The organism is Calorimonas adulescens (assembly GCF_008274215.1).
Classification (GTDB): Bacteria; Bacillota; Thermoanaerobacteria; order Thermoanaerobacterales; family UBA4877; genus Calorimonas; species Calorimonas adulescens.
Window position 1 is genome coordinate 1 of the sequence record NZ_VTPS01000011.1, and the last position, 57,671, is coordinate 57,671.

The 57,671-nt window shown below is 40.5% G+C and carries 51 protein-coding genes, 9 tRNA genes and 3 riboswitches; of the genes, 48 read left to right on the plus strand and 12 right to left on the minus strand.

Features of this window, described 5'->3' with window-relative positions; genetic code table 11:
• A partial coding sequence (locus FWJ32_RS07985; RefSeq protein ID WP_149545439.1) for a transposase occupies nucleotides 1–183 on the plus strand: 183 nt, incomplete at its 5' end.
• Between the two features lie 229 nt (nucleotides 184–412).
• Here FWJ32_RS07985 and FWJ32_RS07990 read toward each other — a convergent pair.
• Nucleotides 413–979, minus strand: coding sequence for a hypothetical protein (locus FWJ32_RS07990; protein ID WP_149545440.1), 567 nt, complete (start codon nucleotides 977–979; stop codon nucleotides 413–415).
• Between the two features lie 687 nt (nucleotides 980–1,666).
• Nucleotides 1,667–1,732, plus strand: a riboswitch (Fluoride riboswitch).
• A gap of 102 nt (nucleotides 1,733–1,834) precedes the next feature.
• Between FWJ32_RS07990 and FWJ32_RS07995 the strand changes: the two genes are divergently transcribed.
• The 6 genes from FWJ32_RS07995 (at nucleotide 1,835) to FWJ32_RS08020 (ending at nucleotide 10,552) form a co-directional block, all read left to right on the plus strand.
• On the plus strand, nucleotides 1,835–2,779 hold the full coding sequence (locus tag FWJ32_RS07995; protein ID WP_149545441.1) for an AAA family ATPase: 945 nt from the start codon (nucleotides 1,835–1,837) through the stop codon (nucleotides 2,777–2,779).
• 10 nt (nucleotides 2,780–2,789) lie between these two features.
• The gene (locus FWJ32_RS08000) at nucleotides 2,790–3,902 is read left to right on the plus strand and encodes a DUF58 domain-containing protein (RefSeq protein ID WP_149545442.1); all 1,113 of its coding nucleotides are present in this window, start codon (nucleotides 2,790–2,792) and stop codon (nucleotides 3,900–3,902) included.
• A 5-nt stretch (nucleotides 3,903–3,907) separates the two neighbouring features.
• Nucleotides 3,908–5,155, plus strand: coding sequence for a hypothetical protein (locus tag FWJ32_RS08005; protein WP_162523565.1), 1,248 nt, complete (start codon nucleotides 3,908–3,910; stop codon nucleotides 5,153–5,155).
• A 38-nt stretch (nucleotides 5,156–5,193) separates the two neighbouring features.
• On the plus strand, nucleotides 5,194–6,726 hold the full coding sequence (locus FWJ32_RS08010; RefSeq protein WP_149545444.1) for a MutS-related protein: 1,533 nt from the start codon (nucleotides 5,194–5,196) through the stop codon (nucleotides 6,724–6,726).
• Complete coding sequence (locus FWJ32_RS08015; RefSeq protein WP_149545445.1) at nucleotides 6,723–8,231, plus strand: MutS-related protein; 1,509 nt, start codon at nucleotides 6,723–6,725, stop codon at nucleotides 8,229–8,231. The genes FWJ32_RS08010 and FWJ32_RS08015 overlap by 4 nt, the downstream gene beginning before the upstream one ends.
• A gap of 605 nt (nucleotides 8,232–8,836) precedes the next feature.
• A complete protein-coding gene (locus FWJ32_RS08020) occupies nucleotides 8,837–10,552 on the plus strand; it encodes a S8 family serine peptidase (protein WP_203227635.1) in 1,716 nt (571 codons plus the stop codon).
• A gap of 54 nt (nucleotides 10,553–10,606) precedes the next feature.
• Here the strand turns inward: FWJ32_RS08020 and FWJ32_RS08025 are convergent, their stop codons facing one another.
• Together FWJ32_RS08025 and FWJ32_RS08030 are read right to left on the minus strand one after the other, a co-directional pair.
• Nucleotides 10,607–11,212, minus strand: coding sequence for a hypothetical protein (locus FWJ32_RS08025; protein WP_476727227.1), 606 nt, complete (start codon nucleotides 11,210–11,212; stop codon nucleotides 10,607–10,609).
• Between the two features lie 121 nt (nucleotides 11,213–11,333).
• Nucleotides 11,334–12,542 carry an MFS transporter gene (locus tag FWJ32_RS08030; protein WP_149545448.1) on the minus strand — a complete coding sequence of 403 codons (1,209 nt, stop codon included), beginning with the start codon at nucleotides 12,540–12,542 and terminating at the stop codon, nucleotides 11,334–11,336.
• Between the two features lie 44 nt (nucleotides 12,543–12,586).
• A riboswitch (Fluoride riboswitch) is annotated at nucleotides 12,587–12,652 on the minus strand.
• A gap of 522 nt (nucleotides 12,653–13,174) precedes the next feature.
• Between FWJ32_RS08030 and FWJ32_RS08035 the strand changes: the two genes are divergently transcribed.
• Entirely contained in the window at nucleotides 13,175–14,536 is a 1,362-nt protein-coding gene (locus FWJ32_RS08035) for a cobyrinic acid a,c-diamide synthase CobB (RefSeq protein WP_149545449.1), read from the plus strand.
• A gap of 206 nt (nucleotides 14,537–14,742) precedes the next feature.
• On the opposite strand, the gene hcp is transcribed toward FWJ32_RS08035, so the two are convergent.
• Nucleotides 14,743–16,386 (minus strand): hydroxylamine reductase, encoded by a 1,644-nt coding sequence (hcp, locus tag FWJ32_RS08040; RefSeq protein ID WP_149545450.1) that lies wholly within the window; start codon nucleotides 16,384–16,386, stop codon nucleotides 14,743–14,745.
• A 529-nt stretch (nucleotides 16,387–16,915) separates the two neighbouring features.
• On the opposite strand from hcp, the gene FWJ32_RS08045 reads away from it, so the two are divergent.
• Nucleotides 16,916–17,278: a zinc ribbon domain-containing protein gene (locus FWJ32_RS08045; protein WP_149545451.1), complete on the plus strand. Its 363-nt coding sequence runs from the start codon at nucleotides 16,916–16,918 to the stop codon at nucleotides 17,276–17,278.
• Nucleotides 17,279–17,314: 36 nt separating this feature from the next.
• Complete coding sequence (locus tag FWJ32_RS08050) at nucleotides 17,315–17,950, plus strand: HAD-IA family hydrolase (protein WP_162523566.1); 636 nt, start codon at nucleotides 17,315–17,317, stop codon at nucleotides 17,948–17,950.
• Nucleotides 17,951–17,969: 19 nt separating this feature from the next.
• Here FWJ32_RS08050 and FWJ32_RS08055 read toward each other — a convergent pair whose 3' ends face one another.
• On the minus strand, nucleotides 17,970–18,410 hold the full coding sequence (locus tag FWJ32_RS08055; protein WP_149545453.1) for an Hsp20/alpha crystallin family protein: 441 nt from the start codon (nucleotides 18,408–18,410) through the stop codon (nucleotides 17,970–17,972).
• Nucleotides 18,411–18,541: 131 nt separating this feature from the next.
• Here FWJ32_RS08055 and FWJ32_RS13705 point away from each other — a divergent pair, with 131 nt between their 5' ends.
• Nucleotides 18,542–18,787: a class I SAM-dependent methyltransferase gene (locus FWJ32_RS13705; RefSeq protein WP_162523567.1), complete on the plus strand. Its 246-nt coding sequence runs from the start codon at nucleotides 18,542–18,544 to the stop codon at nucleotides 18,785–18,787.
• On the plus strand, nucleotides 18,781–19,068 hold the full coding sequence (locus tag FWJ32_RS13710; protein WP_275266282.1) for a class I SAM-dependent methyltransferase: 288 nt from the start codon (nucleotides 18,781–18,783) through the stop codon (nucleotides 19,066–19,068). Before FWJ32_RS13705 ends, FWJ32_RS13710 begins: the two co-directional genes overlap by 7 nt.
• A 196-nt stretch (nucleotides 19,069–19,264) precedes the next feature.
• Here the strand turns inward: FWJ32_RS13710 and FWJ32_RS08070 are convergent, their stop codons facing one another.
• From FWJ32_RS08070 to FWJ32_RS08080, 3 genes are read right to left on the minus strand one after another with little or no spacing between them, the layout of a single operon-like run.
• The gene (locus FWJ32_RS08070; protein WP_149545456.1) at nucleotides 19,265–20,107 is read right to left on the minus strand and encodes a MetQ/NlpA family ABC transporter substrate-binding protein; all 843 of its coding nucleotides are present in this window, start codon (nucleotides 20,105–20,107) and stop codon (nucleotides 19,265–19,267) included.
• 5 nt (nucleotides 20,108–20,112) lie between these two features.
• Nucleotides 20,113–20,775, minus strand: coding sequence for a methionine ABC transporter permease (locus FWJ32_RS08075; RefSeq protein WP_149545457.1), 663 nt, complete (start codon nucleotides 20,773–20,775; stop codon nucleotides 20,113–20,115).
• Complete coding sequence (locus FWJ32_RS08080) at nucleotides 20,772–21,770, minus strand: methionine ABC transporter ATP-binding protein (RefSeq protein WP_149545458.1); 999 nt, start codon at nucleotides 21,768–21,770, stop codon at nucleotides 20,772–20,774. The genes FWJ32_RS08075 and FWJ32_RS08080 overlap by 4 nt, the downstream gene beginning before the upstream one ends.
• A 60-nt stretch (nucleotides 21,771–21,830) precedes the next feature.
• Nucleotides 21,831–21,932, minus strand: a riboswitch (SAM riboswitch).
• A gap of 286 nt (nucleotides 21,933–22,218) precedes the next feature.
• Here FWJ32_RS08080 and hutH point away from each other — a divergent pair.
• From hutH to FWJ32_RS08260, 36 genes are all read left to right on the plus strand, one after another.
• Nucleotides 22,219–23,748: a histidine ammonia-lyase gene (gene hutH, locus FWJ32_RS08085; protein ID WP_149545459.1), complete on the plus strand. Its 1,530-nt coding sequence runs from the start codon at nucleotides 22,219–22,221 to the stop codon at nucleotides 23,746–23,748.
• A 141-nt stretch (nucleotides 23,749–23,889) separates the two neighbouring features.
• A complete protein-coding gene (locus FWJ32_RS08090; protein WP_149545460.1) occupies nucleotides 23,890–24,192 on the plus strand; it encodes a YerC/YecD family TrpR-related protein in 303 nt (100 codons plus the stop codon).
• Nucleotides 24,193–24,231: 39 nt separating this feature from the next.
• The gene (pcrA, locus tag FWJ32_RS08095) at nucleotides 24,232–26,370 is read left to right on the plus strand and encodes a DNA helicase PcrA (RefSeq protein WP_149545461.1); all 2,139 of its coding nucleotides are present in this window, start codon (nucleotides 24,232–24,234) and stop codon (nucleotides 26,368–26,370) included.
• A gap of 1 nt (nucleotide 26,371) precedes the next feature.
• Nucleotides 26,372–28,357 carry an NAD-dependent DNA ligase LigA gene (gene ligA / locus FWJ32_RS08100; protein WP_149545462.1) on the plus strand — a complete coding sequence of 662 codons (1,986 nt, stop codon included), beginning with the start codon at nucleotides 26,372–26,374 and terminating at the stop codon, nucleotides 28,355–28,357.
• A 62-nt stretch (nucleotides 28,358–28,419) separates the two neighbouring features.
• Nucleotides 28,420–28,707 (plus strand): Asp-tRNA(Asn)/Glu-tRNA(Gln) amidotransferase subunit GatC, encoded by a 288-nt coding sequence (gene gatC, locus FWJ32_RS08105; RefSeq protein WP_149545463.1) that lies wholly within the window; start codon nucleotides 28,420–28,422, stop codon nucleotides 28,705–28,707.
• An 11-nt stretch (nucleotides 28,708–28,718) separates the two neighbouring features.
• Complete coding sequence (gatA, locus tag FWJ32_RS08110; protein WP_149545464.1) at nucleotides 28,719–30,167, plus strand: Asp-tRNA(Asn)/Glu-tRNA(Gln) amidotransferase subunit GatA; 1,449 nt, start codon at nucleotides 28,719–28,721, stop codon at nucleotides 30,165–30,167.
• Entirely contained in the window at nucleotides 30,168–31,610 is a 1,443-nt protein-coding gene (gatB, locus tag FWJ32_RS08115) for an Asp-tRNA(Asn)/Glu-tRNA(Gln) amidotransferase subunit GatB (protein ID WP_149545465.1), read from the plus strand.
• A gap of 274 nt (nucleotides 31,611–31,884) precedes the next feature.
• A complete protein-coding gene (locus tag FWJ32_RS08120; protein WP_149545466.1) occupies nucleotides 31,885–32,805 on the plus strand; it encodes an ABC transporter permease in 921 nt (306 codons plus the stop codon).
• Between the two features lie 12 nt (nucleotides 32,806–32,817).
• Nucleotides 32,818–33,732 (plus strand): ABC transporter permease, encoded by a 915-nt coding sequence (locus tag FWJ32_RS08125; protein ID WP_149545467.1) that lies wholly within the window; start codon nucleotides 32,818–32,820, stop codon nucleotides 33,730–33,732.
• Nucleotides 33,733–33,745: 13 nt separating this feature from the next.
• Nucleotides 33,746–34,768, plus strand: coding sequence for an ABC transporter ATP-binding protein (locus FWJ32_RS08130; protein ID WP_149545468.1), 1,023 nt, complete (start codon nucleotides 33,746–33,748; stop codon nucleotides 34,766–34,768).
• Nucleotides 34,761–35,738, plus strand: a complete 978-nt coding sequence (locus FWJ32_RS08135; RefSeq protein ID WP_149545469.1) for an ABC transporter ATP-binding protein — start codon at nucleotides 34,761–34,763, stop codon at nucleotides 35,736–35,738. Before FWJ32_RS08130 ends, FWJ32_RS08135 begins: the two co-directional genes overlap by 8 nt.
• Before the next feature lie 149 nt (nucleotides 35,739–35,887).
• Complete coding sequence (locus FWJ32_RS08140) at nucleotides 35,888–37,537, plus strand: peptide ABC transporter substrate-binding protein (RefSeq protein WP_203227636.1); 1,650 nt, start codon at nucleotides 35,888–35,890, stop codon at nucleotides 37,535–37,537.
• Nucleotides 37,538–37,918: 381 nt separating this feature from the next.
• A complete protein-coding gene (locus FWJ32_RS08145; protein ID WP_149545470.1) occupies nucleotides 37,919–38,266 on the plus strand; it encodes a PqqD family protein in 348 nt (115 codons plus the stop codon).
• A gap of 43 nt (nucleotides 38,267–38,309) precedes the next feature.
• Complete coding sequence (locus FWJ32_RS08150; protein WP_149545471.1) at nucleotides 38,310–38,888, plus strand: hypothetical protein; 579 nt, start codon at nucleotides 38,310–38,312, stop codon at nucleotides 38,886–38,888.
• Nucleotides 38,889–38,904: 16 nt separating this feature from the next.
• A complete protein-coding gene (locus FWJ32_RS08155) occupies nucleotides 38,905–39,888 on the plus strand; it encodes an AIR synthase family protein (protein ID WP_149545526.1) in 984 nt (327 codons plus the stop codon).
• An 81-nt stretch (nucleotides 39,889–39,969) separates the two neighbouring features.
• Nucleotides 39,970–41,664, plus strand: coding sequence for an N-acetylmuramoyl-L-alanine amidase family protein (locus tag FWJ32_RS08160; RefSeq protein WP_149545472.1), 1,695 nt, complete (start codon nucleotides 39,970–39,972; stop codon nucleotides 41,662–41,664).
• Nucleotides 41,665–41,746: 82 nt separating this feature from the next.
• Nucleotides 41,747–42,271 (plus strand): DUF2179 domain-containing protein, encoded by a 525-nt coding sequence (locus tag FWJ32_RS08165; RefSeq protein ID WP_149545473.1) that lies wholly within the window; start codon nucleotides 41,747–41,749, stop codon nucleotides 42,269–42,271.
• 25 nt (nucleotides 42,272–42,296) lie between these two features.
• Nucleotides 42,297–43,067 carry a ribonuclease PH gene (rph, locus tag FWJ32_RS08170; protein WP_149545474.1) on the plus strand — a complete coding sequence of 257 codons (771 nt, stop codon included), beginning with the start codon at nucleotides 42,297–42,299 and terminating at the stop codon, nucleotides 43,065–43,067.
• Nucleotides 43,042–43,635, plus strand: coding sequence for an XTP/dITP diphosphatase (locus FWJ32_RS08175; protein ID WP_149545475.1), 594 nt, complete (start codon nucleotides 43,042–43,044; stop codon nucleotides 43,633–43,635). The genes rph and FWJ32_RS08175 overlap by 26 nt, the downstream gene beginning before the upstream one ends.
• Nucleotides 43,635–44,135 carry a metallophosphoesterase family protein gene (locus FWJ32_RS08180; RefSeq protein WP_149545476.1) on the plus strand — a complete coding sequence of 167 codons (501 nt, stop codon included), beginning with the start codon at nucleotides 43,635–43,637 and terminating at the stop codon, nucleotides 44,133–44,135. Before FWJ32_RS08175 ends, FWJ32_RS08180 begins: the two co-directional genes overlap by 1 nt.
• Before the next feature lie 81 nt (nucleotides 44,136–44,216).
• Nucleotides 44,217–44,293, plus strand: a tRNA-Arg gene (locus FWJ32_RS08185).
• Nucleotides 44,294–44,299: 6 nt separating this feature from the next.
• A tRNA-His gene (locus tag FWJ32_RS08190) sits at nucleotides 44,300–44,376 on the plus strand.
• A gap of 9 nt (nucleotides 44,377–44,385) precedes the next feature.
• Nucleotides 44,386–44,461, plus strand: a tRNA-Lys gene (locus FWJ32_RS08195).
• A gap of 4 nt (nucleotides 44,462–44,465) precedes the next feature.
• Nucleotides 44,466–44,550, plus strand: a tRNA-Leu gene (locus FWJ32_RS08200).
• Between the two features lie 6 nt (nucleotides 44,551–44,556).
• Nucleotides 44,557–44,632: transfer RNA gene (locus FWJ32_RS08205), tRNA-Gly, on the plus strand.
• A 19-nt stretch (nucleotides 44,633–44,651) separates the two neighbouring features.
• Nucleotides 44,652–44,725 (plus strand) — tRNA-Gly (locus FWJ32_RS08210).
• Between the two features lie 13 nt (nucleotides 44,726–44,738).
• Nucleotides 44,739–44,813: transfer RNA gene (locus tag FWJ32_RS08215), tRNA-Gln, on the plus strand.
• Between the two features lie 7 nt (nucleotides 44,814–44,820).
• A tRNA-Lys gene (locus tag FWJ32_RS08220) sits at nucleotides 44,821–44,896 on the plus strand.
• Between the two features lie 5 nt (nucleotides 44,897–44,901).
• A tRNA-Leu gene (locus FWJ32_RS08225) sits at nucleotides 44,902–44,989 on the plus strand.
• A gap of 194 nt (nucleotides 44,990–45,183) precedes the next feature.
• Nucleotides 45,184–46,497: a trigger factor gene (tig, locus tag FWJ32_RS08230; RefSeq protein WP_149545477.1), complete on the plus strand. Its 1,314-nt coding sequence runs from the start codon at nucleotides 45,184–45,186 to the stop codon at nucleotides 46,495–46,497.
• A complete protein-coding gene (gene clpP / locus FWJ32_RS08235) occupies nucleotides 46,494–47,078 on the plus strand; it encodes an ATP-dependent Clp endopeptidase proteolytic subunit ClpP (RefSeq protein ID WP_149545478.1) in 585 nt (194 codons plus the stop codon). The genes tig and clpP overlap by 4 nt, the downstream gene beginning before the upstream one ends.
• A gap of 9 nt (nucleotides 47,079–47,087) precedes the next feature.
• Entirely contained in the window at nucleotides 47,088–48,362 is a 1,275-nt protein-coding gene (gene clpX, locus FWJ32_RS08240; RefSeq protein ID WP_149545479.1) for an ATP-dependent Clp protease ATP-binding subunit ClpX, read from the plus strand.
• A 114-nt stretch (nucleotides 48,363–48,476) separates the two neighbouring features.
• Nucleotides 48,477–50,048, plus strand: a complete 1,572-nt coding sequence (gene murJ, locus FWJ32_RS08245; protein ID WP_149545480.1) for a murein biosynthesis integral membrane protein MurJ — start codon at nucleotides 48,477–48,479, stop codon at nucleotides 50,046–50,048.
• 12 nt (nucleotides 50,049–50,060) lie between these two features.
• Nucleotides 50,061–52,373, plus strand: a complete 2,313-nt coding sequence (gene lon, locus FWJ32_RS08250; protein ID WP_149545481.1) for an endopeptidase La — start codon at nucleotides 50,061–50,063, stop codon at nucleotides 52,371–52,373.
• A complete protein-coding gene (yihA, locus tag FWJ32_RS08255; protein ID WP_149545482.1) occupies nucleotides 52,370–52,945 on the plus strand; it encodes a ribosome biogenesis GTP-binding protein YihA/YsxC in 576 nt (191 codons plus the stop codon). The genes lon and yihA overlap by 4 nt, the downstream gene beginning before the upstream one ends.
• A 71-nt stretch (nucleotides 52,946–53,016) precedes the next feature.
• Nucleotides 53,017–54,072 (plus strand): YcdB/YcdC domain-containing protein, encoded by a 1,056-nt coding sequence (locus tag FWJ32_RS08260; protein WP_149545483.1) that lies wholly within the window; start codon nucleotides 53,017–53,019, stop codon nucleotides 54,070–54,072.
• Here FWJ32_RS08260 and FWJ32_RS08265 read toward each other — a convergent pair.
• From FWJ32_RS08265 to FWJ32_RS08280, 4 genes are read right to left on the minus strand one after another with little or no spacing between them, the layout of a single operon-like run.
• A complete protein-coding gene (locus FWJ32_RS08265; RefSeq protein WP_149545484.1) occupies nucleotides 54,032–54,928 on the minus strand; it encodes a DMT family transporter in 897 nt (298 codons plus the stop codon). The genes FWJ32_RS08260 and FWJ32_RS08265 overlap by 41 nt on opposite strands.
• 56 nt (nucleotides 54,929–54,984) lie before the next feature.
• Nucleotides 54,985–55,812: an ABC transporter permease gene (locus tag FWJ32_RS08270; RefSeq protein WP_420837945.1), complete on the minus strand. Its 828-nt coding sequence runs from the start codon at nucleotides 55,810–55,812 to the stop codon at nucleotides 54,985–54,987.
• Complete coding sequence (locus tag FWJ32_RS08275) at nucleotides 55,799–56,542, minus strand: ABC transporter ATP-binding protein (protein WP_149545485.1); 744 nt, start codon at nucleotides 56,540–56,542, stop codon at nucleotides 55,799–55,801. Before FWJ32_RS08275 ends, FWJ32_RS08270 begins: the two co-directional genes overlap by 14 nt.
• 51 nt (nucleotides 56,543–56,593) lie before the next feature.
• Nucleotides 56,594–57,559, minus strand: a complete 966-nt coding sequence (locus FWJ32_RS08280; RefSeq protein ID WP_149545528.1) for an ABC transporter substrate-binding protein — start codon at nucleotides 57,557–57,559, stop codon at nucleotides 56,594–56,596.
• Nucleotides 57,560–57,671 lie beyond the last annotated feature (112 nt).

The window sequence follows — 57,671 nt, forward strand, 5'->3', positions numbered from 1 at the left end:
GTGGAAGGGGCTTTTGGCGTTTTGAAGAATGACTACAATTTCAATCGGTTTTTGACTCGCGGAAAAAACAACGTAAAAACCGAGTTCATTCTACTGTGTCTAGCCTACAACGTAAACAAGTTGCATGCAAAGATACAAAATGAACGCATCGGAAAACCGCTTCACGAGCTAAAAACAGCCTAATATATTCAAAAAAAGCCCTACCATAGGGGGGCTTATTTAAGTATACCCAAAAACAGCTAACCGGGGGGAAAGCCCATATTCCCTTTAAAATTTTGAAGCTGTTTTTTATTTTTTATCCAAAAAAAGGGAGTGCCGCTAACACTTAAAAAGTGTTTTGCGACACTCCCAGAACTCAAACTATTGTATGTATTTTTGAAAACAATATAATTCATTAACTTATTGAAGGTTATTACCTTGCAGCTGCAACCTTTGCAGCGGCAACTATAGCAGATATATAACCTTTTGTATCTACTAATGTAGCACCACTTACCGCATCAACCATTTGTTCAGGGCTGTTCTTTGCAAGGATGTCTTCTAATTCTGAAATTGTTTTTCCTGTTACATATGCTTCAATAGCATCAAAAGACTTGTTTATAGGTGTTGTTGCGCCAGCCTCTTCTTTCATATGTTCACTGTAGTATTCTGCATTTGCTCTCTTGGATGCTAAAACCATATTTGGGTCGGCATAATTTTTCCCAAAATCACTGTCAGAATTTGGGACACCCTTTGCTACGTCCTTGCTCATAAATTGATAATCATCTATGGATGCGCCTACAATTTTGTCACCCTGCAAAGCTACTACTGCGACTGTAAAACATTTTGTTCCATGGGCTGCATATTCGACTCTTCCCATTTTTATGGGCGCTGCATCTGGCTGTGAGGCATTTGTTGATGAGGTTGATGGTGAACTGCTTGAACAACCGGCAATGCTTAAAACTAAAATAAGCATTAACGAAAAGATTATAAATTTTTTCATAAAAAACCCCCTTACATTAATATTTAATATGTACTTTACGGTATAAATTATATATGGATTGTTTATGTTTTGTCAATAGAAATTGTCATACATTTAACATTAAAACAGTATATCGATTTTGCTTTAATTTAATTGTTGTTGATGTTAAAAAATTATTTGGCAAAAACCATTTGGCAAAAATCATATTAATAATTTACGTCTATTTGAGAAAACATAATTGCCACCCGTTGAAGTTTAATAAAAAGTGATCAACTACTTTTTATTACCAAAACTCGATTAACAGTATATTTTTGTTTATCATGTGGTTAATATACAAAATAAAATTTGCATTTTATAAAACATACATCACCAGGGGAATACAGAGGAGCATAGCCAGATTATCTTGTATCTATAGACGGGGCAAGTTATTCTGTCTCATAATTATACTTACACCAAGATGGTGTTAAAACAAGCGTGAATTTGCTGGCTTTATAAATGCATATACAACTTTGACCAGATTGTTGAGATTCTGTGACAGATGCTACAGGTATTGCAGTATAAGGTTTGTGCTTATAGACAAATTTTATAAATTGTTTATGAGGAACACTGTAAGTATCAAGCAATTCAATGTATAACCTTTGAGATTATATGGTTAAAACTGTTGACAGTTAGTTTGTTATTGCTTATTATAATATTAATAGAACCGTATATGTTTTGGGTGATGAAGTCCACCCGTAATTATCTCAAGGTGAGGTTAATGACTTCTACTTCTGAAGGGGAGTAGGAGTCTTATTTTATTTTAAAGGTATGTGTATTATGTCTTACCATTGAATTAAAGAGATATGCATTTTGAGTTGAAAGAATGGGGGGTTTATTTTGGACGTTAATGCCTATGTAGATTTCAAGAATAAAATAGTAGAAAATGTTTCAAAGGTCATAGTAGGCAAAAATGAAGTTATTGAACTGGTCATTATAAGTTTTATATGTGGAGGGCACGTACTTTTAGAGGATATACCTGGCGTTGGCAAGACCATGCTTGTAAAGGCCTTTGCCAAAACAATTGGTAGCAGCTTTAAACGGATACAGTTTACACCGGACCTTTTGCCTTCAGACCTTACAGGTATAAATTTTTATAATCAGAAATCCAACGATTTTGAATTTAGGCCTGGCCCTTTATTTGCGAATTTAATCTTAGCGGATGAAATAAATAGGGCCACACCAAGAACTCAATCAAGTCTTCTTGAGGCTATGGAGGAAAGGCAGATCACGGTTGATGGAGTAACAAGAAAACTCCAAGAGCCCTTTATGGTACTTGCCACACAAAATCCTGTGGAATCATATGGGACTTTCCCACTGCCAGAAGCACAACTGGACAGATTTTTTATGAGGATAAGTATGGGATATCCTAAACGAGATGAAGAGATAGAGATAGTTAAGAGGAACAGACACTCTAATATTGTTGAAGGGTTGCAGTGCACAATAACTAAAAATGAGATCGAATATGTTAGGACTAACTACAGCAAGGTTAATGTCTCTGATGACGTGATGGAATACCTTATGGATATCGTCGATGCAACAAGAAAAGATGACAGGATACAGCTGGGTGTAAGTCCTAGGGGAACTATTGCATTATTTAAAGCCTCCCAGGCATACGCAGCAATAGAGGGACGAGATTATATTATACCGGAGGATGTAAAGAAAATGGCACCCTATGTATTAAATCACAGAATAGTTGCAAAAGGGATAAATAGGGGGCGGAACATATATGAGTTTGTTAAATCTATGATAGATAGCATAAAGGTTCCTACAGAAGAGATATAGGGGTGTTTGCATGATCTATGTGCTTGTATTTTTGGTGATAATTGGAATTACACTTAATTCCATATCAAAAAAATATGTCTTGTATAATCTTACTTATAAAAGAGAGATAAATAAGAGAATAGTCGAAATAGGCGAGGAATTTGAAGTAGTAACAGTGGTAGAAAACAGAAAGATGTTTCCCGTTACATTTCTCCAGATAATTGAAAAGTTTCCTTCAAGCCTAAACTACAAATTTAAGGCTGTTATACAGCCTACCACAGACTATGTGTACCACACAACAACTATGTTAATTATGCCGTATCAGAGAGTAAAAAGGAATTACAAGGTTTACTGCAATAAGCGTGGCAGATTCATCTTCAGGGATGTAACCCTAATAGGAGGTGATTTGTTAGGTTTTAATACAACTATTGACAATGTTGACTATTCTCAGGATATTGTAGTGCTGCCGAAGGCTGCAGACTTAGATAGCACGATAATACCTTATGGAGATTATAATGGGGATTTTTCAGTTAGACGTTGGATAATTGATGACCCTGTTTTAACTGTTGGTATTAAGGAGTATACCGGTACTGAACCGGAAAGGACTATCCACTGGCCATCTTCTCTCAAATCTGGACGATTGATGGTAAAAAAATTTGATTATACATCCGATAATACGGCAATGATTCTATTGAATATAGAGTGTTCAAAACCATTTTGGGCTGGAATAAATAAGAAAGATATTGAGGAATGTATTTCTATTGCAAGGGCTGTTGTAGAAAAATTTGAGGAATTGGGCATACCCTATGGGTTTGCAACAGATGCCTATTACAGTGGAAATAATGAAGGGGGCAGTGTACAGGCGGCTGGTTTTGGAGTGACTCATTATTATGATATTGTTGAAAACTTAGGAAGAATTGATTATGACATATGTATAAACTTTGAGGAACTGCTCCTAAAACAAATAAATAACAATGTAAATTATACCACGCTTGTAATCATAACGCCATCAATTCTTGAATCCTATGTTGAACATATCAATAGCTTGAGCCAAATAGCAATCAAGACAATTGTAATAGCTCTGGAGAGCACAAACATGAAGTATTTAGGCGATGATATACTATCATTCATTAAAAGAGGGTGAATTCCTTGAATGGTATGAAGGGACTCCTAATAACAAAGGTATTTTGTGACTTTTCACTGGTCTTTGGAGTTATAAATTATTTGTTCCCTATTATGGGATCAAGCAGGATAAACAGTATTATCTATATAGCCATCAGTAGTTTGACCTGTCTTATTTATTTTACAAAAGAAAAGAATAAACGATGGATATATGCGCTTATCCCATCTTTGTTCATACTCTTTTTGACATTTAGAGTCATTAACAGTATAGCGTATTTTATCACAATATTTTTTTGTGTTATCTTTTTCCTTTTTAGGGATATAGGTAAAATTGATTATTATTCATTTATGGAGACGTTTAAAAAAGGGATAGGACTTGTTGCTATAATATTTGGCATTTCTATTATAAGAAAAAACGCAAATATTTTTAGTGCCGTTTCAGCGCCATATATAATAGTTTATCTTGTCTTTTCTGTTGTACTTTTAAGGACACTCAGGTATATGGAATACAATAAAAGCAGTATGGATATCAATAAAATTAATTTGAAATATTCTGCGATAATCACAACCCTGTCACTGACGATAAGCATGAAGCCTATAAGAGAATTTATCTTCAATTTGTTATATCAAATCCATAATTTTATTATAAATATGCTTTTTTATCTTCTATCCTGGCCTTTACTTGGTATAGGATATGTGATGCAATTCATTGTCTACTTTGTAAAAAAAATTATAAGCACAAATGCAAGACAGCAAGTATCTATAAATGTTTCAGGGCCTCCTTTTGAAGATATTAGGGAAATAAATAGAACCGACATAATTGAATTTTTAATGAAAAACAAATTAGTAAACACACTGCTGCAAATAATCATTTTTACAGTAGTTATATGGCTGCTTATTAGGATATTTGGTAGACAGTTTCAACTGAAACAAGAAGAAGAGGAGTATACCGAAAGCAGAGATTTTATAATAGAAAAAAACAAAAATAGCTATATAAGAGGGATACCCATTATATTTAGCAAGAATACACCTGTTGATTATGTAAGGGCCTATTATCTTAAATATCTTAAAATGTGTCAAGCAAAAAAGATTGATATAAAAAACAGCGACACAACCCTTCAAATAAATGATAAAGCTAAGGAATATTTTGATTCAAATATCATCGAAAATATCAGAGAAATATATATAAAAGTCAGATATGGAGGCTGGTCTCCGGATAATACAGTAAAAAAGGAGTTTTATCAGCTTTTTAAGAGTCTTACAAAACATAGATGAAAGCAATATGAAACATTTTGAAGGTGAGGTGTTCGTGTGTGATTTTTTACAGCATATTATATGAAAAAGCTGAAAACAGAAAAAAGGAGGTGGCGGAAGCACCGGATTTTTTTAGGGATTTAAATCTTGACCAGATTATAGATGAAGTAACGGCCGGAAGGGATGAATATAATCTAAAACCTTTCTTTTATACCTCTTTAGATAATATCGATACCATAGAGTATCGTCACGAAATAATGCGAGACCTGGAGAACGAAAGCCTTCTGAGGTGTATGAAGTCATTTATACAAAATATGCATAAAATGCGAGAGTATCTTGCGCTATCAAACAAGCTTTACTATAAGTACCAGAAGGAAAGATGGTTTTTAGATGCGGTGGAGGTTTATTGTAACACTGTAAGTTGCCTGACAAATGATTTGAACTCTACAGAACTGAAATCCCGCGGTTTTTTGGCTTTCCGTGAATTTATAAGGGACTATTCAGGGTCTGATGGTTTTATATCTCTTTTTGACGAAATAAAAAAACTTAAATCTGATTTAGCTTCAGTAAGATATTGTATGCTTATAAGAGGTAACAGCATCAGGGTTCAAAAATACGAGTCTGAGGTGGACTACAGCGAGGATATAGAAGAAACCTTTAAGAAATTCAAGCAGGGAGCAGTGAGAGATTACAAAGTGAAATTTAACGACTCACCAGACATGAACCATGTTGAAGCTGGGGTATTGGATCTGGTAGCCAAATTGTATCCCGATATTTTTTCAAGTCTTGATGAGTTCTGCATGAGAAACAGCGGATATTTGAATGAAACTATAGCCATTTTCGAACGGGAGGTACAGTTTTATATAGCTTATCTTGAGTATATCGCTGAATTTAAGCGAGCAGGGCTTAAGTTTTGCTACCCACAAGTTTCCAGCAAATCCAAAGAAGTTTATAATTACGAAGGTTTTGATCTGGCCCTGGCTTATAAACTCATTAATGAGAATTCATCTGTTGTCTGCAACGATTTTTATTTAAAGGGTAAGGAGCGCATATTTGTTGTCACAGGTCCAAACCAGGGGGGCAAAACAACATTTGCCCGCACCTTTGGTCAATTGCATTATCTTGCCAGCTTAGGCTGTCCAGTACCCGGGCAAAGAGCCAAGCTTTTTCTGTTTGATAGGATTTTTACACACTTTGAGAGGGGAGAGAACATAAAAGATCTCCGGAGCAAACTGGAGGATGAACTGGTTAGAATTTACCATATTTTAAATATGGCTACGCCGAACAGTATTATCATAATGAACGAAATTTTTACTTCTACTACGTTAAAAGATGCTATTTTCTTGAGCAAAAAAATAATGGAAAAGATAATACAACTGGATTTGTTATGCGTCTGTGTAACATTTATTGACGAACTGGCTTTTTTGAGTGAGAAAATCGTGAGTATGGCCAGCACGGTAGTTCCTGAAAATCCGGCATTACGGACATATAAGATTTTAAGGAAACCTGCCGATGGACTTTCATATGCCATATCAATTGCAGAAAAGTACCGGCTTACTTACGAGTGTTTAAAGGAGCGGATAAGGGAATGAATGTTTTTCTTATGTACAGGGACCGTGATTTTAACCTTCAAGGAGAATTGCCGTGGAATGAACAGTCACTTACGCGGGATTTAGATTTAAACACACTTTTTGACGCCATGGCACAAGGTGATGATTTCTTGTTTGAAGTTGCAAAAAGAGCTGTTTTATCTGGTTTGGATAACGATATGGAAACAATACTGTATCGCCAGGATATTCTTAAGGACTGTTTAAAAAATGCCTCTATTGTCAGGGATATGTACGACATAGCGGTAGAGTCAATTAAAAACGAGAAAAAGAATTATTGGGGCCTTTTCAGCAATTATCCTCGCGCGGTGCTGGATAGAGCCGTTGAGGTTATGAATATGTTTATGGACATGCTCAAAAAGATTAAGAATATCGCTGATGAACATGCTGATAGATTTGAGTCTGAGGGCTTTACGGCGTTTTTCGCCATGATTAAAAGGGAACTTGATGATGAATACTTTGAACTCGTTCAAAGTCATTTAAACGAACTAAAGTTCCGTGATGGAGTTTTAATAAGTGCTGAATTGGGAGAGGGCAATAAAGGGACAAATTATATATTACGTAAACAGCAAAATAAAAAGAAACAGGGTTGGATAAAACAGTTCTTTTCTAAAAAAGTACCCGCTTATATCCTTTATATTCCTGACCGTGATGAAAGTGGCTTTAGGGCTCTTGGAGAGCTGGTGGACAGGGGTTTAAACCTTGCTGCGAATGCTCTTGCCCAGTCCAATGATCATATTCTCGGGTTTTTTAACGCATTGCGGACGGAGTTGGCTTTCTACATTGGCTGTTTGAATCTATATGGCCAGCTTTCCCAAATTGGGGGACCTGTATCTTTCCCATTGCCTGTAGCCGTTAACGAACGCAGGCATTCTTTTGAGGGATTATACGATGTGTGTCTGGCTTTAAAGATGAAACAAAAAGTTGTGGGTAATGATTTGAATGCTGATGGAAAATATCTTTTTATAATCACAGGGGCCAACCAGGGCGGCAAATCTACATTTTTGCGCAGTATAGGCCTGGCCCAGTTGATGATGCAGTGCGGCATGTTTGTGCCGGCCGAAACTTTCTGTGCCAATATCTGTGACGGTCTTTTTACGCACTTCAAACGGGAAGAAGACACTACCATGGAGAGCGGCAAGCTTGATGAGGAGCTAAGCAGGATGAGCGACATTGTAGATAATATAACTTCAAATTCCATGTTGTTGTTTAGTGAATCATTTGCCTCGACAAATGAGAGAGAGGGCTCCGAAATTGCAAGGCAAATAACCTACGCCCTGATGGAAAAACGAATTAAGATTTTCTTTGTTACACATTTATATGAATTTGCACATGGTTTTTATGAAAAAAACATGATAGATGTTGTCTTTCTTAGAGCTGAAAGACGAAGTGACGGTGGACGGACCTTTAAATTAATCGAGGGTGAGCCGTTGCAAACGAGTTTTGGTATAGATTTATATAACAAAATATTTGGTAATGCCTGTAGATAATGTAAACACTGTCTGCAGAATATTATTTTTGATTTTTATTTTAACAATAACAATCAGGCTAAATTTTCATATTCTGATACTATAAAAGGCCATCTGCAGTCTATAAATAAAGGTTTGAAATCTCCAGCAATAAATGAGATATACAAATGACTGGAGATTTTTATTATATTGAATGACATTCAATTTTTCAAACAGAATAGGTTGAATGTTATTCAAATTATAATTAACAATATAAATATTAAGAAATATGTTGACAAATAAATTGTTTTGATGTATTATAGTTTTCAAAGTAGACAGATAGATATGATGGACTAATATTAATGCTTTATCCGTTTTAGCGCTTATTGCTGGAATGTGACTTTCAGGTTTAATTTTTTAGCTGCTCAATCAAATCCATCAATAAATTCAATAATAATCTGCAGCGCCTCAGCGTCAACACAATATTGATAGTTGTGAAGGGGGGATTCTGATGGGTTGAATATCTATAGTGTATAGACGAATATAGATAGCCTCAGAAAATATTTTATTTTATCGAAGGTTGGTGCACAGCTTGAACTATATGAGAGCAATACCAGATCGAAAAAATGAAATGGAGGCTATTTCAAATGAAAAAATGGTTATCAATTTTACTGATAGGGTTACTGGTTTTAGGTTTTTCGGCACCAGTGATAGGAGCCACAAATGGAGATTTAAAGCCTGTAGAAAAGCCTGAGAACATTACCGAGTGGAAAGTCACGGATAAGGGAGATCTTGAAAAAGAAGCTAAACTGCCGGACATAAGTGACAAAGACAAGAATAAAATGGCAGATGACCTTGACGATAAGCTTTCAGAGGCCAAAAATGATGAAGAAATACCTGTAATAGCAATACTTGAAAAGGAACCAACAGAAGATATTATAGACAGCATAGAAGGTCAAATCGGGAAGTTTAAGTTAAATAAGAAATGGGGAAAAGCAGTCGATGGTTTTTCAGCTTTAATGACCCAGGAGCAGATTAATATCTTGTCTAAGATGGATGAGGTTAAAAGGATAGACTATGATAGAGAGGTTACTGCATTCTTAGACACGGCAACAGTTTGGACTGGAGTTCAGCAGGCAAGAAGGGATTTTGGCGTTGATGGTGACAGAGATGGAAATTCTGCGGTGTATTCAAAAAATGACGTGGTGGTAGCTGTTATAGATACTGGCATAGATACCGGCCACGTAGACCTGGACGAAGGAAAGGTAATTGGATGGAGAGATGAAGTAAATGGGAAGAGCACCCCGTATGATGACAATGGTCATGGTACCCATGTATCCAGTATCATAGCCGGTACAGGGGAGGGCAATTCAGCATATCGTGGTGTAGCACCGGGTGTAGCACTGGTAGGTATTAAAGTACTCGATTCTAGAGGAAGTGGAACAACCAGTGATATTATTTCGGGCATAGATTGGATGATAGCTAACAAGGACACATATAACATAAGGATAGGAAATATGAGCCTGGGAGCCACTGGCTCGTCAGATGGTACAGACAGTCTGTCGCTTGCGGTAAATAGGGCAGTTGATAATGGCATAATAATGTGTGTTGCTGCAGGAAATGAGGGTCCTGCAAGGTATACAATAGGGAGTCCTGCAGCTGCTGCTAAGGCTATTACAGTTGGCGCTTCATATGACCCGGGTGAAAAAGGGTGGGTCCTAGCGGAGTTTTCCAGTCGAGGGCCTACAGCTGATGGGCGTACAAAACCCGATATAATTACACCAGGTCGAAACATTACTGCTGCTAAAGCAGGTTCTAAAGATGGTTATGTAACATACAGCGGCACATCTATGGCTACACCTTTTATGGCTGGAGTATTGGCGTTGATGCTTGATGCAAACTATTCTCTTAATGATTCTGCTGTGAAAAACATATTATACTCAGATACAAATTTAAAGGACTTTGGGCCATCTGGTAAGGATATAGACTTTGGGTCAGGAATAAACATTTCTTACAATGCCGTAAAAAGTGCAGGAGGCTTTAACGGCAGTTTCAGTGACGGCCTTGTCTTTGATTATGGAGAGGCCACGCTCACAGGTACAGGTGATACCGATTGGTGGGAGTTTAATGTAACAGAATCTTCAAAACCCATAGGTATAACCTTTGTTATTCCAAACCATACCTCATCAATAGACTTTGACATTTATCTGTATGATCCAAATGGTAAACAGGTGGCTGCGTCCGAAGGCACAAAGAGACAGGAACAGATATTGTTTACACCATCAACTGCAGGGACATATAGGCTAAAAGTATATTCATATAAAGGGTCAGGCGGCTACTGGTTTAATGTAAGCTATAAATAGAAATGAAACAGAGTCAGTGAATATGGTTCACTGACTCTGTTTTATTCTGTTGTATTACTTTTTTACGTTATAGAATACATTTTTACCTTTAAATATTGCACTATCTCCAAGCAGTTCTTCAATTCTCAAAAGCTGATTATATTTTGCAATCCTTTCCATCCTGCACGGAGCACCGCTTTTTATTTGTCCAGCGTTGGTAGCTACAGCAACGTCTGCCATTGTAGTATCTTCCGTTTCTCCAGACCGATGGGAGATAACCGTAGTGTAGTTGGCCCTGTGAGCCATTTGGATTGTATCAAGCGTTTCTGACAGTGTACCTATTTGGTTCAGCTTAATTAAAATTGAATTTGCTATATTTTTATTTATGCCTTCCGCAAGGTCAATTTTTCTTTGTTCAAGCACATCAATACCTGATATTTCTGGAGCAATGATCTTATTTACATTATCCACAACTGTTCTAACACCTTTGCCATGGAATCTTTTCTTATCATTGTCCCGAAGCTCTACTGCTTCCCTTGTACCTGTAGAAGCTCCTGAAGGGACAGCTGCCCTTCCTATAACTCCATTATCCAATATAACGTCAACTTCAACTGTCGGATTCCCCCTGGAATCCAAAATTTCTCTTGCTTTTACGGAATTGATGCTTGGCATATTTTCCATCTCCTTTATTTAAAAGTATTTGGTATGTTAAAGGCTGATTTATCCAATTGCTGAAATGATAGAAGTCATCAGCCGAATATCCGTTAATTAAAATATCTATTGTGGCGATATGATTATCCGCTTACTCCATATTGTTATCATCATTTGTAGGAAGTTTTTCTATTTTTGAAAAGCTTATTATCAAAAACGCAGTAAATGCGCATGCAGCCCCAAAATAAAATGTTGCTGAAGGGGAAACTTTATCCCATAGATATCCTGCAATAATATTTGCCGGCAAGGTCATAACGCCCAGAGAAGCATTGAATAAACCGTAGGCTGTGCCACGCTTGTTATCGGGTACTATATTGGCGACTAATGACTTCGCTATTCCTTCGGTAGTTGCATAATAAAGACCGTAGAATATGTATATTAACCATATATGCCATGGATGGTTAGCGAGGGCAAAGCCTATATATGATAGGGCATACACAAGCCATCCGATTTGCATTACTTTGACCCTGCCTATCCTGTCCGAAAGACTGCCGGCAGGAACAGATAAAAGAGCATAAAAAAGGTTAAATACTGCATAGACTATCGGAATTGTTTCGGGACTTATACCTACGGTTTGAGCACGCAGAATTAAAAATGAGTCGCTTGAATTACCCAATGTAAAAACAAGCATGATTATAAGGAAGAACAGGAATTTACCTTTTAATATGCTAAAATCAAATTTTGTCTGTTTCTTGGAAACAGGTGTGGCTTTTTCACTTACAAAAAGACCGATTAAAAGTATTGTTACGGCGGAAATTAGTCCTGCGATATAGAAGATTATTCTGTAACGCATATTTCCGCTTACTAAAAGATAAAGTATCCCGGTTGTCGCAAGGGGACCGATAACAGAACCGAACGTGTCAAGCATACGTTGATACCCGAAAGAAAATCCCATCCGGTCTTCCTTTGCTGATTGAGCCACTAATGCATCCCTGGGAGCGTCTTTTGTACCTTTTCCTATACCGTCAATTAAACGCAAAGTAAAAGCTTGCCATGCAAAAAACACAGTTCCAAATAGGAAACGGCTTATTGCAGAAAGTAAATAGCCGATAAAAACGATACTTTTTCGTTTACCTAACCTGTCAGAAATAATACCGGAGAGTATTCTAAAGACACTTACAATTGTCGTCACGCTACCCTCTATAAGACCTATTGTCTCTTTGTTTAGTCCCAACACAGAGGAATAAAAGATCGGAAGTATTGGCTGAATCATATCCTGGCCGAAACCACCAAAAAAGGCCACCCAGCCCAGTGTACGGACATTATCTCTCTCTTTGTTCGGTTTACTCTTATTATCCATAATTACACCCCTTTCATAAAAAATAAAAAGCTAATAATTCCACTATCGAGGTAGGAACTATTAGCTTCTTAATTCAAGCATTTCTGACGAGTTCCATCGCCATTAGTATTTACTTTAACGATATATATTATAATATACATCATGAAATTTATCAATGGATATCTTAAGTGAGGATCGCGTCAAGTATTTGTTGGCACCTTTTTATTTACATAATCATCCATTTTTATATATTCATATTTATACAAACATTTAGCTGCATTTGGCAATATAATAATCTTAATTAGGTGGGTAAGCCGATCAAATATTTTTTTCTGTAGCAAGAAGGAATTTTTGTAGTGCAGGTAGAATTAATTTCATAAGACATCACCTTCCTTAAGTTTTATACTCATCCACTGTAAATGATGGGGAGGTCTTATTTCTACATCTATCATTAATTTTCCTGCTCAATGGCCTGACGAAATTTTGTAATATAATGTTCTATGATGGTGATGCCTGTGATAGTGAAATATGGCATTTAGCTTTTAGAACACTGTTGTTAGATATAGAAAAGCTTAAAGAAAAAGCGGTATACAGTCAATTTAGCTTTAGGTTTATAAAAATTTAAATTGTAAAGATGAATGAGGGGTATGAGGATGCATAAGGGGATAATGATAGCTGGAACACATTCGGGTGCGGGCAAGACAACGGCCTGCATTGGGATAATGGGTGCGCTTTCAAGAAGATACGTTGTGCAGCCGTTCAAGGTTGGTCCGGATTATATAGACACATCATATCATAGGTATGCCACAGGCAAATATTCATGCAATCTCGATATTTATATGCAGAGCAGAGAAAATATTCTTTCTATATTTATTAAAAATGCGTTTAGAGCTGATATTTCAATTGTAGAGGGTGTTATGGGTCTGTATGATGGGATGGACAGCACCAGCAATGGCAGTAGTGCTGACATAGCAAAACTCCTTGATATACCTGTAATATTGGTTGTGGATGCTGGCGCAATGTCTGCCAGTGTATCTGCCATGGTTATGGGATACATGCAGTATGATAAAAATGTAAACATAGTTGGGGTAATACTAAATAGAGTGGGAAGTGAAAGACATTTTAGACTTTTAAAGGAGTGTATCGAGAGAGACCTAAAACTGAACGTATTTGGCTATCTGCCATATAATAAGGACTTTAGACTGCCTGAGCGGCATCTTGGCCTTATACCGGCTTTTGAGATGGAGGGTCTTAATAAAAAGCTTGAAGATCTGTATGATTGTGTGGAAGAAAATATTGATATAGACAGAATATTGGAGTCTGCTGTTGATATTGACTGTTGCGGTGATGGAGGAAATACTGGTGTTTCAGTTATCAACAAAAGAGTAAAGATTGCTTATGCCTATGATGAAGCATTTAATTTTTACTATAAAAATACTATGGATGTATTTATGGAATCGGGTGCTGAACTGGTGCCGTTCAGTCCAATTCATGACAGTTCACTGCCTGCCGGGATATCGGGAGTATACATAGGCGGGGGTTTTCCAGAGGTCTTTGCTGAGAGACTCAGCAATAATATAGGAATGATGGAGTCCATAAGAAATGCGGTAGAAAGCGGAATGGCAGTGTATGCGGAGTGTGGTGGGTTTATGTACCTTACGCGGTCAATAACCTGCAAAGATGGAAGTAAATACCCCATGGCAGGCATATATAATGTAGATACCATTATGACAGATAGGCTAAACCATTTTGGTTATGTAAAAGTAGACGTAATAGAGGACAATGTACTTTTTAATAAAGGTGAAACGATTAGGGGACATGAATTTCATTATTCGAAGGTTTCAGGCGGGTATCCATGTATGTCATATTTAGTACATAAACTGGGTGGAAATGAGGCCTGGCCGTGCGGATATAGATATAAAAACTGTCTCGGCACCTATGTTCACATAGACCTATCTGCTTATCCAACTGCAGTGAAGAAATTTATTAATTATATTAAAGATAGCAATGTATGATGTGGTTATATTTATGGCAAACAAGCCTATAATATTATTTATTTTCTACCTGGATTTTATGCTATTAAAGTTGTGTGAAATGGACTGAAGAATTATTTTAAAGGAAACAACACTGATATTTGATTATATATAATAAAGTTAAATAAGGGCTATCTTTAAGAGTAATTAAAACCCCCGGAGTTTTTCCGGAGGTTTTAATTATATTGTTATGCACCCATGAACATCTTGATGTCATCTTCCACAGTGGTGATACCACCAATGCCGAAGTTTTCTACCAGCACCTTGGCTACATTGGGTGATAGGAATGCAGGTAGTGTCGGGCCCAGGTGGATATCCTTTACTCCAAGGTAGAGAAGAGCCAGCAGAACTATTACAGCCTTTTGTTCGTACCAGGCTATGTTATATGATACAGGCAGCTCGTTGATATCGTCCAATCCAAATACCTCTTTTAGCTTAAGGGCTATCAGTGCTAAGGAATACGAATCGTTGCACTGTCCCGCATCCAGAACCCTCGGTATCCCGTTTATATCTCCTAAGTCTAATTTGTTGTATCTGTACTTTGCGCATCCTGCAGTGAGGATCACGGCGTCTCTTGGAAGGGCTTTGGCAAATTCTGTGTAATATCTCCTGTCTTTGAACCTGCCGTCGCAGCCTGCCATTACAAAGAACCTCTTTATTGCCCCTGATTTTACTGCTTCTACAACCTTATCAGCAAGGCTGAACACCTGTTCGTGAGCAAATCCACCCACTATTTCGCCATTTTCAATTTCTATAGGAGGTTTACACCTTTTAGCATGTTCTATTATCTCTGAGAAGTCCTTCTTGCCATCAGGTCCTTCAGGGATATGCTTTACCCCCTCAAATCCTACAACACCGGTTGTATATACCCTGTCTTTGTAGGAATCCTTTGGAGGTACTAGACAGTTTGTGGTCATGAGGATTGGACCGTTGAAGCTTTCAAATTCCCTATCCTGCAGCCACCATGAGTTTCCATAGTTTCCAGCGAAGTTGGGATATTTCTTAAATGCTGGATAGTAATGTGCCGGGAGCATTTCACCATGGGTATATACATCAATACCTGTACCCTGAGTCTGCTCCAAGAGCTGTTCTAAGTCTTTGAGGTCATGACCGCTTATAAGTATACCAGGTTTTTTCCTGACGCCTATATTCACCCTTGTTATTTCTGGATTACCATAGGTTGCGGTGTTGGCCTTATCAAGGAGTGCCATTACATCCACCCCGTATTTACCTGTTTCCATGGTGAGTGATACATAATCATTGACAGTCATGCTGTCATCCAGTGTTGCAATAAGGGCCTTCTCTATAAACTTAGAGATGTCGGGGTCTTTATAGCCAAGATTTGCAGCATGGTAGGCATATGCGGCCATACCCTTTACACCAAATGTGACAAGGGACTGCAGAGACCTTATGTCTTCATTCTCTGTGGAAAGTATGCCGACCTGCTGTGCCTTTCTGTCAAATTCCTCCTCTGAATCGGCGTACCATTTAACCGAATCATGCAGGTCTTCCACATTGACATTTATCCTTTGAAGCTGTGCTTTTATGCTCTCTCTCAATGCAAGTGCTTCCTTTACCTTTTCCACAAAATAATTTTTATCAAAGTTTACATTGGTTATTGTAGAAAACAGGCCTTCAATCACAAAGCTGTCAGTCTCTTCATCGTTAATTCCTGCCTTTCTTGCCTCTGCATTTACCAATGCTATTCCCTTTAGTGCGTACATTAATAGATCCTGCATCCTTGCAGTGTCATCCGTTTTACCGCATGTACCCCGGAGGGTGCATCCAGCACCTCTCGAGGCTTCCTGGCACTGATAACAAAACATATTCATTGCTGTGTACCTCCTTCAATTTTTTCATCTGAGAATATACTAATCCGTCATGACCGATATTTCTGTGACATGTATCACAGAGAAAAGTGATTTTTTAGGACATACAAGAGCAGTTGAAAAATACTCCATTTAAAGGCAATTCGTAGAGCGATTGCAATATTAAAACGAGGTGCTCATTGGCAATGTGGATGATTAAGGTTGTATTGAATAATGCTGGGGCTATGGGCACTTTTTCCCATAAGAATTATCCAGAGGACGGCGAATATCAGGCAGCAATTTATGGATTAAAGCAGTAAATTAGTCATACCTTATATTTAGGGACTATATGCAATAATAGCAAAAATGATTTATAATATTTTATAATAATATTAAGATATAACGTAATAGACCATAGGTATTCTTAATTAATAGCAATTTATTCAAAAGAAACAGGTACACCTGAGGGAACGTGTTTTAGTTATTATAGTGTTGTGCTTTTTAAGCAGCTACGGGGGGCCAGGCCCGGAATAAGCAAAAGGGGAGGCATAATATGTTTTTTATAGGTATATTTGGTATACAGGATAAAGAAAAATCAATAAGAGAGTTTGACAGTGTAATATGCCCCGAGTGCGGCAGACTTACCAGGGCAGAGTTGATGGTATACTATACATATTTTCATTTCTTCTTCATACCTCTATTTAGCTGGAACAGGAGATATTTTGTGAGGTTTCGGTGCTGCGATAGCATATATGCTGTGGATGAGGACTATGTCAGGGAGATCAGAAATACAGAAATCCTCGATACGTCAAGGCTGCACAGGATAGGGAGCCAGGGTAATATCTGTCCCAACTGCGGCAGTTATGTAAACCCAACCTTTAATTATTGCCCAAACTGTGGGCACAGGCTTTACTGACCCAGGCTTTTCAATATGGGCTTAGGAGATGAACAAATGATAAGATGTGTAATTTTTGACTATGACGGGACTATAGCGGACACTGCGGAGATAGTAGAGAAGAGTTTTCGTGAAACTGTAAAACATTTTACCGGACATGTAATCACGAGAAAGGAGTTTATTGATGTATTTGGAATGCCGCTTACGGATATGATGGCCTTTTATGATAAAGACAGAACTGAAGAGATGGTAAAGTATTACAGGGAGTATTTTTCAATATATCAGGATTTGCTTGTAAAACCGTTTCCAGGTGTTGTTGATACCATAAAGAGGTTAAAACAATTGAAAATTAAGACAGCCATAGTTTCGTCAAGAACGAGAAGGGGGATAGAACATGGAATAAACCTTTTTGGGCTCGCTGACAGTATAGATCTAGTAATAGGTGTTGAGGATACACAAAACAGTAAACCCCATCCCGACCCCGTTTTGAAGGCCATAGATATGTTTGGTATTGAAGGCAAGCAGGCAATCATGGTAGGAGATAGTCCACACGACATAATTGCTGCAAAAAAGGCGGGGATTAAAGCATGTGCGGTCCAGTGGTCACTTTTCGGGATAGAAAAACTAAATGATTTAAATCCGGATTTTAAAATAGAGGCAATGGTTGACCTCTTGGATATAATAAAAGAATAAGGACAGATGGGTTCTGTCCTTATTCTATGTTTATTCTTCTTCCTTTTGGAGGGGTAGGTTTTTCTTTGGGCAGTGTGATACGCAGTACACCATTGTTGTATTTTGCACTAATATCATCAAGCCTTACATTGTCAGGTATAGGTACTGTTCGGGTAAATGAACCCATACGGCGTTCCCTTCTTATATATTCGCCGTTGTTTTCATCCACAATATCCTCCTGTTTTCCGGATATTATCAGATAATCATCCTGTATCTCAATGTTGATATTCTCTTTATTATAGCCGGGTACATCTACCTCAACCACGTATTCGTTTTCAGTCTCTTTGACATCGAGTCTGGCACCCTTGATTGTACCTCTCATATAGTCAAAGAAATCATCAAAATACGGGAAGCTGAAAAAGTCATCAAAGAAAGCAGGCAAGTTATTTCTCCTGTCCGGGAACATGTCTCTTCTTCTCATAGATTAATACCTCCTTCCTTAGATATTATTTTACTTTTCGATTAAATTATACATCAAAAGGTCAGGGAAAGTCAATAATTTTTATTGGATTTTTTTCTTAATATGTTATAATCAGTCTGGAGGTGATATTTGTGGATATAGAGGCAGATATACCAATTCTTATTGATAGACTGTCAAAAACAACAGGCCTTATCCTTGATGTCGGTACAGGACGGGGTGCTATGGCAGAGAATCTTGCAAAAAAAGGATATCATGTTGTTACAGTAGAATACAGTGAAGAGAGAATAAAAGAGACCAGACAGGACTTTGAAGGTAGAGGTATAGAAAATGTCCTTTTTATCCATGCTGATGCTCAGGCTCTTCCTTTCTTATCTTAGATGAGACTTTTGACATGGTGACATGCTATAATGCAGTACACCATTTTGATGACTATGTTAAAGCCCTGAATGAGATGGAAAGGGTTTTGAAAAAAGGTGGTGTCATTGTAGTAACAGAACTTAATGAAGATGGTAAAGAGGTAGTAGCTGAAGCACACAGACACAGAGGGGAAGAACATCATGATGAGATGAATATAGATAGGATAAAGGATGCTCTGGCCGGGCAAAAAAAGGAAATATATCATTTTGCTTATTTTGATGCGTTGATAATGGAGAAATGATTACAATGTGCATCATTATGTTATATACACATATGCCTGTTGCAGGTACATATGGCAGGGCGCAGACATAAATATCACGTATCAGCGTGATAAAGTTTGCATGCAATGCCATATACCAAGCTCAACAGGTTTTATGGAGAGTCATTTGTGGACTGCAGCATAAGAAACCTGTGCTATGCTGCAGTCCATATGACTATTAAAATGCCGGTACAATGGCTCCTTGATATTTATCTTCAATGAATTTCTTGACCTCAGGGGAGTTCAGTACCTCAGCCAATGTCTTGATTGCCGGGTCGTCTTTATTGTCTGGTCTTACAGTGAGGACATTGGCGTAAGGAGAATCTTTATCTTCAATGGCAATGGCATCTTTTAAAGGGTTTAGTCCCGCTTCCAGTGCAAAGTTGGTATTTATGACTGAAGCGTCTACATCCTGTAGTGTTCTTGGCAGTTGTGCTGCATCCAGTTCAGAAAACTTAAGGTTCTTCGGATTTTCTGCTATATCTATAGGGGTAGCGGTTAATGAGGTAGAGTCTTTCAGTTTTATTAGGCCGTTCTTTTGGAGCAACAGCAGAGCTCTGCCTTCATTGGTTGGGTCATTGGGTATGGAGATGGTTGCACCATCCTTTAGTTCTTCCAACGATTTAACCTTTTTGGAGTATACACCCATGGGTTCAACGTGTACCTTGACGAGTGCTACAAGCTTCATATTGTTGTTTTTCTCAAACTCCTCCATATAAGGTACGTGCTGAAAAAAATTAGCATCAATGGAACCGTCGTTCAATGCCTTATTGGGTTGTACGTAATCAGTAAACTCAACAATTTCCAGATTTATCCCTTTTTCTTTTAATATTGGTTTTACAAACTCCAGTATCTCTGCATGGGGTACAGGTGTTGCTCCTACCCTTAATGTTACTTCTTTTTGTGTTTCTGCAGGTTGATTTTGTGGTTGACCTGAGGACTGTGTATTTGAACTGCCACAGCCGCTTACAAGGCCGACTAACAGTATAAAGATAAGGCTGATTAATAAAATTTTCTTCACTGTATTTACCTCCTATCAACTTTTTTGGCAAGATAACTTCCTGCAATTTGTACGACTTGTACAATTACAATCAGTACAATTACCGTTGCTATAAGCACGTGTGTATCATACCTCTGGTAACCATACCTGATGGCTAAGTCTCCGAGACCACCTCCTCCTATAGCTCCTGCCATTGCTGAGTAGCCTATAATATTTATTATAGTGAGGGTAATTCCGAGTATAAGTGATGGAAGTGACTCTGGAATAAGTACCCTCGTTATAATTTGAAATGGTGTGGCACCCATGGATAGGGATGCTTCAATTACACCCCTGTCTACCTCTTTTAATGAACTTTCTATTACCCTGGCAACAAATGGCGTTGCTGCTATAGAAAGAGGGACAATGGTAGCCGTTGTACCTATGGTGGTGCCAACGACAAGCCTTGACAGGGGGAGTATGACTATCATTAATATCAGGAATGGGAAAGAGCGAAGTATATTTATAACAGTGCCAAGAACGTTATTGAGTGCAGGCTTTTCCATTATGCCTCCCTTTTCCGTTATTACAAGCAGTACACCCAGAGGCAGACCCAGTATAAGAGAGAATATGGTGGATGCAAAAACCATGTATATGGACTGCCAAAGGGATGGGAGAAGCAAGTTCAAAATACGCATGATTTCCTGATTCATTTCAACACCTCTATCTTTAATCCTTGATTTTTTAACCATTCTACGGCATTATTAATTTTATCAGCCTGGCCTTCAAGGCCAATGACTAAGTTTCCTATGGTTTCACCATGGATATGCTGTATATTTCCTGAGAGTATATTTACATCGACATCAAAGGTCTTTATGAGGTGGGAGATTACAGGTTCCCTGGCACTCTTGCCTATAAACAGTACCTTGACTACCATGCCCCTGTCGTAATCGATTATGCTATCTGGCATACCCTCCTCTATGCCTACGAATTTTTTAGTTATCTGAGAAGACGGTTGAGAAAATATATCAACCACATTTCCCACCTCAACCAGCTCACCGGCATTTAAGACGGCAACCCTGTCGCATATCTCTTTTATTACGTCCATCTGATGGGTGATAACTATTATGGTGAGGTTGAGCCTTTTGTTGATTTCCTTTAAAAGTGATAAAATCTGCGAGGTTGTCTGGGGGTCAAGGGCTGAGGTAGCCTCATCAGACAAAAGCAGTGTTGGACCGTTGGCCAATGCCCTGGCTATGCCAACCCTCTGTTTTTGTCCGCCAGAGAGCTGAGACGGATATGAATCTTTTTTATCAGCCAGGCCGACCATATCCAGGAGCTCCTTAATCCTTTTATCAATCACGTCTTTTGATACCCCGCTGATTTCCATAGGGAAGGCAATGTTTTCGTATACAGTCTTATTGGATAGTAAATTAAAGTGTTGAAATATCATCCCTATTTTTTTTCGCATCTCTCGCAGCTCTTTGTTATTTAAAGACATAATATCCTGGCCGTTTATCTCGATGGTGCCCTCTGTGGGTTCCTCAAGGCGGTTTATGCAGCGTATCAGAGAAGATTTACCAGCTCCTGACAATCCCATTATTCCAAATATCTCACCATCATTGATCTCAAGATTAATGTTTTTAAGTGCTGTAATGCTCTCATTTTCTGTACGATATACCTTGGTCAAATTTTTGATTAAAATCAATAAGATACACCTCCAATAAAAAATCCTCTTTCACACGATGAAAGAGGACTATAATAGCCTCTCTCATCTCTCAGCTTTGCGCTGCAGGAGTTGGCACCATTGCATATACATGCCGGTTGCCGGGTTTCATCGGGCCAGTCCCTCCACCTCTCTTGATAAGAGTGCTTAACATATTCAATTTATACATTGAGTATATTTGAATTTGTACAGGAAGTCAACACAAATTTTTTATTTATGATTAAAATGCATGTTGAATTATATTTGCAATTGCATAAAATACATAAACTTATTTCATAATGATACTTTAGCACGATAACGTACTGCCCAAATATACCTGTAAATAGGTACTAATAGCATAAAGCTATTATATAAAATTTTTGCATAAAAGAAGGATTTGCTGTTTTTTTATCGAATATATTAATCTAAATAAATAGTAGGGGGCAGACGGATGTCAGAATTGTATATTGACGGTAATGGCCTTACTGTAGATGATGTTTATAATGTTTCTAAGGGCAATATAACCGTAAGGTTAGCCGAAGAGGCATGTGTTAAAATAGATAGAGCAAGGGAACTAGTAGACAGCTACGTGAGTGAGAACAGGGTTGAGTACGGCATCACCACGGGGTTTGGCAGGTTTGCTGATGTTACCATATCGATGAATGAGGCAACGGAGTTACAGTACAACCTTATAAGAAGTCATTCATGTGGTGTAGGAGATCCCCTTCCAATAGAGGTAGTAAGGGCTGTGATGCTGCTCAGAGCAAATACGCTTGCAAAAGGATATTCAGGCATTAGGTTACAGACTTTAAATACTCTGGTAGAAATGCTCAACAGGGATGTTATACCTGTTATGCCTTCAAAAGGTTCCCTGGGGGCCAGTGGAGATCTTGCTCCTCTTGCCCATATGGCGCTGGTCATCATAGGTGAGGGAGAGGCATATTTCCGGGGAAAACGTATGCCTGGCGGAGAGGCTATGAGGTTAGCTGGTATAAAACCGGTAAAATTAGTTTCAAAGGAAGGCCTGGCCCTCATAAACGGAACACCTGTAATGACGGCTATAGGAGCTTTAGCCATACATGATGCCATGAACTTAAGTAAAGCTGCGGATATAGCCGGAGCACTTTCTATGGAAGCCTTAAGAGGCATAAAGGACGCCTTTGATGAAAGGGTTCATATGCTCCGGCCACATGCCGGCCAGCTAAAAACAGCAAGAAATATTCGCATTCTTACAGAGGGAAGTAGCCTTATTACAAGACAGGGAGAAATAAGGGTGCAGGATTCGTATACCATCAGATGTATACCTCAGGTACATGGGGCATCTAAGGATGCAATTGATTATGTCAAAGGAATAGTAGAGACAGAGCTGAACTCCGTTACAGATAACCCACTGATCTTTTCTGAGGATTATATAGTAATATCAGGAGGAAATTTCCATGGTCAGCCGATTGCTCTTGCCATGGACTTTCTTGGGATAGCAATATCTGAACTCGCTGATATATCTGAAAGGCGGATAGCAAAACTGGTTGACTCAAATTTAAGCAATGGTCTGCCCGGTTTCCTTACAAGGGAAGGCGGTTTAAATTCCGGATTCATGATTCCTCAATATGTGGCAGCATCGCTGGTGTCTGAAAATAAGGTCTTATCTCATCCAGCCAGTGTAGACTCTATACCATCCTCTGCCAATCAGGAGGATCATGTAAGTATGGGGACAATAGCAGCCAGAAAGACAAGGGAAATATTAGAAAATGCAATTAATGTTATTGCGATAGAACTTATGTCTTCCGCTCAGGCGATAGACTTAAGAGATGGAGGGTCGCCTGGGAAGGGTACAGGAGCTGCGTACAGGCTTATCAGGTCAAGGATACCGTTTATTGAAAGAGATGAATTGATGTACAGACATATTGAGGACTGTGCGATGCTTATTAAGACCGGTGAACTCATTGAAACAGTGGAGGGGGAGATTGGTTCATTAAATTAGAATTAACAGTATGTATAATCACAATGCTCCTGCGAGCGGCTGGTCTGATTGGGGATTACCCAATTATTTTTAAAACATTTTGCTTTAGCCTATTGAAGTTTTAATGAATTTTCTGTATAATATTTTCAAGGAGGGAAAACCATGTATGAATCAAAACTCAAGAGTGAGGCTGTGGATGAGCTTTTTGAGGCTATACTGGAGCTTAAAGATGTGGAGGAATGTTACAGATTTTTTGAGGATTTATGCACGATAAATGAAATCAAAGAGATGGCACAGAGATGGCAGGTTGCAAAAATGCTCAGAGAAAAAAAGACCTACGTGGAGATAGCAGATAAAACAGGGGCAAGTACGGCTACCATAAGCAGGGTAAATAGGTATTTGAATTATGGCTCAGACGGTTATAATATTATATTAGACAGGTTAGAGCAAAAAAAGAAAAGCTGACCTGGGGGTAACCTCAGGTTTTTTGTTGAGGTGAGTCTTATGGATATTTTAGAAGGGTTAAACGGCCCGCAGAAGGAAGCAGTGACTACTACTGATGGACCACTTTTAATTATTGCAGGGGCAGGGAGTGGAAAAACGAGAGTTTTGACTCATAGGATTGCTTATCTGATAAACGTAAAGAAAGTGTCACCATACAATATATTGGCTATAACATTTACCAACAAGGCCGCCAGTGAGATGAAGGACAGGGTGGAAAAGCTGCTTAATGCATCAGTGAAAAATATGTGGATTTCAACCTTTCATTCGGCCTGCGTCAGGATATTGCGCGATGGAGCGGAAAGGCTTGGATATAAACGGAGCTTTGTCATATATGATACATCTGATTCCATTTCCTTGATAAGGTCCTGTTTGAAAGAGCTTAACCTCGATCCTAAATATTACGAACCAAAGGGATTGCTGCATACCATATCCAGGGCAAAGGACAGTCTGATGGATCCAGATACCTTTGAAAAAGAAACAGCTAACGACTTTCGCAGTAAGAATGTGGCAAGTATATACAGGGAGTATCAAAGGCGTCTTAAACAACTAAACGCTATGGATTTTGATGACCTTATAATGAAGACTGTGGAACTTTTTAAGGTGCATGAAGATTTTCTTCTTCAGTACCAGAACATGTTTCGCTATATACTTGTTGATGAATATCAGGATACAAACCGGGCCCAGTATGAACTCATAAAGATTTTGTCTAAAAGGTACAACAACATCTGTGTTGTTGGTGACGATGACCAAAGCATATATGGTTTTAGGGGGGCTGATATAAGGAATATATTGGACTTTGAAAGGGATTTTCCTAACGCTAAGGTGATAAAACTGGAACAAAATTATCGTTCTACACAGAAGATCTTAAACGCTGCCAATAACCTTATAGCACATAATAAGGGCAGAAAGGGTAAAAAGCTTTGGACTGAATACGAGGGTGGCCCGGATATCGTACTTTATAAGGCTGAAGACGAGCGCATGGAGGCACGGTATGTTGTTTCCAGCATTATTGATTTAATTAATAGAGGTTATTCTTCCTCTGATATAGTTATATTATACAGGACCAATGCCCAGTCCAGGGCTTTTGAGGAAGAGCTGGCACAGTATCAGATTGGCTACAGAGTAGTGGGCAGTTTGAGATTTTATGAAAGGAAAGAGATAAAGGACATAATGTCTTATTTGCGGGTTATACAGGACCCGTCAGATGAGGTAAGCCTGCTGAGGATAATCAACGAACCATCAAGGGGGATTGGAGAAAAAACCATAGAACAGCTCACGGAGTATGCAAGAAGTAATGGCATATCACTTTATGAGGCCGCAAAATTTGCAGGTGATACCGATCTATCGGCAAGACAGGTGAAGGGCGTCTTATCTTTTGTAAACATAATGGACCAACTTATAAGTTTTAAGGATGATGTGTCCATCTCGGCATTGGTGGAGCTGGTGCTTCAAAAGACAGGCTATCTGGAGATATTAAAGAGTGAGAATACACCTGAATCTGAATCAAGGATTGAAAACCTGAATGAGTTTATTGGTGCAGCTAAAGAGTTTGAAAAAGATAACCCCGATCTAGTGCTGGAGGACTTCCTCGCCAATTTGGCGTTGGTTTCCGATATTGACTCCTTAGAAGATGGAGAGGGTGTTGTCATGATGACTGTACATTCTGCCAAGGGTTTAGAGTTTCCTGTGGTGTTTATGGTTGGCATGGAAGACGGGCTTTTTCCCATATCAAGAGCTTTGGACAATGATGAAGACATGGAGGAAGAGAGGCGTCTTTGCTATGTGGCTGTTACCAGGGCCAAAGAGAGGCTTATTATGACTTATGCAAGGACGAGAAATCTTTATGGCAGAACAATGGTATGTATCCCCTCGCGATTCATTAAAGAGATTGATATACCGGATTTTGCCAAAGAGCCTTTTAAAAAACGCAGCATGTCTGTTGAAGAGCCGGGGAAGGTAGCCTCAAGTAAAGAAAAATATGCTGTGGGTATGAAGGTTATGCATAAGATGTGGGGTTCTGGAATAATTGTCCAGGTTAAGGATATGGGTAGCGACAAGGAGCTTGCCATAGTGTTCCAGAGCGTTGGTTTGAAGAGATTGTCTGCCAACATTGCGCCATTAAAAGTCGAGGAGGGTTAGTATGGACAAAGAGCAGGCCGCCAAGAGGATAAATGAACTAAGGGATATAATAAACCATCACAATTATATGTATTATGTACTTGATTCTCCGGAGATATCCGATGCAGAATTTGACAATTTGATGAGGGAACTCATTGAGTTAGAGAGACAATATCCAGAATATCTCACGCCGGATTCTCCTACACAAAGGGTAGGGGGAGAGGTGTTAGAGGGGTTTGCAGAATATGTTCATACTTTACCGCTCCTGAGCCTTAGCGATGTGTTCGATGAAGGCGAGCTGAGAGATTTTGACAGAAGGGTGAGAAGAGAGGTTGGAGACACAGAATATGTTGTTGAAGTGAAGATAGATGGTCTTTCCTGTGCATTGAGATACGAAAATGGTATATTTGTACAGGGGGCTACAAGGGGCAATGGTTTTGTAGGGGAAGACGTTACGGCGAATCTTAAAACCATAAGGTCTATACCGCTAAAATTAGAAGAACCAGTCTCTCTTGAGGTGCGCGGAGAGGTATACATGCCAAAGAGGAGCTTTTTGATGCTCAATGAACTCCGTGAACAAAATGGAGAGCCCCTCTTTGCCAATCCTCGAAATGCGGCTGCTGGTTCGTTAAGACAGCTTGATCCAAAAATAACGGCATCTAGAAATTTAGATATTTTTATATTTAACCTGCAGAGGGTGGAGGGAAAGAATTTTACAACCCATATAGAAACACTGGAATATTTAAAGGAGATGGGGTTAAAAATAATCCCGTATTATGTGAAATGCGATAATATTGACCAGGTCCTTGAGCAGGTACATATATGGGAATCAAAAAGAAATGAACTGGATTTTGCTGTAGATGGTCTGGTGATAAAGGTAAATGACCTGGCTAAAAGGGAGATCCTGGGCAGCACTTCTAAATCATACAGATGGGCTATAGCGTACAAGTATCCTGCTGAAATGGCAAAGACCAGAATAAAGGATATAATAGTGCAGGTGGGAAGGACAGGGGCACTAACACCAACAGCCCTCCTCGAACCGGTTAAACTGGCAGGTTCTACTATTAGCAGGGCTACATTGCACAATGAGGATTATATAAAGATGAAGGACATAAAGATAGGTGACTGGGTATATATCCGGAAGGCAGGTGAGATAATCCCTGAGGTCGTTGAACCACTAATAGAAGAACGAACGGGCGAAGAGAAAGACTTTGCTATGCCTGATACGTGTCCGGAGTGTGGTGCAAAAGTGGTCAGGCTGCCTGGAGAAGCTGTGACACGCTGTACTGGGTTGAGCTGTCCCGCTCAGATAAAAAGACAGCTTGAACACTTTGCCTCTAAAGAGGCTATGGATATTGATGGAATGGGCCCTGCTGTAATTTCACAATTAGTAGATAAAGGACTTGTAAAAAACATTGCCGACATTTATTATATAGGATATCAGGATATATTAAACCTTGAGAGGATGGGGAAAAAGTCTGCAGAAAACCTGATAAATGCCATTGAAGATAGCAAGGGAAGGGACTTAGATAGGCTTATAAATGGTCTTGGCATAAGATTGGTGGGCAGTAAAGCAGCAAAAATTCTTGCTGAGGCATATAAGGACATTAAGAGCCTCATGAAGGCAGGTGCTGAAGAACTTACCTCAATACCTGAGATAGGGCCAAAGATAGCCGAAAGCATAGTTGATTTTTTCTCTGAGAAACAAAACATTGCTATCATTAACAGGCTTATTGAAGCGGGTGTCAATACGAGAAAGATAGAAGAAGTTCATGAGACTTTGCTGGCTGGCAAGACCTTTGTGATAACAGGTACTCTGAAAGACTTTACCAGGGAGGAGGCGGCAAACATTATTGAACAACTTGGTGGCAAGGTGACAGGAAGCGTGAGCAAAAAGACTAACTATCTGATTTGTGGTGAAAACCCGGGGTCTAAACTGGACAAAGCAAGAGAGCTCAATGTGACTATAATTAGCGAGGATGATTTTAAAAAGATGATTGCTATTTAGTGCTGCTAACATGCTAATATAGACTTTGTACAGTGGAATCAATAATGATTGGAGGGTTGTAAATGGAGATCGATAGACAGACAGTGGATTATGTTGCAAAGCTGGCCAGGCTTTATCTTGACGATAAGGCCATGGAAGACCTGCGTGAAGACCTTTCTCAAATAGTAGGGTATGTGACAAAACTTCAGGAGTTAAACACTGAAGATGTGGAGCAGACAGCACATGTGCTTCCGCTAAATAACGTCTTTAGAGAGGATATCGTAAGGCAGTCTATGGACAGGGACAGGGTATTATCCAACACGGATTATAAAAAAGATGGCTTTTTTGAAGTGCCAAAAGTCTTTGATTGAGGAGGTTTATGATGGAGTTATACGAATACAGTGTTCATGAACTCATTTCCATTCTTGACAAGGGTGAGACGAATTCTGTGGAGCTTACAGAAAGTATAATAGAGAATATAGATAAGAAAGATGGGGCTATCGGGGCATTTCTGTATGTGGACAAAGAGGGCGCACTTAAGGCTGCTGAAAAGGCTGATAGGTTGAGGAGAGATGGCAAAAGTGCCGCACTTCTGGGTATCCCGGTGGCAATAAAGGATAATATATGTACAGAGGGTACTAAAACCACATGCGCATCAAAGATGCTGGAGAATTTTGTCCCGCCTTATGATGCTACAGTTGTGAAAAAGTTAAAGGAAGCCGGGGCTATAATTGTTGGGAAAACAAACATGGATGAATTTGCCATGGGTTCATCCACAGAAAATTCAGCTTTTAAAAAGACAGTAAATCCGTGGAACTTTGACAGGGTGCCTGGTGGCTCCAGCGGAGGTTCTGCGGCGGCAGTGGCTGCATCAGAAGTCCCTGCAGCATTAGGTTCTGATACCGGTGGTTCTATAAGGCAGCCTGCCTCGTTTTGTGGAGTTGTGGGGTTAAAACCTACATATGGGCGTGTCTCCAGATATGGGCTTGTGGCCTTTGCTTCTTCGCTGGATCAGATAGGGCCGTTTGCAAGGGATGTGGAAGATGCTGCAATGCTTTTGAGTGTCATTGCCGGACAAGATGAGATGGACTCCACGTCAGTCCCCGGGAGAGAAAATTGTTTTCTGGATGGGATAAGGGATGGTATTAAGGGACTTAAGATAGGTCTGCCAAAGGAGTATTATGGTGAGGGCGTCAGCAGTGATGTAAGGGAGTCGGTCCTTGCTATGGTTAAAAGGTTAGAGGGCCTTGGTGCCTTTGTGGAGGAGACAAGCCTTCCGTACAGTGAATATGCTTTGGCTGCGTATTATATTATTTCGTCAGCGGAGGCCAGCTCAAACCTGGCAAGGTATGACGGGATAAGATATGGGCACAGGGCCTCAGAGTATGATGACCTGATAGACCTCTATGCCCGTTCCAGGAGTGAAGGTTTCGGGAAAGAGGTAAAGCGCAGGATAATGCTTGGCACCTATGTATTGAGTTCTGGATATTATGATGCTTATTATAAAAAGGCGCTAAAGGTAAGGACGCTTATAAAGAACGACTTTGACAGGGCCTTTGAGAAATACGATGTGCTTATCTCTCCAACGTCACCAACGGTGGCCTTCAGGTTTGGAGAGAAGTCGAATCCATTAGAGATGTACCTGGCCGATATCCTTACCGTGCCTATAAATATTGCGGGGTTACCTGCCATATCGGTTCCATGTGGCCTGGCCAGCGGCCTACCTGTCGGACTACAAATAATAGGCAAGCCTTTTGATGAGAAGACCATACTGAGGACTGCCTATGCCGTACAGGAAAGTACTGGTAAATTAAGACCGGAGGTGAGATAAATGGAGTTTGAAGCGGTAATAGGATTGGAGGTTCATGCAGAGCTTTTGACGGAGTCTAAGATATTTTGCAGCTGTACCACAGAATTCGGTGGAGAGCCTAATACCCACTGTTGCCCTGTATGTCTTGGATTGCCGGGGACATTGCCTGTTCTAAACAAAAAAGCTGTAGAATATGCTATAAGGGCGGGACTGGCATTAAACTGCAATATAGCAAGATTCAGCAAGATGGACAGGAAGAATTATTTTTATCCGGATCTGCCAAAAGCGTACCAGATTTCTCAGTATGACCTCCCTTTATGCAGGGATGGGTATGTGGAGATAGAGACAGAGAATGGTGTAAAGAAAATAGGCATAATAAGGGTGCATTTAGAAGAGGATGCTGGAAAACTTATCCATGATGAAGGCGCCGGCAGCTCCCTTGTAGACTATAACAGGACAGGGGTGCCTCTTATTGAAATCGTGTCTTACCCGGACATGAGGACACCGGAAGAGGCCAGGCTGTACCTTGCAAAGCTCAAGAGCATACTGGAGTACACAGAGGTATCTGACTGCAAGATGCAGGAGGGTTCTTTACGTGTTGATACGAATATATCAGTAAGACCTGTAGGTAGTTCTGCCTTTGGGACAAAGGTAGAGCTTAAAAACCTCAATTCTTTTAGGGCTGTCTATAGGGCACTGGAGTATGAGTTTAAGAGACAGGCTGAAGCAATTAAAAACGGTGAGGAGATAACCCAGGAGACAAGGCGCTGGGACGAAAACAAAGGTATAACTGTATCCATGCGTTCTAAAGAGGAGGCCCACGACTACCGATACTTTCCTGAGCCTGATATTGTGCCTATAGTGGTAGATGATGAATGGATAGAGGACATAAGACGCAATATACCGGAGCTTCCACAGCAAAAAAGAGAGAGGTTTATAAATGACTTAGGGCTTCCGCCGTATGATGCAGGAGTCATAACCTCAGATAAGGCCCTATCTGACTTTTTTGAGAGGTGTGTGGAACTCTATGACAATCCAAAGACTATAAGCAACTGGGTGATGGGAGAGATACTGAGGGCGATGAAGGATTCAGATATAGAAGCATCAAATCTTCCTGTGAAACCAGAGCAGCTTGTCATGCTGCAAGAACTTGTAGATGATGGCACCATAAGTATAAGTATAGCCAAGAGGGTGTTTGACATCATGTTTAAGACCGGCGAGAATCCGGATGATATAGTAAGGAAGGAGGGACTGGCCCAGATCAGTGATGAAGGTGCCTTACGCGAGATTGTAATTAAGACTATTAAAAATAATCCTAAATCGGTAGAGGATTTCCTCGGTGGTAAGGAAAAGGCCATGGGCTTTTTGATAGGCCAGGTGATGAAAGAGACTAAGGGTAAGGCAAACCCACAGATGATAAATGAAATAATGAAGGAAGAATTAAGCAAGATAAGCAAGAATTGATATATTAAAAATAATTGAGATCTTGAAGGAAATGAAGTATAATTATTAACATATCAGATGTCATATAACCTGCTTATAAGTTTTAATATCGTTATCTGTGTATTTTTATAAAATAGAGTTAATAAATGTTAGATAAAGTAAAATTTTTTAGGAGGTTGATAAATTTTAAGGAGGATTTTTAGGGTAAATGTTTAATATATACTATATAACTTACCCAACAAAAGATACAATATAAGTTTTAGGAGGGAAAATTGGAAAGGAGAGGGGAAATTTAATGACAAGGTACATCCTGCAACGTGTATTCGCCATGGTGTTAACGATGGTAGTTGTTATTACTATTACGTTTATCTTGATGCATGCCATCCCTGGCGGGCCATTTGCTTCAGAGAAGAATCTTCCACCGCAGATCAAGGCTAATATCGAAGCCAAGTATGGTCTGAATAAACCATTGTATCAGCAGTATTTTGACTATTGGGCCGGTTTATTGAAAGGTGACTTGGGACCTTCATACAAGTATCCAGGCAGGACCGTCAATGACCTTATTGAAGCCGGGTTTCCTATTTCTGCTGAATTGGGTTCCTATGCTATCCTGTTGATGCTTTTTGTGGGGATACCTGCCGGTATCATATCAGCACTGAGACAGTATCACTGGCAGGATCATACAGTTATGTTTATGGCTACCCTTGGCGTTGCGGTGCCGAGCTTTGTGCTGGCCACACTGTTTATATATATTTTCTCATCAAGGTTGGGTATTTTACCTGCAGCCAGGTGGCTTTCATGGCAGCACAAGATAATGCCTACCATAGCACTTTCGGCATATAATGTCTCCTTTATAGCAAGGCTTACAAGGTCTTCCATGCTGGATGTCATGGGCCAGGACTATATAAGGACAGCCAGGGCGAAGGGCTTGAGCGAGACTTCCGTAGTTATAAAGCATGCGCTGAAGAACTCATTAATTCCTATTGTTACTGTCCTGGGTCCACTGATTGCGGCTGTGCTGACAGGCAGTTTTGTTATTGAAAAGATATTTGCCATTCCAGGTATGGGTAGGCAGTTTGTAGATAGTGTTTCTAACAGGGATTACACTACAATAATGGGTGTAACAATATTTTATGGTGCATTTCTGGTAATCATGAACCTCATAGTTGATATTGTCTATGTGTTCATTGACCCAAGGATCAAGCTTGCGGATTGAGGAGGGATAGAGTTGGAACTTGCTGAGAACTATTTTGAGAGACTGCCTAAGGAAGAAAAAACATCTGAGGAGATTGTAAGGCCCTCCATGACTTTCTGGCAGGACGCATGGAGAAGGTTGAGGAAAAACAGACTGGCCATGATAGGTATGTATGTGCTAATAGCAATCATACTAATTGCTATCTTTGGACCGATGATATCGCCATACACATATTCTGATCAGACACTTTCCATGGCGAATCAGCCGCCCTCGTCTGCCCATCCATTTGGTATGGATAACCTCGGTAGAGACCTTATGACAAGGGTATTCTATGGAGCGAGGATTTCCCTCAGCATAGGATTTATAGTAGCGGCATGTACCCTTGTTATAGGAATCCTCTATGGTGGAATTTCAGGCTATGTTGGTGGCATGGTTGACACAGTTATGATGAGGATTGTTGATGTATTATATATTATACCCAGCACCCTTTATGTAATACTTTTGATGCTGATAATAGGACCTGGTTTTAATAGTGTTATTATTGCCCTGGGTGCCACATCCTGGCTTGGGATGGCCAGACAGGTCAGGGGTCAGGTACTGAGTTTAAAAGAACAGGAATTCGTGTTGGCTGCCAAAGCTTTGGGTGCCGACAGCAGGAGGATACTTCTGAGGCATCTTATCCCCAACTCATTAGGGCCAATAATAGTTGTGGCGACCATGCAGATACCGAACGCAATCTTTAATGAAGCATTTTTAAGCTTTATAGGCTTAGGCGTAAGTGCTCCAGAGGCAAGCTGGGGTGTTCTGTGCAATGATGCCCTTCCAGCCTTGAGGACAGCTCCCCATGAACTATTTTTCCCGGCACTTGCAATTACAATAACAATGCTTGCATTCAGCTTTTTTGGCGATGGTTTAAGAGATGCACTGGATCCAAAAATGAGGAAATAGGGGGGCAAAAGAATTGGCAAAATTACTGGAAGTAAGGAATTTACACACTTCGTTTTCTACCTATGCTGGGAAGGTAAAGGCTGTTAGGGGTATCAGCTTTCATGTAGATGAGGGAGAGGCCATAGGTATAGTGGGTGAATCAGGAAGTGGGAAAAGCGTTACAAATCTTTCCATTCTGCGCCTCTTACCATCGGAGTCGGGTATTATTGATGAGGGAGAGGTCATATTCAATGGGGTTGACCTCTTGAAGCTAAGCGAGCAGGAAATGAGGTCAGTGAGGGGTAAGGAAATAAGTATGATATTCCAGGACCCTATGACATCGTTAAACCCCGTTTTGACCATAGGATACCAGGTGATGGAGATAATAAAGATACACAATCCCCATATGAGTAATGCCGAAGCAAAGAAGAGAGCAGTAGAGATGCTCAGAATGGTTGGGATATCCAATCCCGAGAAGAGACTGTCACAGTATCCCCACGAGTTTTCAGGTGGCATGAGACAGAGGGTTATGATAGCCATGGCACTGTCCTGTGAGCCAAAACTGCTTATAGCTGATGAGCCGACTACTGCCCTTGATGTTACAATACAGGCCCAAATTTTAGACTTGATGAAGGATCTAAGGGAGAGGCTTAATACGGCAATCATATTAATTACCCATGACTTGGGTGTGGTGGCTGACCTCTGCGATCGTATCATGGTAATGTATGGCGGTGTCATTGTTGAGGAAGGCACTACTGATGATATATTTTACAGGCCGAGACATCCATATACCTGGGGTTTGTTAAACTCTATACCCAAAATCTCTATTGGAATACGTGAAAGACTTGTGCCGATAGATGGATCACCACCTGACCTTTTAAAGCCACCAGTTGGATGCCCGTTTGCAGCCCGCTGTGAATACGCAATGAGAATATGTGTTGAAAAAATGCCTGAGATGTATGAGGTGGCTGAAGGCCATAGGTCCATGTGCTGGCTTCTCCATCCCGACGCTCCAGAGGTGGATTTTTCTGAGAAGGGGGTAAGGAGAAATGCCTGAGACAATTCTTGAAGTACAGGGGTTAAAGAAGTATTTCTTTAGTCGCAAGGGTCTGTTTGGTGGAAGGCCATCAGTACTGAAAGCTGTTGACAATGTATCGTTTAAGATAGAACGAGGAAAAACGATGGGTCTTGTGGGTGAAAGTGGTTGTGGCAAAACCACAGCGGGAAGGACTATTATCAAGCTTTATGAACCGACAGGCGGTCATATCATTTACAAGGGTGAAGATATAACAGGATATGACAGTAAAAAGATGCTTCCACTGAGAAGAAGCATGCAGATTATTTTTCAGGATCCGTATGCCTCTTTAGATTCAAGGATGACCGTTGCGGATATTATCGGTGAACCTTTAGACATACATCACCTTGCCTCAGGAAAGGACAGAGAAGACAGGATTAAAGAGCTGTTGAGGCTTGTGGGTTTGAATGATGACCACGCCAGCCGGTACCCCCATGAGTTTTCTGGGGGGCAAAGGCAGAGGATAGGCATAGCGAGGTCTTTGGCTGTAGAACCTGAGTTTATTGTATGTGACGAGCCTATATCTGCACTGGATGTATCCATACAGGCACAGATAGTCAATATGCTGGAAGACCTGCAGGATAGGATGGGACTTACCTATCTGTTTATAGCTCATGACCTTTCTATGGTGAGACATATATCTGATGATGTGGGCGTTATGTATCTCGGGCAACTGGTGGAGACAGCACCCAGTGAGGAGCTATACCAGCACCCTCTGCACCCTTATACCCAAGCGCTGTTATCTGCCATACCTATACCAGACCCGCAGATAGCCAAGAGTAGACAGAGGATTTTGCTTGAGGGGGATGTGCCAAGTCCTATTGACCCGCCACCTGGGTGCAGGTTCAAGGGGAGATGCCCATATGCCATGGATATTTGTAGTGAAAAGGACCCAGAACTTGTGGATGTTGGTGGAGGCCATTATGTGGCATGTTATCTCATTAAAAAATAATTGATTATGATAAAGAGATGCTGTATAATCATCATAAGGTGTTTGTGCGTAAAACCTATCCAAAATAGTCATAAATTTAATTTAGAGTATAATTTTTACTGTCCTGTTGGACAGTATTAAAAAAATAAATTAATTTGGAGGGGGTAAACTTGAAGAAGAAGAGTTTGATAGTGTTGTTGGCTGCGCTTATGGTGCTCTCAGTTGCCATAGCAGGATGCAGTAGCGGTACACAAAAGCCTGAGCAGCAGGCTCAACAGAAGAAGGAAACGGTTATACGTTATAACCTTGGTGCCCAACCTGAGACTATTGACCCAGCGCTAAACAGTGCCGTTGATGGTGCCAATGTCATTCTTCACACCTTTGAGGGACTTGTAAACCTGGATGAGCACCAGCAGCCGGTACCTGGTGTGGCAGAGAAATGGGAGGTTTCTAATGACGGTCTCGTCTGGACATTCCACCTGAGAAAGAATGCCAAGTGGTCAGACGGGCAGCCTGTGACAGCCAAGGATTTCGCTTATGCATGGAAGAGGGCTTTAGACCCAGCTACAGGTGCTGAGTATGCTTATCAGCTCTACTACATCAAGAATGGCCAGGCCTTCAACGAGGGTAAAGCCACGGCTGACGACCTCGGTATAAAGGTAGTGGATGACTACACAATTGAGGTTACACTGGAGGCTCCTACACCATACATTCTCCAGATATTTGCTTTCCCGACGCTGTTCCCTGTAAGGCAGGATATAGTTGAGAAATATGGTGATAAGTGGGCACAGCAGGCAGATACCTATATTGGAAATGGTGCCTTTAAAGTGTCGGAAATGGTCTATCAGGACCATATAACCATGGTAAAGAATGAGAACTACTGGAATAAGGATGCCATAAAACCGGATAAGTTGATATTCACTGAGATGACTGACGAAAGCACAATGCTTGCGAGCTATGAAAATGGTGAGGTAGACGTTATAGACAATATGCCTTCTGAAGAGATTTCAAGGCTGCAGAATGACCCCAATTCAGGATTCGTACTGGGTGCAAACCTTGGAACATACTATATTGACTTTAATAATCAGAAACCACCTTTTAACAATCCTTTGGTAAGAAAGGCATTCTCGCTTGCAATAGACAGAAAGGCTATAGTCGAAAACGTAACAAAGGGTGGACAGTTACCTGCTGATGCGTTTGTTGGTCCCGGCTTCCCTGATGCTGACCCAACGAAGCAGTTCCATGATGTACAGGGTCCGTTCTATGATGCCACAAAAGCCAACGTTGAAGAGGCAAAGAAAGCTCTGGCAGAGGCAGGATATCCAGACGGCAAGGGCTTCCCTAAGGTCACATACCTCTACAACGAGGGCCAGGGGCACCAGAACATAGCTCAGGCACTCCAGGAGATGTGGAAGCAGAACCTGGGTGTAGAGGTTGAGCTTGCTTCCCAGGAGTGGCAGGTGTTCCAGGAAACAAGGAGAAGAGGAGACTATGATATAGCCAGAGATGGATGGCTGGCTGACTATACCGATCCTATGACGATGCTGGACCTCTTTACATCCAACAGTGGCAATAACAATGCTCAATATAAAAATCCTGAGTATGATGCCCTGATTGATAAAGCAAAGAAAACAAACAACGAAGCAGAAAGGATGCAGGCTATGCATGATGCCCAGCAGCTGCTTCTTGGTCAGGATTGGGCTGTAGCACCCCTTTATTTCTATACAGACCCATACTGTGTAAAGCCAGGCCTGAAGGGTGTTATAGCTGATCCTTTAGGATTTAAGAGGTTCCACTTTGCATATTGGGAGAATCAATAGCAGTTTATTAAAAGGACGCCATTGGGCGTCCTTTTTATATGCGCTCCGCAGCGGAAGTGAAGTTGATTGGCCTCGTAAAATCTAACTTTATAACCGCTATGATATGAGATTATTAGTTGCTGCTATTGTGCCGATGCTTTTGATTTTGATTTAGTTTTTTACCGTTTTTTTTAACAAAGTATGTGCATTTACCAGGGTCAATACTATCTAGTGAGACGACGCACTCTAAGGTGCATTTACCCATTTCCTGGTAGATACAGTCCTCGACACAATTTATATTGACCATATACATCATCCTCCATATATATTTTGTGCAAATGTCCATAAATAATGTTGATTGACTTGGAGAGGAAAGTTTACAATATATAGAGGTGATGGCTTATGAGAAAAAAAGAGGATAAAAACTTTCTGGAATTCATTCCAAAAAGGCGAAATAATGTAAACTGGAGAAACAGAGAGGATGGAAATGTGACCCTGATTATAGAAAGAAATAAACTGGCGGAAAGGGTACTGGCATTCATGTTCAATGCTCCTAAAACTATAACACTGGACCTGGACAGGTTGGGAAGCAGGGTATGGACTCTATGCGATGGAGAGAAGTCAATAGCTACAATTGGTTTAATCATTGAGAGAGAGTTTGGGGATGAAGCAAAACCAACTTATGAACGGCTTATAAAGTTTATACAATTACTGAATAAAAACGGTCTTATAGATATTTCATCTGAATAAATGAATTTTAAAAGGCCCATCATACTAAAGGAGGTGGGTTTTCTTGCTGTTTCCTGACTATGATGAAACGCATCTACTGTATCACATAGCCTCTATATCTGATCTTAAAACTATATTCAAATATGGCCTGAGGTTTAATAGAAGGCTTAGTTATAAGGGGAAGTATCATGATTTTCACAGGTTTATGGACAAAAACCGGACTATGAATGTACCTGGATGGGTTATGAGGGAGAAGGCGGTGTTTGCCAGTTTAAACTTTAAGGATTGCCAAGTGTGGCACTCACACAGTGCAATTCTATCAGTGAGGATTAATGAAGATTATTGCTGGGTTGCCAATGAGAATACAGCCAACTATCTGTATGAGCCATTTATATTGAATCATATACCTGGATTTGCATCATTGAGTGACTTCCTTTATAATAAAGGTAAAGAGATCGCTAAGGAATACTGGGAAAATTCCATGAGCTTTAAGGAATACCTGTTGAAGAAAAGCTGTTTAGGCAGCGATTATGATGCTGAAGTGCTCATGATGAATGATATAAAGCCAAATGATATAAAGCTTTTAGCGATTATTACTGACCACAGGATAGTAACAATAGATGAACTAAATCAAACATATTAAGGGGAGGACAGAAATGATGCAACCGGGCAAACTGCCAAACGAGCTTATGGCGGAGATTGTGTTTTCCAATATAAGGGTTAAAAGAGATGAGGTTCTTGTATTTCCACAGGTAGGTATGGACTGTGGAGTCATTGACTTTGGGGAGGATGTGTGCGTTTTGTCCACAGATCCTATAACAGGTACCTCGTCAGACATAGGTTGGCTTGGGGTGCACATAGCTTGCAATGATGTCATAGCAGCTGGCGTGGAGCCACTTGGGCTTATGCTGACTATAATGGCGCCTCCAGGTACTACAGAATCAGAGCTGTATGAAATAATGAGTCAGGCTGACAAAGCCTCAGAGGAATTAAACGTAGCAATAGTGGGAGGGCATACCGAGATCACTCCGGCAGTGACCAGGACCGTCCTTTCTACCACAGCCATTGGAAAGGCAAAAAAAAGCAGGGTTATGAACATGCTTACTGTAAAGAGTGGAGATTACATTATAATGACCAAAACTGCCGGTCTTGAGGGCACTGCTATAATTGCTACCGAGAGGGAAGATGAGTTAAAAAAGCATCTTGACTCTGAGTTAGTTGAAAGAGCTAAGAATATGATTAAAGATATCAGTGTGTTGAAAGAAGGCGAAATAGCTGTCAGGGTTGGTGTCAATAGGATGCATGATGCCACAGAAGGTGGTGTTCTTGGAGCTCTCTGGGAGATGGCAGACTCATCCGGCTTAGGTATAGAGGTTTATGGGGATAAAATACCGGTAGCAGAAGAGACCAGGGCTATCTGTGATTATTTAAAGATAAACCCATTGAGGCTTATTTCCAGTGGCTGTCTCTTGATTGCCACTTCGGAAAAGAAACTGTTGAGTGAAGAACTTAAAAAAGAGGGAATAAAAGCGACAGTTGTTGGGAGGATAGTAAAGAAGGGGAGATATATAAAAAGTGGCACACTCAAGTTCCCATTAGAACCACCAAAATCTGACGAATTATACAAGGTGATAACAAATTAACCTATTTGTAATGCCTCTGTAATCTTTTTGTAATAATGATGGATTATAATGTAAGAGGCTCAAGCGGGAAAGGGGGAAGAGATGCTTAAAAGGACCAGTCTTTTTCTCATACTATTCATGACAATTATGGAGCTTTTGTTGCCGATGAAAAATGTCCTTGCGGCGCAAAAGGGGGTTAAGCTTGTAATAAATGGCACAAGCATAATGTGGTATAATGGGCCGCCGATAAGCATATACATAGACGGTAATAAAATTGATTCCGATGTTCCCCCTGTCATAATCAACGATAGGACGATGGTACCTGTAAGGGTGATATCAGAAAACCTTGGTGCCCTGGTGGATTGGGACAGCAAGACAAATACTGTCTACGCATCGTATAATGGTAATTATATTGAGCTTCCCATAGGCAAATCAGAGGCAAAGTTAAACGGGAACGTCATTGAGCTGGATACAAACGCTATGATTGTAAATGATAGGACTATGGTCCCATTGAGGTTTGTTGCAGAGGCATTTAAACTTCAAGTAGACTGGGACCAGGTGGCTTATTCGGTAACGATTAAAAGGCCAGAACCAAAAGATGGGTACAGCACTATCAAAGATGTTCAGTTTTACCCCACAGATGCAGGGTATCAGGTTTCAATAATATCTGATGGGCCAATCTCGCAGAACAGTTTCCTTATGCAGAACCCTGACAGGCTGGTCATCGACATACCGGATAGTATTATGGGACTGCCTAATGGCGTGATGCCGGTTGGGACAGGCATAGTAAGGCAGATAAGGGTTTCTCAGTTTAAAGAAAATCCATATGTATCCAGGGTAGTTATAGATTTAGAAGCAGTGCAGGAATACAGGATAACAGAGTCTGATGATAAAAAGGTCATCAATATCTTCTTTGGTTCCCAGATGGTAAACAGTATAAAATATGATGAGGAAAAGAATGCAGTAATTATCGATACTGATGGGGTCTACTATAACGCCTTTAAACTAAGAGATCCCTATCGTATAGTCTTAGATATACCAAATGCTCTTTTGAAAAACCCCAAGGGTAACAATACGATTAGTATCAATGATGGGAATATCAAATCAATTCGCTGGAGCCAGTTTGATGAGAATACGGTAAGGGTTGTAGTGGATTTAAATGATAAGATGGACTACAAAATAGAAAAGAACAATGGGGAAATTTATTTTTATGTTCTCCCGTATGACCCAAATAAGAAACATGTCGTAGTTATAGATCCAGGACATGGTGGCAAAGATCCCGGGGCCTCATCCAGCGACGGGTTGAAAGAGAAGGATGTAAACCTCGATATTTCTTTAAAATTAAATAACCTGCTTCAGGAAGCCGGTTATGAGACTTATATGACTAGGGTGGACGACAGTTACCCTGAGCTTATGGATCGGGTCTCGCTGGCCAATGAGATTGGAGCAGAGGTATTTGTCAGTATCCATAACAATGCCCATGATAACCCGTCAATAGGTGGCACAGAGGTTCTTTACTTCCCCAATGGTTATAATGGTGATATGAGAGATAATCGTACCTTGGCCCAATCTATACATGATGCCATCATGAATGAGGTGGACACTACAGACAGAGGGATAATTCAGAGGCCAAACCTTGTTGTTTTAAAGTATACGGAGATGCCGGCGGTAATAGTAGAGGTTGCGTTTTTAACAAATTCTAATGATGTTAAAAAGTTGAAGGATGAAGACTTTAAATGGCAGGTTGCAAAGGCCATATTTGATGGAATAGAGAATTATTTCTATAATATAGACTGAAGGGGAATTAAATTTTTCTCCTTCTCTTTTTTATTTATTCTTAATCTGATAAAATAAGTAAGGGATTAAGGGGGAATAATTTATGTGGGAGACACTTTTGGGTTGCGTTCTTATTGCCCTTGCCAGAATAACAGATGTATCATGTGCCACGGTACGTACCCTTATGCTGGTGAGAGGGAAAAGGACAATTGCGGCAGCTATCGGGCTCGTAGAGGCAACGGTTTATCTTCTTGCCCTCAGTAAGGTCATGTCAAGTGTTAATAATATTCCCAACATAATAGCCTATGCAGTTGGCTTTGCCAGTGGTAACTATATAGGCAGTTTGATTGAAGAGAAGATTGCAGTGGGCACCATAATGGTCCAGGTGATCCCGTCATGTACTGATGGTATAGTTGGAGACTTGAGAAGTATGGGGTATGGGGTTACGGTGGTGGATGGTACGGGCAAGGATGGACCGAGAGAGGTATTAAATATAACCATGAACAGAAAAGACCTGCCGCATATTTATAAGTATTTTCAAGAAAAGGACTGTCGCGCATTTATTACTGTGCTGGATACCCGAGACATAAGGGGCGGGTATTTAAAGGATATTACTAATAGGAAATAAATGGACTAAGAGAGGATAGTTGATAATGACAAGGATAGATAACAGGTTGAACGACCAGTTAAGACCAGTGCGTATTACATTGGATGTTTTAAAATATGCAGAGGGTTCAGCATATATTGAGGTAGGTGACACTAAGGTACTCTGTGCTGTAAGTATAGAGGAAAAGGTACCGCCATTTTTGAGAGGGAAGGGCAGGGGATGGATAACCAGTGAATATTCCCTTTTACCAAGGTCTACTCAGCAGAGGACGCCGAGGGATATTACAAAGGGTCGAATAAGCGGAAGAACACAAGAAATACAGAGGTTAATAGGGCGTGCTCTTCGTTCTGTGGTGAACCTGGATTTATTAGGAGAGAGGACAATCTGGATAGACTGCGATGTGATACAGGCTGACGGTGGGACCCGCACATCCTCAATCACAGGTTCTTTCGTTGCATTGGCCCAGGCTTTTGGCAAAATGGTTCAGGATGGTGTGCTGAAGTATCTGCCTTTGACCAACTTTGTTGCTGCGACCAGTGTTGGTATTGTAAATAATGAGAAACTTCTGGACCTGTGTTATGAAGAGGATTCGATAGCGCTTATAGATATGAATGTGGTGATGACAGAGAAGGGAGAATATGTGGAGGTACAGGGCACGGGCGAAGGCGGTCCATTTTCAAAGCAGGATATGGATGAGCTTATGTCATTGGCTGAAAAGGGAGTTATGCAGCTTATTGAAATACAGAGAGAAGTGCTTGGAGATTTATCAGAAAAGATAGGTGTTATACCGGATGAAATGGATAGCGGCGACCAATAATTTTAACAAATTAATGGAAATCCGTGAGATCCTTTCCACATATGGCATAGAAGTAGTTTCGCTAAAGGAAACGGGGTTTGACATTCATGTTATTGAGGACGGCAACAGTTTTGATGAAAATGCCTACAAAAAGGCAATTGCCGTATATAATGCCTTGAAACTGCCTACCCTGGCGGATGACTCTGGATTGGAGGTTGAAGTACTTGGGGGCAGGCCAGGCATATTTTCAGCAAGGTATGCTGGTGATAATGCGTTGGATAGCGATAACAATAAAAAATTGCTGGAGGAGCTGAAAGGTATACCTATATCAAAAAGAAGGGCTAGGTATGTGTGTACCGTGGTGTTGATAAAGGATGAGGATAAGGTGTACTATGGTAGGGGAGAATGTAATGGATACATACTGGATGAGCCAAGAGGCGAGAATGGTTTTGGTTATGACCCGTTGCTTTATATACCGGAACTGGGTAAAACCTTTGCTGAGATACCGTCAGAATTAAAGAATTGTATCAGTCATAGGGCAAAGGCTATAAAGGATTTATTGCAGCAGATATTATACGAGGTGAAATAATGAGGATAGGAATAATTTCGGATACTCATAGGCTCTGGGGCAGGATAGAGGAAGCTCTCAGAACCATGGGGAAAGTGGACATGATTCTACATCTTGGTGACAACGTGAGTGATGCAGAGGATATAAGAAATATACTCAGGGATATCCCGGTAGTTGCAGTAAAAGGCAACTGCGACTCAACAGATAATTTACCTGAGGAAAGGACATTGCTCCTTGAAGGGAGAAAGATATTCATGACGCATGGACATAGATATAATGTGAAATATGATTTTAGTGATATATATAAGAGGGCAAAAGAGGTGGAGGCAGACATTGCGCTTTTTGGGCATAGCCACCTTCCTATCATCTTGAGAAAGAGCGATATAATATTTATAAATCCTGGAAGCACCTCAATGCCGAAGCATGGTTCCAGTCCATCCTGCGCGATATTGACCATAGAGGACAACAGAATTGATGCAAGGCTTTTGACTGTAAGTAAGTCTATTGCTATGGCAGAGTAAAGTATTTTAAGGAAAAAAACCATTGACAAAGAAAAACACAGCTGTTATAATATGAAAATGTCAGCGGTGCTAACTGATGAAGCGCCTGTAGCTCAGTTGGATAGAGCAACGGACTTCTAATCCGTGTGTCGGGGGTTCGACTCCCTCCAGGCGCACCAGTCCTGGTGGGTATAGTTCAGCTGGTCAGAGCGCCAGGTTGTGGCCCTGGAGGTCGTGGGTTCGAGTCCCACTACCCACCCCATTTATACATGACCCATTAGCTCAGGTGGCAGAGCACCTGCCTTTTAAGCAGGGTGTCCCGCGTTCGAGTCGCGGATGGGTCACCACTTTGCGGGAGTGGCGGAACTGGCAGACGCGCAAGACTTAGGATCTTGTGCCTGTGGGCGTGGGGGTTCAAGTCCCTTCTCCCGCACCAGGTCATGCGGATGTAGCTCAGTTGGTAGAGCATCGCCTTGCCATGGCGAGTGTCGCGAGTTCGAGTCTCGTCATCCGCTCCAGTTTAATATGTTCATATGTGCGGGTGTAGCTCAATGGTAGAGCCCCAGCCCTCCAAGCTGGTCGCGAGGGTTCGATTCCCTTCACCCGCTCCATTATTGAAAATAATGGGATGTGGCCAAGTGGTAAGGCTCCAGAATTTGGATCTGGCATTCGCAGGTTCGAATCCTGCCATCCCAGCCATAATCATGCGCCATTAGCTCAGCTGGAAGAGCACCTGACTCTTAATCAGGGTGTCCAGGGTTCGAGTCCCTGATGGCGCACCAAAGAAGCGGAAGTGGCGGAACTGGCAGACGCGCTAGATTCAGGGTCTAGTGGGAATTCCTCTCGTGGGGGTTCAAATCCCCCCTTCCGCACCAAATATAGGGTTCAGGGTGATGCAGATGCATCACTTTTGTTGTATTTATGTCAGGTATATATGTTTTGTTGACTCCATGTCCACATATTGACCTGGTGTGTTTATAAAAATTATTGATTTTGATTTTGGTACATAACAATTTTGAGGTATAATAATTGTAGCAGAGCTGCTGCAAATTTTGTAAGGAGGATAAGAATGGGGTTTGAATTAAAAAAGGTAGAGAAGAACATAGCAACAATTGAGTTTAATATTCCTTCCAATGAATTTCAGGACGCTATAACTAAAGCCTATAAGAAGAATGCCTATAAGTTTAATATTCCTGGTTTTAGAAAGGGCAAGGCGCCATTGAAGATTATTCAGAGATATTATGGAGAGGGTATATTCTATGAGGACGCCATTGATGCTATTTTTCCAGAAAAATATGATGAGGCTATAAAAGCAACAAATATAGAACCTATAGACAAACCGATAATTGACATAGTACAGATAGGTGAGGGGCAGGATTTAATATTGAGGGCAGAGGTTACTGTAAAACCAGAGGTAAACCTCGGAGAGTATAAGGGTATAGAAGTAGAAAAAATTGAGTATAATGTAACAGATGAGGATGTAGAGAACGAGCTAAATAAGATGAGAGAAAGAAATGCTCGTCTTGTTTCGATAGATGATAGACCTGTTCAGGAAGGTGACACAGTACTAATAGATTTTGAAGGTTTTATTAACGGTGAACCTTTTGAGGGAGGTAAGGCACAAAACTATAGCCTTGTTATAGGTTCTCATGCATTCATTGAGGGATTTGAAGAACAGTTAATAGGTAAAAGTAAGAATGAGACAGTGGATGTAAGGGTACGTTTTCCGGAAGACTATGGCAATGAAAGTTTGGCTGGTAAGGAAGCCGAGTTTAAAGTGACTATAAAAGAAATAAAGTATAAAGAACTTCCTGAGCTGGATGACGAGTTTGCTAAGGATGTCAGTGAGTTTGATACCTTGGACGAATTAAGAGCGGATATAAGGAAAAGACTGCAAGAGGGAAATGAAAATCGTGCAAAGAATGAATTTACTAATAAGGTCATTCAGAAGGTGGTTGACAATGCTTCCATTGAGATTCCAGATGTTATGATTGAGCGAGAGCTGGACTCAATGGAAAGAAATGTGGATATGAATCTTAGATATCAAGGGATAACTCTGGATAAGTATTTTGAGGTTACTGGCACGTCAAGGGAAGATTTCAGGAACAACATGCGGCAAGATGCTTATAACAATGTGAAGACGTCTTTGGTGCTGGATAAGATTGCAGAGGTGGAAAAAATTGAGGTCAGCGATGATGAGATTGAGGGAGAAATAGAAAATATTGCCAAGGGATATCAGGACCAAGAAAAGTTCAAAGGGTCTATCACAGAGGATTACAAGGAGTATATAAAGGATAGTCTTGTGATTAGAAAGACTATTAATATGCTGGTGGAGAATGCAAAGCCAGTTGAAAAAATTATAGAAGGGGTTGAGGAAAAATGAGTTTAGTTCCTATAGTAATAGAACAGACAAACCGCGGTGAAAGGTCATATGATATATTTTCAAGGTTATTACGGGAGAGGATTGTATTTTTAGGTGAGGAGATAAATGATGTAACTGCCAGCCTGGTGGTTGCTCAGCTTCTCTTCTTGGAGTCTGAGGATCCCGATAAAGATATATATCTTTATATAAACAGCCCGGGAGGGTCTATAACAGCAGGTATGGCTATATATGACACGATGCAGTATATAAAATCTCCCGTCAATACTATTGCCATTGGTATGGCTGCATCAATGGGTGCATTCTTGTTGGCCGCAGGTGAAAAAGGTAAAAGATTTGCATTACCGAACAGTGAGATCTTGATTCATCAGCCTTTGGGTGGTGCGCAGGGCCAGGCCACTGACATAAAAATTCACGCTGAACACATTATACGTATTAAGCAGAAGATGAATAAGATATTATCGGAAAGGACTGGCCAACCACTGGAAAAGATTGAGATGGATACGGAGAGGGATCACTTTATGACAGCAGAAGAGGCAAAGGAATATGGTATAATAGATGAGATAATAACCAAGCGTAAGTGAGGTGAAACAATGGCCAAATATGAAAATCAAAAACAGCTGAAATGCTCGTTTTGTGGCAAGACGCAGGACCAGGTGAAAAGACTTGTTGCGGGTCCTGGTGTATATATATGTGATGAATGTATAGAATTGTGCCAGGAAATAATCGAGGAAGAGTTTGAAGAAGATGCAGACATAGAGCTCAGCGAGCTCCCGAAACCAAAGGATATCAAGGCGTATCTGGATGACTATGTTATAGGTCAGGAAAATGCGAAGATTGCATTATCTGTGGCTGTATACAATCATTATAAGAGGATAAACAATAAGTCGAAGAACAATGATATTGAGTTGCAGAAGAGTAATATACTTTTGCTTGGGCCAACAGGGTCAGGGAAGACCCTTTTGGCACAGACACTGGCGAAGATGTTAAATGTACCTTTTGCTATAGCAGATGCCACTACGCTTACTGAGGCAGGTTATGTCGGTGAAGATGTGGAAAATATACTCTTAAGGCTGATACAGAACGCTGATTATGATGTTGAAAGGGCCGAAAAGGGTATAGTCTATATAGATGAAATCGATAAGATAGCCAGAAAATCAGAAAACCCATCAATAACCAGAGATGTTTCCGGCGAAGGCGTACAGCAAGCACTCTTAAAGATTCTTGAGGGTACAATAGCCAATGTACCTCCTCAGGGTGGACGTAAGCACCCCCATCAGGAGTTCATACAGATAGACACTACAAATATCCTGTTTATATGCGGCGGTGCCTTTGATGGAATTGAGAAAATAATAGAGCACAGGATAGGCAGTAATTCTATTGGATTTGAAGCTGCAGTTAACAGCAAAAACGATAAAAAGATTGGGGAAATACTGAAGCAGATAATGCCACAGGACCTGTTGAAATACGGAATGATACCTGAATTTATAGGGAGAGTGCCCATAATTGTAACCCTTGATTCTTTAGACAGGGATGCCATGATAAAGATTCTGACCGAACCTAAAAATGCTGTGATAAAGCAATATCAGAAACTGTTTGAGATGGATAATGTGAAGCTGGAGTTTGAGAAGGAAGCTATTGAGGCTATTGCCGACAGGGCTCTAGCAAGAGGAACAGGAGCCAGAGGGCTTAGGTCTATCATGGAAGAGTTGATGATGGGTATCATGTATGAAATACCATCGCGTGATGACGTGGAAAGATGCATTATTAAAAAAGAGACCATCACCGATGGTGTTCCGCCTACCCTGGTGATTACTGAACAAAAGACTAACAAGAGGACAAGAAGAAAGACAGAATCGGTATCTTAAGAGAGCACTGGTATTATTTAGTTTTGTATAAAAACCGCCATGGTTTGTTTGACCATGGCTATTTTTTTGAGCTTATGATATAATACCAAGGGAAATTTAAGAAAGGAGATAAAAATGGACACAGAACCACATAGAACCGCCACGAGGGCTGCCGGACTTCTCATGGTGACCATAACTGCCAGCAGGATTCTTGGCTTTATAAGGGAGACTACAGTTGCCAATATATTTGGGACGAGCTACGTAACAGATGCATTTTATGCTGCATTTACCATACCTGACCTGATGTACTATTTATTAATCGGTGGCGCACTGAGTTCGGGATTCATACCTGTATTTACTTCTTATTTAGCTAATAACAGAGAAAAAGAGGGTTGGGAAGTAGCAAGTATATTTATTAGTGTTGTACTATGCCTTCTTGTTGTTGTTACAATATTGGGGATTATATTTGCCCCATACCTTGTACCTCTGGTTGCATATAAATTTAGAGGTGAGACTCTGGCATTAACTATAAGGCTTACCCGGATAATGTTTTCTGCTGTTATGATGACAGCTATAGCCGGTTTAGAATCCGGAATACTCAATTCATATCAGGAGTTTACAGCATCGGCATTTGGGCCTATTGTGTATAATATTGGGATAATATTAGGGGCTGTAATGCTTGGAACACGGTTTGGTGTTTATGGCCTGGCCGTTGGAGTCGTGGCCGGGGCTTTTGGCAATGTTCTTACCCAATTTTTTTCTACAATACGTCATGCCAAAGGCTTTTTTAAGTTCAACCTTGATGTCCATAATGAAGGGTTTAAACAGATAATAGCCTTGGTGATACCGGCTCTCATAGGGCTATCCATATCTCAGATAAATCTGGTCGTAAACCAAAATATTGCATCAGGCTTGGCTGAGGGCAGCATAACAGCATTAAGGTATGCGAACAGGCTATTTCAGCTTCCACTGGGCATATTTGCTATGGCCATATCCACTGCCTTTTTTCCATCCATGACAAGACAGGCATCCATAGCAGACTATAAAAGTTTTAAGTCAACGTTATCACTCGGATTGCGGAGCATATTCTTCATAACGATACCATCTGGAGTTGGTCTTATTGTTCTTAGTAAACCAATAGTAAGACTTCTATTTAAGAGCGGAAGTTTTACAGAATCTGATGTGGCTGCAACAGCTTTTGCGCTTGGGTTCTATTCCTTGGGTTTGTTTGCACACTCGGCCATTCAGGTGATAACAAGAGGATATTATTCAATTAAGGACACCCGCACACCGGTTATAATTGGTGCTATGGCTGTAGCTTTCAATGTAATATTAAATTTGATCTTTGTAAGGTATTCTAACCTTGCATTGGGCGGTATAGCATTTTCATTCTCACTTTCTGGTATATTAAATATGGTTGTCCTGCTTTATATATTAAATAAACGGCTGAATGGCATTGAAACGGGCAGAATATTAATGACAATTATTAAATCAACCGTATCCTCTCTGGTTATGGGAGCGGCAGCATATTATTCGTATGTCTATTTGAGTTCAATATTTGGGATAGAGTCGAAATTAAACCAGTTGATTCATACAGGGGGTTCCATTATAATAGGTGTTATAGTCTTTGCTGCTATGGCATATATACTCAGGATGGACGAACTAAATGTTGTTTTAGATATCATAAAAAGAAGAATTAAAAAGTAGAGTGGTGATAATATGAGATACAGATTACCTGTGATACCATTAAGAGGGGTTGTGGTCTTTCCATATGTTGTTATAAATTTTGATGTAGGCAGGAAAAAGTCAATCATGGCCTTAGATGAAGCAATGGCCAACAATCAAGAGGTTTTCCTATGCGCGCAAAAGGACCCGGAACTGGATGAGCCTGGGATAGAGGACATCTACACGGTGGGGACAGTAGCCAGAGTAAAGCAGGTCTTAAAGCTGCCCGGGGATATAGTAAGGGTAATGGCTGAAGGAGTAAATAGGGGACGAATTGTTTCAATTACAAAGAATGAGCCGTTTATTGAAGGTGAAATAGAAAATATTGTTGAAGTCCATAGAGAGAAAGATAAAGAGATGGAAGCATTGATGAGGAGTATTCTGAAAAATTTTGAGACATATCAGGAATACCTCAACCATATAGCTCCTTATACGGTATTCAGCCTGTACTCAATTGAAGATCCATACAGGTTCAGCGATATGGTAGCCTCAAACCTCAATATAAAGGCTGAAGACCAGCAGAGGCTTTTGGAGATGTCTGACGTTAAGGAAAGGCTGGAAGAAATACTGAGGATTCTTACCAGGGAATTGGATATTCTTGAGATGGAGAAGAAGATCAATGATGAGGTTAAAAGCAGCATTGACAAGGTACAGAGAGACTACTACCTGAGGGAGCAGCTCAGGGCAATAAAACAGGAACTTGGTGAAGAACCCGAGGAGAGGGACGAGATAGATGAATACAGAGAGAAGCTGGAGTCTATCGTCCTGCCTGACGAAGTGAAGGAAAAGGCATTTAAAGAACTTGGAAGATTGGAGAAAATGTCCTATGGTTCTCCAGAAGCCCCGGTTATAAGGACTTATCTTGATTGGATACTTGACCTGCCGTGGTCGATAAGCACGACGGACAGATTGGACATAAAAGAAGCGAAAAAAATACTGGATAAAGACCATTATGGACTTGCTAAAGTCAAAGACAGGATACTGGAGTTTCTGGCAGTAAGGAAACTTACAAACCATATGAAGGGTCCTATACTATGTTTTGTCGGTCCTCCAGGAGTTGGTAAAACTTCCCTGGGCATGTCCATAGCAAGAGCCATGAATAGAAAGTTTGTTAGGATGTCTCTTGGCGGTATAAGGGATGAGGCTGAAATAAGAGGTCACAGGAGGACATACGTAGGCGCCCTCCCTGGTAGGATAATAAATGGTCTTAAGCTTGCAGGCTCGAATAATCCTGTTTTTCTCCTGGATGAGATAGATAAGCTTGGGACGGATTTCAGAGGGGATCCGGCTTCTGCTCTCTTAGAGGTGTTGGACCCTGAACAGAACTCTAACTTTAGAGACCATTATCTGGAGTTGCCATTTGACCTTTCTAATGTACTTTTTATAACCACTGCAAATACTATTGACACCATTCCATCTCCTCTGTTAGATAGGATGGAGGTAATATCCATTCCTGGTTATACGGATGAGGAGAAGGTACAAATAGCCTTGAGATATCTGCTTCCAAAACAACTGGAAGCCAATGGTTTGAAAAAGGATCAGATAAACTTTACTGAGGGTGCTGTAAGAAGAATAATTAATGAATATACGAGAGAAGCAGGCGTGAGGAACTTAGAGAGGACTATTGCTGCAGTACTTAGAAAGGTAGCCAGGAAGATTGTGGAGGAATCGGTGAAAAGTATACGTGTTACGGCACAAAATATAGAGACATATCTGGGTGTGCCACAATTTAAATATGAAAAGATGGATGAGATGGACAGGGTGGGTGTGGTAAGAGGACTGGCTTATACTACAGCTGGCGGAGATACCCTATCCATTGAGACAATCATAATGCCCGGCAAGGGAAACCTTATACTTACCGGGCAGCTTGGTGATGTTATGAAAGAGTCAGCCCAGGCGGGGCTAAGCTATATCCGCTCCAAGTGTGAAGAACTTGGGTTGCCCAGTGATTTTTATAAGAACGTGGATATTCATATCCATGTACCGGAAGGAGCTATACCAAAGGATGGGCCCTCGGCTGGTATAAGCATGACAACAGCGATGATATCAGCATTAACAAAAAAGCCGGTAAGCAAAGATATAGCGATGACGGGTGAGATAACTCTGACAGGCAGGATACTACCCATAGGTGGTGTAAAGGAAAAAGTATTGGCGGCACACCGCGCCGGCATTAAAAGAGTAATCTTGCCATTTGAAAACAAGAAGGACTTAGAAGACATACCAGCCAGTGTGAGAAAGGATATCACCTTCTATTTTGTAAAGACCATGGATGAGGTAATAAAGTTATCAGTGGTGAGCAGGAAATGAAGATAAATGATATCCAGCTTGTAAAGACAATCCTTGATACAGAAGACATGCCGAAGGATAAGCTCCCTCAGATAGCTCTGGCAGGCAGGTCCAATGTAGGGAAATCTTCTTTTATAAACACTATTGCAGGCAGGAGGGTAGCAAAGATAAGCGCAACACCGGGTAAAACCGGGACGATAAACTTCTATAAAATAAACGGTTCCTTATACCTTGTAGATATGCCGGGATATGGTTATGCAAAGGCATCTAAGGAAGAGCGAGACCGTTGGAGCAGAGCTATCGAAGGCTATCTAAGCGAATCCTGCAATCTTAAGGGTGTCCTTCTTTTAGTGGATATAAGACACAGGCCTACAAAAGATGACGTGGTGATGCATGAGTGGATACTTTCTAAAGGACTTTCGTCATTCGTCATAGCAACGAAAGCTGATAAATTGACCAGAGCAGAACTTAATAAAAACCTTAAGATGATTGCTGAAACGTTGAATATAGAGGATATGAGTGACATAATCCCTTTTTCCTCATTAAACGGACTGGGCAAGAACAGGGTCTTAGAACGGGTTTTTAAATTTTAAACCCGTTTTTTATTTTCCTCCTGTATTTTAAAGGAAAAAAATGTTAATAATATAGGCAGGAGGGATAAATTATGAGATTCAAAACCTTTATAACTGTATTGTTGGTTTGCATTTTGGTGTATGGACATGCATATGCTGAAGGTCCAAATTTTATACTGAAAGGGAAGAATGTTTTAGAAGACGGTATAATATACTATCTGCAACGTATATATAATGGGATACCGGTATATGATGAAGGTGTATACCTGACCATTGATAGAAATGGTGAACTAATCTATTTAAGTGATAGTTTTGGCGATGGGGATTTTGCAGAAAGCAAAAATATTGTAAGTCTTCAGGATGCCCTCGGTAACATTCATGACAGTGTTTTGAAGTCATGGTACATTAAAGAGAAAGACGGATATGTACGGGTATTAAAACCAACTGAGTTTGTGGTGGACGCATCCACTGGGAAGGTAATTGACCTTGAGGATGAGGGGTATGAGATAGAAGGTAATTCTGCATTAGACTGGGGTGATACGGATATGACATTAAATAAAATGGAAGCACTATTGGAACAGGATGGATATACATATACCCAGAAGACATATTCGGAGTTTAATGGGTCAAGAAACACAAATTATATAACTGGGAACAAAAAATTTAGTTATTTAAATATTGCAATTGCGGATAATAAGGTAATATCGATCATGTTTTCGTCCTTACATAGTGATGGAACTGACAGGACAGTAGATGCGAAAAGTGTGCGGACTGTTGCTGATAAGATATTTAAAGAAATTGTCCTTAAGGGGAATAAAGCAATAGGTCATATGAACGAGACTGAAAAGGGTTATAGGTTTAATTATGTGAGGATGGAGAATGGTATAGAGGTAGAAGACAATGGCCTTGAGATTGTAATGTCCAAGGACGGTTATATAGAATCTTTGAAGTACAGGTGGGATGCAGCGAGTTTTAATGACACAGGGTGTTTTGACATGGAGGAAATATTAAAGAGGTATATTGAAGCTGCAGAATTTAACTTATATTATCGCAAACTGGGTAATAGGTATATTCCTGTGTATGCAGCGTCGAAAAGGATTGAGTACATCACGTCCCAGGGGTCTGTGGTTTATAATCCTGTTTTTTAAATGGCCTGGCCATTGGAAGCTCTGAGATAAACATGCCCAGTATTATGAGGATACCGCCAATTAACCCGCGAAACCCCATCGCCTCTCCTAATATAAGCCATGCAAAAAAAGCTGAGAATGCCGGTTCACATATGTATATAACCGATGCATGGGTGGGGGATGTCATTGCCTGATATCTGTTTTGAAGGATAAATGTTAAAGCTGTGGCAACCACCCCTGTCATTACGAGCTCAGCTATGATTTTGGGTGAGGACGGTATCTGGGGTTTATCAATTATAAAAGCAGTTGCAACGGCAAAAGCTGTAACAAATAACACCTGATATATGGCAAACTGAAATGTGTTCACCCTTGCCCCGTACTTGGATATAAGTACCACCTGGATAGCTAAACTTATGGCGCAGAGGATGGTAAGAAAATCACCGATGTTAAACGAAAGGTTTATGCCTGTGGTAAGCAGATATAAACCTGCCATGGCCGGGGCAATGCTTATAACCGATGATGTCTGTGGTTTTGTTTTCATAATCAGTGCTTCAAATATTGGTGTCAGCACGACATTAAAACCCGTTATAAATCCAGACTTTGATGCTGTGGTGTACTGCAAACCTATTGTCTGCAGTACATAACCCAAATACGTAAATATTGACACAATGAATGCAAGGTAAATGGTGTTCCTGTCGGTATGCAATATGGTCCTGCCGAAAAATATGATAAAGACCAGTGAGGCTATAGAAAAGCGGAACATTAAGAAAGAAGGTGCTGGTATGACACTTACAGCATCTTTGATTATTATGAATGTAACTCCCCATATCATTGTAACTAAAATGAGCATAAAATCTGCGAAATAATTTTTTTTCATTTGTATATCACTCCTGGAAGTCTATTAATTCTATTTTATTTTATATCCTCAATATGTCAAGAAATTTTCCAGCGTAAAAAATATTTTTCAAGATAGGATACACCTATATACATAAAGGCTGCCAAGATGGAAAGTATGAGAACACCAGTCATCACCATATCCAGTTTAAATATCTGGCCTCCGTAGACGATCAAAAAGCCAAGCCCGGCTTTTGATACAAGAAATTCACCCGTAATTACCCCTACCCAAGAGAGACCTATATTTATCTTTAGAGCAGATATTATAGTGGGTATGCTGGACGGTAATACCACTTTTTGCAGTATCTGAAAGCGGCTTGCTCCAAAAGTCTTTAACAGCTTAATCTCGTCATCGTCGACTTCTTTAAAACCATTGAGCACGCTGATGATTGTCACTATCAATGATATGGCTAAGGCCATGGTTATTATTGCGGCCTGGCCGTTGCCCATCCATACAATGAATATCGGGCCAAGGGCTGTCTTTGGCAGACTGTTTAATACCACGAGGTATGGGTCAAGTACACGGCATATATAGTCGGACCACCACAGGATGACAGCAATGGCTGTCCCTATAACAGTGCCCAGCAAAAAGCCTGCAATGGTCTCATACATCGTAACATATATGTGGTACAGAAGGTTTCCAGTGCTCAATAGCTGTATAAAAGTACTCACCATGCGTGATGGCTGGCTCAATATGAATGGATCGACCCATTTTAGGTCTCCAGCTATTTCCCACAGGCCAAAGAAGGCAATCAGAATAATTATCTGTGTCATCCTTATAGACATGTTTATCTGACGCACCTTTTTAAGATATTCCTCATGTTCTTTAGATATGTTTTTTGACAGTTCAACATCATACATGTACATCCAGCTCCCTCCATATTTCGTTGAAGTATTTTCTAAACTCCGGTGCATTTCTGCGGTTTAGCGGCCCCTGCTCTCCTGAGGTGACTATCTTATGAATATTGATGGGGCGGCCAGGCCTTTTTGAGAGGACCAGGATACTGTCAGACATTGATATAGCCTCAGAAATATCGTGGGTTACGAAAAGGGCGGTCTTCTTTTCCTGTTTTATTATTCTCCAAACCTCATCTGCAATGGCGAGCCTTGTCTGATAATCTAATGCTGAGAATGGTTCATCAAGCAATAAAATATCTGGGCCAACTGCCAAGGTACGTATAAGAGCGACCCTCTGCCTCATCCCTCCGGACAATTGGCCGGGATAGTGATTTAAAAAATCACTAAGGCCATATTTTTTCAGCATATTTACCACATTTTCCCTGTTCTCAGGTGTGAGTTTTTTCTGAATTTCAAGTCCAAGAAGTGCATTTTGCGTAATTGTCCTCCAGGCCAAAAGATAATCCTTTTGCAACATGTAGCTTACCTTTCCACCCACATATATTTTCCCCGAGGATGGTTTTAAGAGTCCAGAAATCAATGAGAGAATTGTAGATTTGCCACATCCACTCGGTCCCACTATTCCAAACAGTTCTCCTCTTTTTACTTCAAATGTAACCCTGTCTATAGCCTTTGTTTCTCCATCAATAGTATGATAACTCATTGATGTGTTTTTCATGCTGACAATAACATCGTCCATATATCTGCCCCTTTCTAAGTAACTGCCTTTAGGGTCAACCCCTAAAGGCAGTTACTTTATAGTCTCAACAGCATTTTCAGCAAACGTATTATCAATGATTTTACTTGAATCTATCTTGCCACTCTTTAGTTCCCCTGAAGAAATGATGAAATCCTGAAGATGGTCCAGGCCCTCTTTACTGACTACCGGGGTATATGGCCAGGTATCTTGTTCCTTATATCTGGTTACAACTGTTTCTACAAGGTCGATATCCGCATCGGGGAAAAACTGTATTATGGCCTCAGCAATTTCTCTTGATGAGTGGTCTCTTACCCAGAGCTGCCCCTTATAAAGGGCGTTTGTCACCTTTTGGATTATATCGGGATGCTGTTCAATATAACTCTTTTTTGCGGCAAAGGTAGTATACGGCACCTCACCACCAGCGACACCCAAAGACGCAACAATCTTACCCTCACCGATCTTTTCCATCATACTGGCTGTAGGCTCAAAGAGTGCTACGTAGTCAACATCGGGCTGGCTTTGAAAAGCACCGGCTGTAGCGGTAAACTGAAGGTTGGTTATCACGTTTACGTCCTTACCTGGTATCAGGCCATGAGATTTCAGTACCCATTCTAAAACCATTTCTGGCATTCCACCAGGTCTTCCACCTATAATCGTCTTACCATTTAAATTTTCCCATTTAAAATCTGGTTCCGCCTTCCTGCCGACAAGAAAGGAACCATCCCTCTTAGTGACCTGTGCAAAGTTGACAGCGTAGTCTTCTCTCCCCTGGCTGTACACATATACTGTAGTTTCAGGTCCTTGAAGACCAAAGTCTGCAGTTCCGGATAATATTGCGGTCATGGCCTTATCAGAGCCCTGGGCCGTTGTAAGATTTATATCTATACCCTGTTCCTTAAAGAAGCCTTTGTTTATGGCTACATAGACAGGCGCATAGAATATGGAACGCACCGTCTCTATGTAGTTCAATTTTACAAGTTTTGGCTGTGCTGAGCATCCCAAGGCAGAAAAAGTCATAATAAACGCAAGGGCACATATAAGCAGAAATTTTAAAGTCCGCACATTTTACACCTCCCGATAAGAATCTTTCAGTCATATTATATTCATGGCATAGATTTTGGTGATAATA

Coding starts and splice junctions, on each gene's coding strand:
- FWJ32_RS07990 (WP_149545440.1), bottom strand. CDS start 979: ATGAAAAAATTTATAATCTTTTCGTTAATGCTTATTTTAGTTTTAAGC.
- FWJ32_RS08000 (WP_149545442.1), top strand. CDS start 2,790: ATGATCTATGTGCTTGTATTTTTGGTGATAATTGGAATTACACTTAAT.
- FWJ32_RS08015 (WP_149545445.1), top strand. CDS start 6,723: ATGAATGTTTTTCTTATGTACAGGGACCGTGATTTTAACCTTCAAGGA.
- FWJ32_RS08020 (WP_203227635.1), top strand. CDS start 8,837: ATGAAAAAATGGTTATCAATTTTACTGATAGGGTTACTGGTTTTAGGT.
- FWJ32_RS08025 (WP_476727227.1), bottom strand. CDS start 11,212: ATGGAAAATATGCCAAGCATCAATTCCGTAAAAGCAAGAGAAATTTTG.
- FWJ32_RS08030 (WP_149545448.1), bottom strand. CDS start 12,542: ATGGATAATAAGAGTAAACCGAACAAAGAGAGAGATAATGTCCGTACA.
- FWJ32_RS08035 (WP_149545449.1), top strand. CDS start 13,175: ATGCATAAGGGGATAATGATAGCTGGAACACATTCGGGTGCGGGCAAG.
- hcp (WP_149545450.1), bottom strand. CDS start 16,386: ATGAATATGTTTTGTTATCAGTGCCAGGAAGCCTCGAGAGGTGCTGGA.
- FWJ32_RS08045 (WP_149545451.1), top strand. CDS start 16,916: ATGTTTTTTATAGGTATATTTGGTATACAGGATAAAGAAAAATCAATA.
- FWJ32_RS08050 (WP_162523566.1), top strand. CDS start 17,315: ATGATAAGATGTGTAATTTTTGACTATGACGGGACTATAGCGGACACT.
- FWJ32_RS08055 (WP_149545453.1), bottom strand. CDS start 18,410: ATGAGAAGAAGAGACATGTTCCCGGACAGGAGAAATAACTTGCCTGCT.
- FWJ32_RS08075 (WP_149545457.1), bottom strand. CDS start 20,775: ATGAATCAGGAAATCATGCGTATTTTGAACTTGCTTCTCCCATCCCTT.
- hutH (WP_149545459.1), top strand. CDS start 22,219: ATGTCAGAATTGTATATTGACGGTAATGGCCTTACTGTAGATGATGTT.
- FWJ32_RS08090 (WP_149545460.1), top strand. CDS start 23,890: ATGTATGAATCAAAACTCAAGAGTGAGGCTGTGGATGAGCTTTTTGAG.
- pcrA (WP_149545461.1), top strand. CDS start 24,232: ATGGATATTTTAGAAGGGTTAAACGGCCCGCAGAAGGAAGCAGTGACT.
- ligA (WP_149545462.1), top strand. CDS start 26,372: ATGGACAAAGAGCAGGCCGCCAAGAGGATAAATGAACTAAGGGATATA.
- gatC (WP_149545463.1), top strand. CDS start 28,420: ATGGAGATCGATAGACAGACAGTGGATTATGTTGCAAAGCTGGCCAGG.
- gatA (WP_149545464.1), top strand. CDS start 28,719: ATGGAGTTATACGAATACAGTGTTCATGAACTCATTTCCATTCTTGAC.
- gatB (WP_149545465.1), top strand. CDS start 30,168: ATGGAGTTTGAAGCGGTAATAGGATTGGAGGTTCATGCAGAGCTTTTG.
- FWJ32_RS08120 (WP_149545466.1), top strand. CDS start 31,885: ATGACAAGGTACATCCTGCAACGTGTATTCGCCATGGTGTTAACGATG.
- FWJ32_RS08135 (WP_149545469.1), top strand. CDS start 34,761: ATGCCTGAGACAATTCTTGAAGTACAGGGGTTAAAGAAGTATTTCTTT.
- FWJ32_RS08145 (WP_149545470.1), top strand. CDS start 37,919: ATGAGAAAAAAAGAGGATAAAAACTTTCTGGAATTCATTCCAAAAAGG.
- FWJ32_RS08155 (WP_149545526.1), top strand. CDS start 38,905: ATGCAACCGGGCAAACTGCCAAACGAGCTTATGGCGGAGATTGTGTTT.
- FWJ32_RS08160 (WP_149545472.1), top strand. CDS start 39,970: ATGCTTAAAAGGACCAGTCTTTTTCTCATACTATTCATGACAATTATG.
- FWJ32_RS08165 (WP_149545473.1), top strand. CDS start 41,747: ATGTGGGAGACACTTTTGGGTTGCGTTCTTATTGCCCTTGCCAGAATA.
- rph (WP_149545474.1), top strand. CDS start 42,297: ATGACAAGGATAGATAACAGGTTGAACGACCAGTTAAGACCAGTGCGT.
- FWJ32_RS08175 (WP_149545475.1), top strand. CDS start 43,042: ATGAAATGGATAGCGGCGACCAATAATTTTAACAAATTAATGGAAATC.
- FWJ32_RS08180 (WP_149545476.1), top strand. CDS start 43,635: ATGAGGATAGGAATAATTTCGGATACTCATAGGCTCTGGGGCAGGATA.
- tig (WP_149545477.1), top strand. CDS start 45,184: ATGGGGTTTGAATTAAAAAAGGTAGAGAAGAACATAGCAACAATTGAG.
- clpP (WP_149545478.1), top strand. CDS start 46,494: ATGAGTTTAGTTCCTATAGTAATAGAACAGACAAACCGCGGTGAAAGG.
- clpX (WP_149545479.1), top strand. CDS start 47,088: ATGGCCAAATATGAAAATCAAAAACAGCTGAAATGCTCGTTTTGTGGC.
- murJ (WP_149545480.1), top strand. CDS start 48,477: ATGGACACAGAACCACATAGAACCGCCACGAGGGCTGCCGGACTTCTC.
- lon (WP_149545481.1), top strand. CDS start 50,061: ATGAGATACAGATTACCTGTGATACCATTAAGAGGGGTTGTGGTCTTT.
- yihA (WP_149545482.1), top strand. CDS start 52,370: ATGAAGATAAATGATATCCAGCTTGTAAAGACAATCCTTGATACAGAA.
- FWJ32_RS08260 (WP_149545483.1), top strand. CDS start 53,017: ATGAGATTCAAAACCTTTATAACTGTATTGTTGGTTTGCATTTTGGTG.
- FWJ32_RS08265 (WP_149545484.1), bottom strand. CDS start 54,928: ATGAAAAAAAATTATTTCGCAGATTTTATGCTCATTTTAGTTACAATG.
- FWJ32_RS08270 (WP_420837945.1), bottom strand. CDS start 55,812: ATGTACATGTATGATGTTGAACTGTCAAAAAACATATCTAAAGAACAT.
- FWJ32_RS08275 (WP_149545485.1), bottom strand. CDS start 56,542: ATGGACGATGTTATTGTCAGCATGAAAAACACATCAATGAGTTATCAT.
- FWJ32_RS08280 (WP_149545528.1), bottom strand. CDS start 57,559: ATGACTTTTTCTGCCTTGGGATGCTCAGCACAGCCAAAACTTGTAAAA.